General features: G+C 64.4%; 53 protein-coding genes (2 of these 53 running past the window's edge). 31 read left to right on the forward strand and 22 right to left on the reverse strand.

Translation table 11 applies throughout. The annotated features are described in order from the left end of the window. The 4 genes in view from FGU64_RS18915 to FGU64_RS18930 are tightly spaced (at most 34 nt apart) and all read right to left on the reverse strand, a layout consistent with a single transcriptional unit that may run on beyond the window. Positions 1-41 carry the 5' end (the start) of an amino acid ABC transporter ATP-binding protein gene (locus FGU64_RS18915; protein WP_139954563.1) on the reverse strand. 733 nt of this gene lie to the left of the window's left edge, so only the first 41 of its 774 coding nucleotides appear in the window; it begins with the start codon at positions 39-41; the stop codon falls past the left edge of the window. Beyond that, positions 41-958 (reverse strand): amino acid ABC transporter permease, encoded by a 918-nt coding sequence (locus FGU64_RS18920; RefSeq protein ID WP_139954564.1) that lies wholly within the window; start codon positions 956-958, stop codon positions 41-43. The genes FGU64_RS18915 and FGU64_RS18920 overlap by 1 nt, the downstream gene beginning before the upstream one ends. Positions 959-968: 10 nt before the next feature. Beyond that, the gene (locus FGU64_RS18925; protein WP_139954565.1) at positions 969-1838 is read right to left on the reverse strand and encodes an ABC transporter substrate-binding protein; all 870 of its coding nucleotides are present in this window, start codon (positions 1836-1838) and stop codon (positions 969-971) included. 34 nt (positions 1839-1872) lie between these two features. Further along, the gene (locus FGU64_RS18930) at positions 1873-2847 is read right to left on the reverse strand and encodes a nitrate ABC transporter substrate-binding protein (protein ID WP_139954566.1); all 975 of its coding nucleotides are present in this window, start codon (positions 2845-2847) and stop codon (positions 1873-1875) included. A 98-nt stretch (positions 2848-2945) separates the two neighbouring features. On the opposite strand from FGU64_RS18930, the gene FGU64_RS18935 reads away from it, so the two are divergent. From FGU64_RS18935 to FGU64_RS18985, 11 genes are all read left to right on the forward strand, one after another. Next, positions 2946-4289 (forward strand): aminotransferase class I/II-fold pyridoxal phosphate-dependent enzyme, encoded by a 1344-nt coding sequence (locus FGU64_RS18935; protein ID WP_139954567.1) that lies wholly within the window; start codon positions 2946-2948, stop codon positions 4287-4289. Between the two features lie 315 nt (positions 4290-4604). Continuing rightward, the gene (gene proV / locus FGU64_RS18940) at positions 4605-5819 is read left to right on the forward strand and encodes a glycine betaine/L-proline ABC transporter ATP-binding protein ProV (RefSeq protein WP_139955450.1); all 1215 of its coding nucleotides are present in this window, start codon (positions 4605-4607) and stop codon (positions 5817-5819) included. A 21-nt stretch (positions 5820-5840) separates the two neighbouring features. Next, on the forward strand, positions 5841-6770 hold the full coding sequence (locus FGU64_RS18945) for a proline/glycine betaine ABC transporter permease (protein WP_139954568.1): 930 nt from the start codon (positions 5841-5843) through the stop codon (positions 6768-6770). Positions 6771-6798: 28 nt separating this feature from the next. Beyond that, a complete protein-coding gene (locus FGU64_RS18950) occupies positions 6799-7662 on the forward strand; it encodes a glycine betaine ABC transporter substrate-binding protein (RefSeq protein ID WP_139954569.1) in 864 nt (287 codons plus the stop codon). Between the two features lie 98 nt (positions 7663-7760). Then, positions 7761-8216 (forward strand): helix-turn-helix transcriptional regulator, encoded by a 456-nt coding sequence (locus tag FGU64_RS18955; protein WP_139954570.1) that lies wholly within the window; start codon positions 7761-7763, stop codon positions 8214-8216. A gap of 191 nt (positions 8217-8407) precedes the next feature. Continuing rightward, the gene (locus FGU64_RS18960; RefSeq protein WP_139954571.1) at positions 8408-9520 is read left to right on the forward strand and encodes a LacI family DNA-binding transcriptional regulator; all 1113 of its coding nucleotides are present in this window, start codon (positions 8408-8410) and stop codon (positions 9518-9520) included. Next, entirely contained in the window at positions 9517-10512 is a 996-nt protein-coding gene (locus tag FGU64_RS18965; RefSeq protein WP_139954572.1) for an ABC transporter substrate-binding protein, read from the forward strand. Before FGU64_RS18960 ends, FGU64_RS18965 begins: the two co-directional genes overlap by 4 nt. A gap of 85 nt (positions 10513-10597) precedes the next feature. Next, on the forward strand, positions 10598-11401 hold the full coding sequence (locus tag FGU64_RS18970) for an ABC transporter permease (protein WP_139954573.1): 804 nt from the start codon (positions 10598-10600) through the stop codon (positions 11399-11401). A gap of 3 nt (positions 11402-11404) precedes the next feature. Beyond that, positions 11405-12196 carry an ABC transporter permease subunit gene (locus FGU64_RS18975; RefSeq protein ID WP_139954574.1) on the forward strand — a complete coding sequence of 264 codons (792 nt, stop codon included), beginning with the start codon at positions 11405-11407 and terminating at the stop codon, positions 12194-12196. Then, positions 12193-13227, forward strand: coding sequence for an ABC transporter ATP-binding protein (locus tag FGU64_RS18980; protein WP_139954575.1), 1035 nt, complete (start codon positions 12193-12195; stop codon positions 13225-13227). Before FGU64_RS18975 ends, FGU64_RS18980 begins: the two co-directional genes overlap by 4 nt. Next, complete coding sequence (locus FGU64_RS18985) at positions 13224-14042, forward strand: phosphodiesterase (RefSeq protein WP_139954576.1); 819 nt, start codon at positions 13224-13226, stop codon at positions 14040-14042. Before FGU64_RS18980 ends, FGU64_RS18985 begins: the two co-directional genes overlap by 4 nt. A gap of 227 nt (positions 14043-14269) precedes the next feature. Here the strand turns inward: FGU64_RS18985 and FGU64_RS18990 are convergent, their stop codons facing one another. From FGU64_RS18990 to FGU64_RS19000, 3 genes are all read right to left on the reverse strand, one after another. Continuing rightward, entirely contained in the window at positions 14270-14731 is a 462-nt protein-coding gene (locus FGU64_RS18990; protein ID WP_139955451.1) for a hypothetical protein, read from the reverse strand. A 129-nt stretch (positions 14732-14860) separates the two neighbouring features. Further along, positions 14861-16126: an FAD-binding oxidoreductase gene (locus tag FGU64_RS18995; protein WP_139954577.1), complete on the reverse strand. Its 1266-nt coding sequence runs from the start codon at positions 16124-16126 to the stop codon at positions 14861-14863. 4 nt (positions 16127-16130) lie between these two features. Beyond that, positions 16131-16865, reverse strand: coding sequence for a tripartite tricarboxylate transporter permease (locus tag FGU64_RS19000; RefSeq protein WP_246671149.1), 735 nt, complete (start codon positions 16863-16865; stop codon positions 16131-16133). Between FGU64_RS19000 and glpD the strand changes: the two genes are divergently transcribed. The 9 genes from glpD to FGU64_RS19045 all read left to right on the forward strand — a co-directional run bounded on the left by glpD (position 16798) and on the right by FGU64_RS19045 (position 29419). Further along, positions 16798-18357 carry a glycerol-3-phosphate dehydrogenase gene (gene glpD / locus FGU64_RS19005; RefSeq protein WP_180375570.1) on the forward strand — a complete coding sequence of 520 codons (1560 nt, stop codon included), beginning with the start codon at positions 16798-16800 and terminating at the stop codon, positions 18355-18357. The two genes, FGU64_RS19000 and glpD, sit on opposite strands and share 68 nt — an antisense overlap. 24 nt (positions 18358-18381) lie before the next feature. Beyond that, the gene (locus tag FGU64_RS19010; RefSeq protein WP_139954580.1) at positions 18382-19464 is read left to right on the forward strand and encodes an ABC transporter ATP-binding protein; all 1083 of its coding nucleotides are present in this window, start codon (positions 18382-18384) and stop codon (positions 19462-19464) included. Between the two features lie 10 nt (positions 19465-19474). Further along, positions 19475-20542: an ABC transporter ATP-binding protein gene (locus FGU64_RS19015; RefSeq protein WP_139954581.1), complete on the forward strand. Its 1068-nt coding sequence runs from the start codon at positions 19475-19477 to the stop codon at positions 20540-20542. A 3-nt stretch (positions 20543-20545) separates the two neighbouring features. After that, entirely contained in the window at positions 20546-21412 is an 867-nt protein-coding gene (locus FGU64_RS19020) for a sugar ABC transporter permease (protein WP_136359997.1), read from the forward strand. Between the two features lie 36 nt (positions 21413-21448). Further along, positions 21449-22324, forward strand: coding sequence for a carbohydrate ABC transporter permease (locus FGU64_RS19025; RefSeq protein ID WP_246671373.1), 876 nt, complete (start codon positions 21449-21451; stop codon positions 22322-22324). Next, positions 22324-22731: a DUF2160 domain-containing protein gene (locus FGU64_RS19030; protein WP_139954583.1), complete on the forward strand. Its 408-nt coding sequence runs from the start codon at positions 22324-22326 to the stop codon at positions 22729-22731. Before FGU64_RS19025 ends, FGU64_RS19030 begins: the two co-directional genes overlap by 1 nt. A gap of 80 nt (positions 22732-22811) precedes the next feature. Continuing rightward, positions 22812-24539, forward strand: coding sequence for an ABC transporter substrate-binding protein (locus tag FGU64_RS19035; protein WP_136359999.1), 1728 nt, complete (start codon positions 22812-22814; stop codon positions 24537-24539). 220 nt (positions 24540-24759) lie between these two features. After that, positions 24760-26253 carry a glycerol kinase GlpK gene (glpK, locus tag FGU64_RS19040; protein ID WP_139954584.1) on the forward strand — a complete coding sequence of 498 codons (1494 nt, stop codon included), beginning with the start codon at positions 24760-24762 and terminating at the stop codon, positions 26251-26253. 124 nt (positions 26254-26377) lie between these two features. Further along, on the forward strand, positions 26378-29419 hold the full coding sequence (locus FGU64_RS19045; RefSeq protein ID WP_139954585.1) for an AsmA family protein: 3042 nt from the start codon (positions 26378-26380) through the stop codon (positions 29417-29419). A gap of 88 nt (positions 29420-29507) precedes the next feature. Here FGU64_RS19045 and FGU64_RS19050 read toward each other — a convergent pair whose 3' ends face one another. Together FGU64_RS19050 and FGU64_RS19055 are read right to left on the reverse strand one after the other, a co-directional pair. Next, entirely contained in the window at positions 29508-30221 is a 714-nt protein-coding gene (locus FGU64_RS19050; RefSeq protein ID WP_139954586.1) for an aspartate/glutamate racemase family protein, read from the reverse strand. Beyond that, complete coding sequence (locus FGU64_RS19055) at positions 30212-30913, reverse strand: GntR family transcriptional regulator (RefSeq protein ID WP_210239042.1); 702 nt, start codon at positions 30911-30913, stop codon at positions 30212-30214. Before FGU64_RS19055 ends, FGU64_RS19050 begins: the two co-directional genes overlap by 10 nt. Positions 30914-31035: 122 nt before the next feature. On the opposite strand from FGU64_RS19055, the gene FGU64_RS19060 reads away from it, so the two are divergent. The 5 genes from FGU64_RS19060 to FGU64_RS19080 all read left to right on the forward strand — a co-directional run bounded on the left by FGU64_RS19060 (position 31036) and on the right by FGU64_RS19080 (position 36740). After that, positions 31036-32754: a thiamine pyrophosphate-binding protein gene (locus FGU64_RS19060; protein WP_246671150.1), complete on the forward strand. Its 1719-nt coding sequence runs from the start codon at positions 31036-31038 to the stop codon at positions 32752-32754. 142 nt (positions 32755-32896) lie between these two features. Next, positions 32897-33871 (forward strand): TRAP transporter substrate-binding protein, encoded by a 975-nt coding sequence (locus tag FGU64_RS19065; protein ID WP_139954587.1) that lies wholly within the window; start codon positions 32897-32899, stop codon positions 33869-33871. 69 nt (positions 33872-33940) lie between these two features. Continuing rightward, positions 33941-34465, forward strand: a complete 525-nt coding sequence (locus FGU64_RS19070; RefSeq protein WP_139954588.1) for a TRAP transporter small permease — start codon at positions 33941-33943, stop codon at positions 34463-34465. A 4-nt stretch (positions 34466-34469) separates the two neighbouring features. Then, positions 34470-35783, forward strand: a complete 1314-nt coding sequence (locus FGU64_RS19075; protein WP_139954589.1) for a TRAP transporter large permease subunit — start codon at positions 34470-34472, stop codon at positions 35781-35783. Positions 35784-35801: 18 nt separating this feature from the next. After that, entirely contained in the window at positions 35802-36740 is a 939-nt protein-coding gene (locus tag FGU64_RS19080; RefSeq protein WP_139954590.1) for a hypothetical protein, read from the forward strand. Positions 36741-36916: 176 nt separating this feature from the next. On the opposite strand, the gene FGU64_RS19085 is transcribed toward FGU64_RS19080, so the two are convergent. The 5 genes from FGU64_RS19085 to dctP form a co-directional block, all read right to left on the reverse strand. After that, on the reverse strand, positions 36917-38434 hold the full coding sequence (locus tag FGU64_RS19085; protein ID WP_139954591.1) for a malonyl-CoA synthase: 1518 nt from the start codon (positions 38432-38434) through the stop codon (positions 36917-36919). A gap of 13 nt (positions 38435-38447) precedes the next feature. Continuing rightward, on the reverse strand, positions 38448-39761 hold the full coding sequence (locus tag FGU64_RS19090; protein ID WP_139954592.1) for a malonyl-CoA decarboxylase: 1314 nt from the start codon (positions 39759-39761) through the stop codon (positions 38448-38450). Then, a complete protein-coding gene (locus tag FGU64_RS19095) occupies positions 39758-41074 on the reverse strand; it encodes a TRAP transporter large permease (RefSeq protein WP_139954593.1) in 1317 nt (438 codons plus the stop codon). Before FGU64_RS19095 ends, FGU64_RS19090 begins: the two co-directional genes overlap by 4 nt. Continuing rightward, the gene (locus tag FGU64_RS19100) at positions 41071-41616 is read right to left on the reverse strand and encodes a TRAP transporter small permease (protein ID WP_139954594.1); all 546 of its coding nucleotides are present in this window, start codon (positions 41614-41616) and stop codon (positions 41071-41073) included. Before FGU64_RS19100 ends, FGU64_RS19095 begins: the two co-directional genes overlap by 4 nt. A 199-nt stretch (positions 41617-41815) precedes the next feature. Beyond that, the gene (gene dctP, locus FGU64_RS19105; protein ID WP_139954595.1) at positions 41816-42811 is read right to left on the reverse strand and encodes a TRAP transporter substrate-binding protein DctP; all 996 of its coding nucleotides are present in this window, start codon (positions 42809-42811) and stop codon (positions 41816-41818) included. Positions 42812-42953: 142 nt separating this feature from the next. Here dctP and FGU64_RS19110 point away from each other — a divergent pair, with 142 nt between their 5' ends. After that, positions 42954-43706: a GntR family transcriptional regulator gene (locus FGU64_RS19110; RefSeq protein ID WP_139954596.1), complete on the forward strand. Its 753-nt coding sequence runs from the start codon at positions 42954-42956 to the stop codon at positions 43704-43706. Between the two features lie 123 nt (positions 43707-43829). Here FGU64_RS19110 and FGU64_RS19115 read toward each other — a convergent pair whose 3' ends face one another. The 5 genes from FGU64_RS19115 to FGU64_RS19135 form a co-directional block, all read right to left on the reverse strand. After that, a complete protein-coding gene (locus FGU64_RS19115; RefSeq protein ID WP_139954597.1) occupies positions 43830-44606 on the reverse strand; it encodes an inositol monophosphatase family protein in 777 nt (258 codons plus the stop codon). Between the two features lie 9 nt (positions 44607-44615). After that, positions 44616-45353 (reverse strand): amino acid ABC transporter ATP-binding protein, encoded by a 738-nt coding sequence (locus FGU64_RS19120; protein ID WP_139954598.1) that lies wholly within the window; start codon positions 45351-45353, stop codon positions 44616-44618. Between the two features lie 3 nt (positions 45354-45356). Further along, positions 45357-46049 carry an ABC transporter permease gene (locus FGU64_RS19125; RefSeq protein ID WP_139954599.1) on the reverse strand — a complete coding sequence of 231 codons (693 nt, stop codon included), beginning with the start codon at positions 46047-46049 and terminating at the stop codon, positions 45357-45359. Beyond that, positions 46046-46741, reverse strand: coding sequence for an ABC transporter permease subunit (locus FGU64_RS19130; RefSeq protein ID WP_139954600.1), 696 nt, complete (start codon positions 46739-46741; stop codon positions 46046-46048). Before FGU64_RS19130 ends, FGU64_RS19125 begins: the two co-directional genes overlap by 4 nt. A gap of 61 nt (positions 46742-46802) precedes the next feature. After that, positions 46803-47612 (reverse strand): transporter substrate-binding domain-containing protein, encoded by an 810-nt coding sequence (locus FGU64_RS19135; RefSeq protein ID WP_139954601.1) that lies wholly within the window; start codon positions 47610-47612, stop codon positions 46803-46805. A gap of 185 nt (positions 47613-47797) precedes the next feature. Here FGU64_RS19135 and FGU64_RS19140 point away from each other — a divergent pair, with 185 nt between their 5' ends. Beyond that, complete coding sequence (locus FGU64_RS19140) at positions 47798-48910, forward strand: aminotransferase class I/II-fold pyridoxal phosphate-dependent enzyme (RefSeq protein WP_139954602.1); 1113 nt, start codon at positions 47798-47800, stop codon at positions 48908-48910. Positions 48911-48938: 28 nt separating this feature from the next. Here FGU64_RS19140 and FGU64_RS19145 read toward each other — a convergent pair whose 3' ends face one another. Together FGU64_RS19145 and FGU64_RS19150 are read right to left on the reverse strand one after the other, a co-directional pair. Continuing rightward, positions 48939-49760, reverse strand: a complete 822-nt coding sequence (locus FGU64_RS19145) for a helix-turn-helix transcriptional regulator (protein ID WP_139954603.1) — start codon at positions 49758-49760, stop codon at positions 48939-48941. 48 nt (positions 49761-49808) lie between these two features. Continuing rightward, positions 49809-51059, reverse strand: a complete 1251-nt coding sequence (locus FGU64_RS19150; RefSeq protein WP_139954604.1) for a cysteine desulfurase-like protein — start codon at positions 51057-51059, stop codon at positions 49809-49811. A 155-nt stretch (positions 51060-51214) separates the two neighbouring features. Between FGU64_RS19150 and FGU64_RS19155 the strand changes: the two genes are divergently transcribed. From FGU64_RS19155 to FGU64_RS19165, 3 genes are all read left to right on the forward strand, one after another. Further along, the gene (locus FGU64_RS19155) at positions 51215-52357 is read left to right on the forward strand and encodes an aminotransferase (RefSeq protein ID WP_139954605.1); all 1143 of its coding nucleotides are present in this window, start codon (positions 51215-51217) and stop codon (positions 52355-52357) included. A 226-nt stretch (positions 52358-52583) separates the two neighbouring features. Continuing rightward, positions 52584-53600 (forward strand): TRAP transporter substrate-binding protein, encoded by a 1017-nt coding sequence (locus FGU64_RS19160; RefSeq protein ID WP_139954606.1) that lies wholly within the window; start codon positions 52584-52586, stop codon positions 53598-53600. A gap of 108 nt (positions 53601-53708) precedes the next feature. Beyond that, positions 53709-55571 carry a TRAP transporter large permease subunit gene (locus FGU64_RS19165; protein WP_246671374.1) on the forward strand — a complete coding sequence of 621 codons (1863 nt, stop codon included), beginning with the start codon at positions 53709-53711 and terminating at the stop codon, positions 55569-55571. 105 nt (positions 55572-55676) lie between these two features. On the opposite strand, the gene FGU64_RS19170 is transcribed toward FGU64_RS19165, so the two are convergent. After that, positions 55677-56474 carry an SDR family NAD(P)-dependent oxidoreductase gene (locus tag FGU64_RS19170; RefSeq protein WP_139954608.1) on the reverse strand — a complete coding sequence of 266 codons (798 nt, stop codon included), beginning with the start codon at positions 56472-56474 and terminating at the stop codon, positions 55677-55679. Positions 56475-56647: 173 nt separating this feature from the next. Here FGU64_RS19170 and FGU64_RS19175 point away from each other — a divergent pair, with 173 nt between their 5' ends. Next, positions 56648-56686: the 5' portion of an IclR family transcriptional regulator gene (locus tag FGU64_RS19175; protein ID WP_139954609.1), read on the forward strand. Its footprint extends 783 nt past the window's final position; only the first 39 of its 822 coding nucleotides appear in the window; the start codon lies at positions 56648-56650; its stop codon lies beyond the right edge, outside the window.

A 56686-nucleotide genomic window follows, 5' to 3' on the forward strand; every position in this document is an offset into this window, starting at 1 on the left:
ACGTTGCGCGCCCGCACCAACGGACGATCAGGCGCGCTCATCATGCTGGCTCCGGCTGGTTGCGGGGATCGGGTGCGGCCGGTGCATTTCCCGTGCCGCGGTCACCGCGGGCATAGTAGCGCTCGATCGCGCTCTGGCCGACATTCAGGATGGAAGTAATCAGAAGATACCACAGCACCGCGACCATCAGGAGCGGGATGATCTCGAAGGTTCGGTTGTAGATCGACTGCACCGAGTAGAGCAGGTCGGCCATGGCGATGACGCTGACCAGCGAGGTCGCCTTGATCATGCTGATGAGCTGGTTTCCGGTCGGCGGCACGATGGACTTCATCGCCTGCGGGATGATGACGCGGCGCAGTGCGCGGCCGCGCGTCATGCCGAAGGCTTCGGCCGTTTCGGCCTGGCCCTTGTCGACCGACAGCAGTCCGCCGCGTATGATTTCCGCCATGTAGGCCGCCTCGTTGAGCGCAAGGCCGAGCACCGCCGCCGTCAGCGGCGTGATCAGGTCGTTGGTGTCCCAGCTCGCTATGCCGATGGAGATGCGCGGGAACAGCGTCGACATGTTGTACCAGAAGATCAGCTGGACCAGCAGCGGCGTGCCGCGGAAGAACCAGATGAACAGCGCCGAGAGCGACCACGCCAAACGATCCTTCGACATGCGGGCGATCGCCAGCAGAAGGCCGAGCGCGATGCCGATCGCCATGCCGACGACGGTGAGGCCGAGCGTCACCGTCAGCCCCTGCATGACCGTCGGGTCGAAGAAATACTGCGCGACGACGGGCCATTCGAAATTGGGATTGATGGCGACGATGTAGGCGAAACCGCCCGCCAGGATAAGCGTCACGCCCCACAGGATGACCCGGTCGAGCGGGAAGGGCCGGTGGGCCCTGCGCACGTCGCGCAATTCATCCTCTTCGAGGCGCGGCAATCTTGCCGCGAGGCGGGCGGTGTCCGTCATGATCCGCTCCTTACTGACCCTGGTTGATGCCGGGCTTGTCGATCATGTTGTTCTCCAGGCCCCACTTCTTCATGATGGCGGCATAGGTGCCGTTGTCCATCAGGATCTTGAAGGAGTCGCGCAGCACCTCGCCGAGCGGCGAGCCCTTCGGCACGACCGCGCCCTGGTAGATGTCCTTAAAACCGTTCGGTTTGCCGACGGCGGCCAGTTCGAGCTGGCCGTTCGCCTGCTGGACAAAATAGGTCAGCGGCGCCTGCGACGAGAAGAAAGCGTCGGAACGCTTCGAGCGCACCGCGAGAATCGAGCTCGGCTGATCGGTGAAGGACTGAACCTCGACGGCCGTCTTGCCGTCGTCGGTGCACTTCTTCGACTGCTCCTTGATGACCTTCTCGGCCGAGCCGCCGGACATCACGGCTATGCGCTTGCCGCAGGCGGTATCGAGCGAGGTGATGCCGGCCGGATTGCCCTTCTGCACTGCGAAGACGACGTATTCGCGCACCCAGTCGACGAAGTCGTTCGACTTCTGCCGATCCGGATAGTCGCCGACCGGACCCATGGCGAACTGGTAGCGGCCCGAGTTGATGCCGCTGAGCAGGGCCGGAAGGCCGGCCACCGAAGCGTGGTCGATCTCGACACCGAGAAGCTGGCCGATGGCGTCCGAAAAGTCCTTGGTCGCGCCGGTCAGTTCTGTCCCGGTGACGATCTCGTAGGGCGGGAAGGAACCGTTGTTGACGGTTGTCATCTTGCCGGCGTCGACGATCTCCTTCGGCAGGCGGGCGCGCAATTCGTCGTTGACGCTCTGCTTCTGGATGTCCTGCGCCAGTGCGCCCTGCGCCATCATCACCGCGAACGACGCGATCAGAATGCCTTTCAGTTTCATTTTGTTCTCCTTCCCGATGTTGAAATGAACCCGATCATGCCGATGCCGCCCGCAAGCTCGCGGCAAAGGGAAACAACTCCTCGGCCGACACCCGACGGGACAGGATTTCCTGCACATGCAGTTCGCCGGCGAAATCCTCTATCATACGGCGGTTTACCTCCATGCCGCTATCGTTCCAGGCTGGCGGCAGAGCGTGTGCGGCTTCCAGCAGTTCCTCGATGATCCATGGCGAGGTCTCGGCATATTTGCGACGCTTGGCGGTCCACAGGCGTTGGCTTTCGTCGACAAGGCGCGACAGTTCCTCCGGCAACCATGGATGCCGGTCGGCGATCTCGCTCTTCACCGCCACCAGATGCATGCCGGGAACGTAGCCCACGTCATCGAAATAGCGCCGCTCGGCGGTTCGGAAATCCCTGACCAACTGGCGGAACCCGGATCCTGGCCGGAAAAAGTCGGCCGGCATGAACGGCGTGAATACCGCGTCGAGTTCGCCTTCCGCCAGAAGCTCCATCATCGGCCGCTCGCCCGGCGCCGCCTCGATGCGCCCGGGCCGGCCGAAGCCGTCGAGCCGATCGACGATCGGATGCTCCGCGGTCAGCCGGCCGGCGAACCAATAGGCATCCTCGACGCCGACACCCTCCCGGCGCAGCGCAGCGCGCGTCCAGGTGTTGCCGGAATCGCGCCAGCCGGTGACACCGATGCGCTTGCCGGCGAGCTGGTCGAGCCGTTCCAGCGGGCTGGCTTCGGTGGTGATGATGCAGCGGTGCCGAAACCCACGCATGATGAAGCACGGCATGCCGACGATGCCGTCGCCGCCTTCGGCCATCGCCGAGACATAGCGGCTGAAGGACACTTCGGCCGCGTCGTAGGCCGGATCGGTTGCCAGGTCCGGGATCAGCGTGCCCACCCGGTCTATGGACACGTCGAGCCTGTCGGACTTCACGTCGCCCAGGATCAGCGGGGTGAGGTAGTCCCAGTCGCGGGTGGCGAACCGAATGGAAACAGGCATGAGAAACTCGCAGGCACAATTGGACAAATCTGCCGTTAAATGTTTAGCATACTCCGATCAAACGTTATTACGTTATTGAACATTAATTCGGGGAACCAATGGGCGATTTCGACGCGGAATGGTTCGCGCAGCGGCTCGGCGACCGCACCGCCCGGGGGATCGCGCGTGAAACGGCGGCACTCATCCGCAACGGCGCGCTGCCGGTCGGCTCCCGGCTGCCGCCGGTGCGCGACATCGCCTACGCGCTGGGGGTCAGTCCGGCGACCGTCTCGATGGCCTGGAGCGATCTGAGGCGCCACAGGATCATCGACGGGCGAGGGCGTAACGGCGCCTGGATCAGGACCGACCGGTTCACCGCGAGGCCGGAACGGCTCATGAGCAGCGGGAACTACGGAGCGGGCGTCCTCAACCTGGCGATCGCCGAGCCCGACATATCGCTGCTGCCGCCGCTCGGTGCGGCCCTCGCGCACGGCGCTCAGGCCGGACGCCTCAACAGCTACGAGCGTGTGCGCATCCTGCCGGAGCTGGAGGCGGCCGTGCGGCCGGACTGGCCTTACGAGCCGGGTGCCTTTCTGGCCACCAATGGTGGCTACAACGCGATCTATACGCTTCTCCACGCCCTTGTCCGGCCCGGCGTTCCGGTGGCGATCGAAGACCCGACCGCGCTGCGCCTGCTGGACATCCTGGAAGACCTCAATGTGCCGATCCTGCCGGTCGAATGCGATGAGGCAGGGCCGTTGCCGCAATCGCTGGCAAGCGCGTTGGAGCAGCGCCCGGCCGCTTTCATCTTCCAGCCGCGCGTGCATTCCGTGACCGGGGCGCTGGTGTCGGCGCAACGGCTTGAGGCACTGGGGGACGTGCTCGCCGGAACCGACGCGTTGATCATCGAGGACGACGGCGTCGGTGGCGTCTGCGCGGCGCCGCGCATTTCGCTCGGCCGCCGCTTTCCCGGCCGCGTCATCCACGTCCTCTCCTTCTCCAAGACGCATGGTCCGGATCTGCGCCTCGCGGTTCTTTCCAGTTCGGCGACGCTCGTCGAGCAGATCCAGTCTTATCGCAGTTTCAGCTCGGGTTGGACGAGCCGCATCCTGCAGGCCGCGACCGCGTGGCTGCTCACCGATCCGGCGACGGCCGCGACGGTGGCGTGGGCACGCGATGTTTACAAACGCCGTCGGGAACTTCTCGCCGAGGAGCTTGGGCGGCGCGGCGTCACCGTCAGGGCGGGTCACGGCCTCAGTGTGCTGATCCCCGTCGCGCAGGAAAGCTACGCAATGGTCACGCTGGCCTCGCGCGGCATAGCCGTGAACGCCGGCGCCAAATTCTCGCCCGGCGCGACGAACGCCATCCGTCTCGCGACCAGCGTCCTGCCGGAAGAAAGGGCCGCGCAGGTCGCCGAGTCGATCGCGCTGGCCGCCAGCCCCGAGCGAACGGCCAGTTGGTGAAGACGCCGGCCACGGTGGCGATCCCGGCGCCCGGTAAGGACGACCGATCCTTAGCCGGCAAAACGCTTGCTTTCAATGATGCGGCGCGGGCGGCGGCATCGCCGATCCGCTTTGGAAGCGGTCGTTGGGTGGACAGGCCGTTTTGTAGGGCTTATATAAACGAACGTAACGGGCGAATCCTTCCGCTTTGGCGGTGAGAATTCACGTATCGCGAGCGCGGCAGGGTGGGGATGCCGTGTATTTATCCGAAACAAAGGAGAGATTATCCGCCGAGGCAAGCGGGTTTTAATCTTGAGAGTTGCATTGACTGTAGCATTGAATGAATACGATAGAGAGCCTGGTGTCAAAGTCGGGCTGAGAAATGTCTACAAGGTTTTCGGAGAAGGCTCCGCGCAAGCATTGGAGATGGCGCGAGCCGGCAAGAGCAAAGTCGAAATCCATGCCGCCACGGGCAGCGCGATCGGCGTCGACGACGCCAGCTTCGACATCATGGACGGCGAGATCTTCGTCATCATGGGCCTGTCGGGTTCCGGCAAATCGACCCTGCTTCGTCTCCTCAACCGCCTGATCGAGCCGACCGCCGGCGTGGTCGAGATCAACGGCCGGGACATCACCAAGATCTCGCAGCGCGATCTCATCCAGTTGCGCCGGCGCGACATGAGCATGGTGTTCCAGTCCTTCGCCCTGCTTCCCAACCGCAACGTACTCAACAACGCCGCCTTCGGCCTCGAAATCGCCGGCGTCGGCGAGGCCGAGCGGACCGAAAAGGCGCTCGCCGCGCTCGATTCGGTCGGTCTGAAGGATTATGCGCAAAGCAGGCCGGACGAATTGTCCGGCGGCATGAAGCAGCGCGTCGGTCTCGCCCGCGCGCTGGCCAGCGAGCCGACGATCCTGCTCATGGACGAGGCCTTTTCCGCGCTCGACCCGCTTATCCGCACCGAGATGCAGGACGAGTTGATGCGGCTTCAGGCTGAGCAGAGCCGCACCGTCGTCTTCGTCAGCCACGATCTCGACGAGGCCATGCGCATCGGCGACCGCATCTGCATCATGCAGCACGGCAAGGTGGTGCAGGTCGGCACGCCCGACGAGATCGTCTCGCGGCCCGCCAACGATTACGTCCGCTCCTTCTTCCGCAACGTCGACGTCTCGCAGGTTTTCAAGGCCGGCGACATCGCCCGCAAGACGCAGCTCACCCTCATCGACCGGCAGGGCGCCTCGGCGGCGGCCGCACTCGAGCGGATGGAGCAATCGGGCCGGGACGTCGCCATCGTCGTCGGCCGCGACAGGAAGTACCGCGGCATGGTCAGCCAGGACGCGTTGGTCGAGAACGTCAAGGCCAAGATCGCCTCGCCCTATCTCGACGCCTTCCTGCCGGACGTGAAGCCGATCGACGCCAGCGAATCCCTGTCGAACGTGCTCGGCCTGGTGGCGGCAAGCCGCTGGCCGGTGCCCGTCGTCGACGAAGAGGGCCGCTATGTCGGCTCGCTCAGCAAGTCGTCGCTTCTGGAAACGCTCGACCGCACAGGTTGAGCCGAACCGAAGGAAACATCCATGGACTTCGATTTCAGTGTCGGCCACGGCGCCGACGTCACGGTCAATTACATCCTCGACCATTTCACGCCGGCGCTGGATGCCATCGCCGCCGGCATCGGCTTCGTCACCAACGGTGTCGAGGGCGTGCTGACCGCCATTCCGCCCTTTGCCGGCATCGCCATCCTCGCGCTTCTGTCGCTGTGGCGGGTCGGCTGGAAATTCGCCGTCTTCACGGTCGTGGCGCTGGCGCTGGTCAACCACATGGCGCTGTGGGAAGGCACGATGGAGACGCTGTCGCTGGTGCTGTCGGCAACGGCGGTCGCCGTCGTCATCGGTATCCCTGCCGGCATCGCGATGGCGCGCTCGAACAGGGTGGCCGGTATCTTCAGGCCGGTGCTCGACCTCATGCAGACGATGCCGGCCTTCGTCTACCTGATCCCGGCCGCCATGTTCTTCGGCCTCGGCGCGGTGCCCGGCACCATCGCCACCGTCATCTTCGCCATGCCGCCGGTGGTGCGGCTGACCAATCTCGGCATTCGCCAGGTGCATTCCGAGTTTGTGGAGGCGGGGCTCGCTTTCGGCTGCACGCCGGCGCAGCTTCTGTTCAAGGTGCAATTGCCCAACGCGTTGCCCTCGATCATGGCCGGCGTCAACCAGACCATCATGCTGTCGCTCTCGATGGTCGTCATCGCCTCGATGATCGGGGCAGGCGGGCTCGGCAATTCCGTGCTCACCGGCATCCAGCGCCTCGATGTCGGCGGCGGTTTCGAGGGTGGCCTCGCCGTCGTCATCCTGGCCGTGGTCCTCGACCGGATCACCCAGAGTTTTGGCAGGGGCGGCTCGGGCTTCCTGAGCTTCCTTGCCTTCCGCAAAGCCGGAGGGCGCTTGCAAGCGACTCCGCCGAACAGCGTTCCGGCTGACGACGAGCGGCGCTCCGCCGCTGCTTGAAACTCCCGAAAACAAGAAGGAGCAGACTATGTTCAGAACACTGACACGCATCGGCCTTGCCGTGCTGATGGCCGGCAGCGTCGCCACGACGGCGTTCGCCGCGGACGGCAAGCCGGTCAGGCTCGGCTGGGCCGCGTGGTCCGACGCCGAATTCGTCACCAAGCTCGCCGCCAGGCTCATCCAGGACAATCTCGACACCAAGGTCGAGCTGGTGCAGACCGATGTCGCCCCGCTCTACCAGGGCGTCAGCCGCGGCGACATCGACGCCATGATGATGGCATGGCTGCCGGAAACCCACGCCGACTACTTCAAGCGCGTGGAAGCCAAGGTCGATACTCTGGGCACCATCTATGACGGCGCCAAGCTCGGCTGGGTGGTGCCGCAATACATCCCCGAAAGCGAGATCGCCTCCATCGAGGACCTGAAGAAGGACGAGGTGAAGGAGAAGCTCGGCGGCGAGGTGCAGGGCATCGATCCCGGCGCCGGCCTGACGCGCCTTTCCGAGAAGGCCATCAAGGATTACGGCCTCGATTACAAGCTCAAGATCTCCAGCGAGGCCGGCATGCTGACGACCGTCGACCGCGATATGCGCTCCGAAAAGTGGTTCGTCGCCACGGCCTGGAGCCCGCACTGGATGTTCGGCAAGTACAAGCTGCGCTACATCGAAGACCCCAAGGGTTCGCTCGGCAAGGCCGAGCACATCGACATCCTCGCCCGCAAGGGGTTCAAGGACGAGAACCCCAAGGTTGCCGAACTCCTGTCGCGCATGAAGCTGCCGATCCCGGAGCTTGAGGCGGCCATGTTCGACGCGCAGGAAACCTCCTACGAGAAGGCCGTCGACAAATACATCAAGGATCATCCCGACCGGGTGAAGGAATGGCTCGGCAAGTAACACGCCGGCCACGCACAGCGAGCGACGCCGGAAATGCGCGTCGTTCGCGTCCATCCCGATCCATCCGATCCGAATGACGACGAACTGGAGAACGAACGATGTTTGGCAACGACCATGCGGACCCCTGCGACGAAACGCTGGGCGGCCGGGTGTCCCTCGCCCGCGATGCAAAGGCTCTTTCCATGGAGGATGCGGCGCAGCGGCTCGGCGTCCTTGCGTCGAGCTGGCGCGCCTGGGAATGCGACCGTGACGTTCCGCGCGCGAACAGGTTGACGATGATGGCCGGCGTGCTGGGTGTCAGCCCGATCTGGCTACTGACCGGACTGGGCGAGGGGCCGGTGCGGCGAAGGCATGACGATCATCAGGAAAATCTATCGCGAGCGATCGATGGAATATCGAACGACATCGAAGCGCTGAACCAGCGCGTTCGCCGCATCGCCGAGTATCTGGCGCAGGAGCTTACCCCGGTGACTGCGGAACGACCGACCACCGGCGGATCGGGGCGGATCGCCGCGCACTCCGGCGGGCTACGGGCGTCTCACCAAAGGCTGTAAGCATAGGCCGGCCGACATGCCGCACCGCGGGCGGTAGCGGCCGGTCTCGGCGATCTCGTCTCCACGATTCGATAAGCACTCCGTTTCGATATCTCGGGCTCACCGGACAAGAAATCCGGCGAAGCACCCGACAACGTTACCCGTTGACAATAAAACGGAGATGTGGAAACGTTTCCATATCGGAGGAGAAGATGGTTGATCGTGCGAATAGGAATTCCACGATAAAGGACGTGGCCATGTTGGCCGGCTGCGGCATTGCCTCTGCCAGCCGCGTCCTGAACCGAAGTGGATATGTCAGTCCACAATTGCGCGAGAAGGTTCTTGCTGCAGCGCAGCAGCTCGGCTTCGACTTCAGCGATATCGGCCGGTCTTTTCGCAACCAGGCCACCAAAACGATCGGCTGCGTTGTGCCTTCGATTTCCAATCCGGTCTATTCAGTTGCCGTTCAGGGCATTCAGGATGTGGTGGTTGGCAAGGGGCGTCACCTTTTGCTCTCATGCAGCAACTACGATCCGGAGCGAGAGTTCTTGGCGGTCCGCAACCTGATCGCCAAACGGGTCGAGGCGCTGGTCCTGACCGTGAACGACCCGAAAGCGTCGGCGGCGCTGGATCTTGTCCGGTCCCGGCAGGTGCCCCATTGCCTGTTGTTCAATCACGATCCTGGCTCCCCAAACGCCTGTGGCGTCGACAACAGGGCCGCGGCCTACGAAGTCGTGCGTGCCTTTGCAAATGCCGGACACCGTCATTTTGTCTACGTCGCGTTGCGGTTAAGTAGTTCGGACCGCGCCTCACAGCGGCTAGAGGGGCTCGAGGCAGCCTGTAACGATTTGGGCCTCGATATGCCGGCGGTCCTCGAGATCGAGGACCGGCCGAACAGACTCAAAGAAGATCTGGAGACATTTCTGCGCGCAAACCCCGAGGCGACCGGCATATTTGCTTCGAACGACCAGTTGGCGATCGCCATTATCGCGGCCCTGCGCGAACTCGGTCTGAAGGTGCCTGCCGATCTGTCGATCGTGGGCTTCGACGGGATCGAATTCGGACAAATGCTCGAGCCAACCTTGGCCACCGTTGTGACGGATCCCTATGCGATGGGGCGTGCGGCCGCAGACATGGTCCTTTCGATGGGGCATCTCGCCGATGCACACCTCGATTCGAGGGTGGCAGGATTCTCTTTTCGATCCGGAGGCAGCCTTGGGCCGGCCGCAACCGGCAAGCCGCTGGTGGAGAAGTTGCCGCTTCCCCACCAGCATATCTCGCCCCGCAAGAACGTGAAATTGACCTCGGAGGAGAGACGGAAATGAAACATATAATGGCACTTTTTGTGCTGGCAAGCTTGCTCACCATCCCGGCTCATGCCGAAGACGCCGTGTGCTACAATTGCCCGCCGCAATGGGCCAACTGGTCTTCGATGTTGGAGGCGATCAAGGAACGCCTCGATATCCAGATGCCTCATGACAACAAGAACTCGGGACAGGCGTTGAGCCAGCTTCTGGCCGAGCGCGGCAGTCCGGTTGCCGATGTCGTCTATCTTGGCGTGACCGGCGGGATAACGGCGGCACGCGACGGCGTGGTCGAACCCTACAAGCCTGCTCTGTTCGATCAGATTCCGGAGGGCCTGAAGGATCCGGACGGCAATTGGTTTTCAGTCCACTACGGCACGATCGGCCTCTTCGTGAATGTCGACGCGCTGGGCGGTGCGGAAGTGCCCAAATGCTTCGCGGACCTGAAGAAGCCCGAATATCGCGGGATGGTCGGCTACCTCGATCCGTCCTCCGCCTTCGTCGGTTATGCCGGGGCGGTGGCCGTCAATCATGCCTTTGGCGGCGATCTGTCGAATTTCGATCCGGCCATCGAGTATTTCAAGGAACTCGCCGCCAACAACCCGATCGTGCCGAAGCAAACCGCATATGCTCGCGTCGTGTCGGGCGAAATTCCGATTTTGTTCGACTATGACTTCAACGCCTATCGGGCCAAGTATGAGGAAGGCGGGCACTTCGAATTCGTCCTGCCTTGCGAAGGTTCGGTTCGCGTTCCCTACGTCATGAGCCTCGTCAAGGGAGCTCCGCATCCGGAGGCGGCCAAGAAGGTTCTCGACTTCGTCCTTTCGGACGAAGGACAGGCAATCTGGGCCAAGGCTTATCTTCATCCGGCTCGGCCGATCAAACTCCCCGAAGACATGGCTGGCAAGCTCCTGCCCGACTCCGAATACGAGCGCGCAATTTCGGTCGACTACGCCGAATTGGAAAAGGCTCAGGCCGGGTTCGGCGAACGTTACCTCAACGAAGTCAAGTAGCGGCGATCGGGCCGTCCGCGCCGACGACAATCCTTACCGGGACCGCCTCATGGTCCCGGAACCTTCCTCCAATGGATAAGAGACCATGAGCTCCCGAGCTTTTGTGCCGCTTTGCTTCGCGCCATTGTTTGCCTTCACGCTCGCCTTTCTTGCCCTGCCGCTGGTGCGGTTGGTGTTGAGCTCGGGGGAGGGAGCCGCGGGGTGGACGATCTATTGGCAAATTCTTGCCACGCCTCGCTATCTCGATTCACTCCTGCAAACCGTTCTCGTTTCGCTGGCGGTCACGCTGGCGGCCCTGGCGGTCTCGACAACGGCGGGGCTGTTTCTCGCGCGCAACCGCTTTTTCGGGCGCGACCTTATTCTTTCGATCCTGACATTGCCGCTGGCTTTCCCAGGTGTGGTCATCGGCTTCCTCATCATCCTGCTGGGCGGACGGCAGGGACTGTTCAGCCAAATCACATCGGGGCACGTTGTCTTTGCCTATTCGATGCTCGGTCTGTTTCTCGGCTATCTTTATTTTTCGATCCCGCGGGTCCTGCTGACCGTGATGGCTGCGACGGAGAAGCTGGATCCTGCACTCGAAGAGGCGGCCAGATCGCTGGGCGCCGGTCCGGGACGGGTCGTCCTCGATGTCATTCTGCCAGGCCTGGCGCCGTCTCTGGTGGCTGCCGGTGCCATCGCCTTTGCCACCGCCATGGGGGCGTTCGGAACCGCGTTCACGCTGGCGACGGACATCAACGTGCTGCCGATGGTGATCTACACCGAGTTCACGCTGTCGGCCAACATAGCCATGGCTTCCGCTCTTTCGGTTGCCCTCGGCATCGTCACTTGGGCCCTTCTACTGATCGCGCGATCCTTCTCGGGCACGACCGCAGCGGCGGGAGGCTAGTCGATGAAAATCTCAATGGCCAAATCTATGCAGCTCACCGTCACGTTGGTGGCCTGCGCCTTCCTCCTGGTTCCTACCCTTCAATCCGTACTGGCCGGGGTGACGGTCAACTACCGCCTGGGCCTGTCTTCGGGGCTGACTCTGGAGTGGATAGGCAAAGTTTGGAACCTGTATCTCGACAGCATATTCCTGTCGATCGGGATTGCCGTTGCCTGTCTGGCCTGCACGCTGATTATCGGCGTGCCTGCCGCCTATGGTCTGGCACGCCGCCCCGGCTGGATCTCCCGCATACTTGAGGAATTCATTTCGCTGCCGCTGGCCGTACCGGGACTTGCCTTGGCGTTGGCCTTGCTGCAGCTCTACGGCTCGATGCGGGGGTTCCGCACTTCTTGGACTTTCATCCTCGTAGGGCACGTCCTCTATACGCTTCCCTTCATGGTCCGTTCGACGCTGGCCGTCCTCGCGGCCATGGACTTGAAAACGCTGGAGGAGGGAGCTGCTTCGCTCGGAGCATCGCCCTGGCAGCGTTTCCGCGATGTCGTCATCCCAAATGCTATGCCTGGCATCCTGGCCGGATCGTTGACGGTCGTCACCTTGTCGATCGGCGAATTCAACCTGACCTGGATGCTTCACACACCCTATCTGAAGACACTGCCCGTCGGCCTGGCCGACAGTTACGCGTCGATGCGGCTCGAAGTGGCGTCAGCCTACACGCTCGTATTCTTCATCATCATCGTTCCGCTGCTGATGGCCATGCAATGGGCCTCGCAGCGCGCGCAGAGGATTGGCAAATGACACTCACGCTCCGGTCCGGCTCCAAGACCTATCCCGATGGAACGGTGGCGCTGACGCCGACCGACCTGCATGTAGAACCGGGCGAGATCGTCTCGCTGCTCGGCCCGTCGGGATGCGGTAAGACGACGCTTCTGCGCCTGGTTGCCGGCCTTGAACGGCCCGACGCGGGCAGCGAGATCTGGTTCGGGGAGGACAACGTCACCGACCTGCCGGTAGAGAAACGCAAGATAGGAATGGTGTTCCAGTCCTATGCGCTGTTTCCCAACATGTCGGTGCGCAAGAATATCGCCTACGGGCTCAAGATGCAGAAGCTTCCGGCGGATGAAATCGACCGGCGCGTTGCGGAGGTGCTGAAGCTCTGTCAGCTGGAGCCTTATGCGGATCGCTCGATCGCCGCCCTGTCGGGCGGTCAGCGCCAGCGCGTCGCGCTGGCTCGCGCGTTCGCGCCGCGGCCAAGGATTCTATTGCTGGACGAACCGCTCTCCGCCCTGGACGCCGCGCTCCGCGACAAGCTCCGCGACGAGCTTGCCGGCCTTCTGCGTACCTTCGGCATCACCGCGATCTTCGTCACGCATGATCAGAACGAGGCGATGGCCATTGCCGATCGGGTCGTGGTCATGTCGCACGGCCGCATCATGCAGGCCGGCACCCCCGAAGAACTCTACCGCAATCCGAAATCGCGCTTCGTCGCTACATTCGTCGGGCACGCAATGCAAATAGACGGCGAGATCTCGGGCAGCCGCCTCGTCACCCAGGGCGGCTCGCTTCAATTACCAGATGATGCAGCCGGTTGCTCCGTTTTCGTCCGGGCCGAGGATGTACATATCGTGGGCGATGGGGCGCTGTCGGGCCGTGTGGAAAGCGTCACGTTCCTGGGCACCCACTATCGGGTTGGCATTGCCGGCATCGCCTCCGAAACCATCTTCGCGTTTCATGTCGGACAGCCGCCGCCTTCTGTCGGCGACAATGTCCGAATTTCAATCGAGACCAAGGCGTTGCTTCTTCTTCCTGAGCAGGCGGACGCGGCATGAGCAAAGTCATCCAGCTTTCTGATCCTCATATCGTACCGCGTGGACAACTCGCCTATGGCGTGGTGGATACGGGGGCAGCCCTCGCCACTGCGGTGGCAACGGTAAACCGCTGTCTCCCTGTCATCGGCCCTGTTGATCTGGCGATCGTCACCGGTGACCTGACCGATTTCGGCTCCTCCGCGGAATATGCGCGCTTCCGTGCAATCATGTCGGAACTGAAAATCCCCTACCGTGTCATTCCGGGCAACCACGATCTGCGCACCAACCTGCGGGCAAGTTTCGCTGATCAGGAGTGGATGCCACTCACCGGGGGAATAAGCTGGTCCGTCGAACTGCCGGATTTTGGTTTGGTCTGCCTCGACTCCCTGGTGGACGGACATCACCATGGCCACCTTGAAGCGGATGCGCTGGATCTCCTGAACGACGCCCTCAAGGGATTGGCGGGCAAGCCGGTGCTCGTAGGCGTACATCACCCGCCTTTCATGACAGGCATCCGGCCGATGGATGACAACAACCTGCGCAACGGTGCCGCCTTGCAGGTGATGCTCGACGCTTATCCAGGAGAGAGCCGCCTGGTTTGCGGGCACGTTCACCGCAGCGTCACTAGGGCGTTCGGTACTTCGATCGGCTTGATAGCGCCGGGGACCTCGCACGCCGTCACTTTGGATCAGCGGGAGGGAAACCCGCATACGTTAAGCCTCGAACCGGGCGGGTTCATGCTGCATGAGTGGCGCGACGGCTTCGTCTCGCACGTCGTTGCGGCGAATTTCTCTCCCAATCGCTTTCCGTTCACGACGCCGCAGGCGCCAAGCTAGCCAAGGCTGTCGGGTGCGCGACGTCGCGCGCTCATCGCACATCTATGGTAGATAACGAGGCTGCTGCCGGGCGCGAAAAGACGGCGGGCTGCCGGCCGCCTGCCTGATCCGACGCTTTGCCGACGGCATCGAGGAATGCCCGACTAGCCACCGCCCCGATCGCGAGCGGCGATCGATATCGACTGGTGCTGTCCAACGCACGATCCGGCAATAGGGTGACAGGCCGCCTAGTCCACCCGCTTCGGGCACAGCGCCTTAAATTGCTCCAGGGCAACCGGGTATCCGGACGCCATGCTGCCGTCCAACGGCTCCACCTCGCCGATCTGGAAGATCAGGTATTCGGTGCTGATCCCGGTCGGATCGTAATCCGGATTCGGGCCGCGAAACTGGTAGCCCTGCCCGTAGAGTGTGGTGAATTTCCCCGTTTTGCAGTTGGCCGAAATCTCGGTCTTCAGTTCCTTGCCCTCAGCCAGGTTGTCGGCAATGCACTTCTTCGTCACCTTCTGAATGTATTCGCGACAGAACTGGATCGCGTTCTCGCGCGTGTGTATCGTGGTGATCTTCGCGTGCGTCGAATTCAAATTCGACTTCTTGACGACGGTTACGACCATGCCCGCTCGCGAGCCGTAATAAATCGTCTCGGCTGCTGCCATGGTTGTCATTGCCAGCAGCGCTGCGATCAGGATCATGTTTCGCAAGATCGACCTCCGGTTCCTGTCTCGTCGAGACACTATCCCGGCTTCCGGGCTTCTTCCAACGGCGGCGCGGACTTGAGCCATGCCGCGATCTCTTCGGCGATTTGAGCGTCAGCGGCCGTTCTATCGGAAGCGGGCGGCGCGGTAGGGCTCGACCGGGATCGCAGGCGCGCGGCCGCAAATGATGTCGGCGACGATCCGGCCGGTCGCCGGCCCCGCAGCCAGGCCGACATGGCCGTGGCCGAAGGCATGGAAAATGTCGGCCGACGCAGTGGAGCGGCCGATGACGGGCAGGCCGTCGGGCGTCGACGGCCGATGCCCCATCCAGCGGGCGACGGAGTCGGGCCTGACCGTGCCGGCCAGCGGCGGAAAGGCGCGCTTGAGGTGGTCGAGCAGCACATCGGCCCGCCTCCAGTCGGGAGCAGCTTCGACCGCCGCGAGCTCGACCTGACCGGCGGCGCGCAGCCCGCCCTCCGTCATGGTGATGCCCATCTTGCCGTCGCTGGGCATCACCGGAACGGCAAGCGTCATCGCCGGATCGCGGATCTCGACATGATAGCCGCGCTCGCTGACGAGCGGCACGCTGTCGCCGGCCTGCCGGGCAAGGCTTCGCGAGCCGATGCCGGCTGAGAGGACCACCGTGTCGCAGGCGATGGTTTCCCGCCCGCCGACCTTGACCCCGCTCAGTCGGCCGGCGTCGAAGACGAAGCCGGTCGCCTGCGCCTTGACGAGCCGGGCACCGCGCGACACCGCATGCGCCACCAGGGCCGCAACGTAGGCGCCGGGGTCGAGGCAATGCGCGCCTTCGCCGACGAGGATGCCGAGCCTGTACTGCGGTCCGAGCGACGGTTCGAAGGCGCGCAGTTCAGTTTCCTCGAGTTCGCTCCAGGCGACGCCGTTGTCGCGCCGTAGCCGCCAGGCGAGGCTTTCGGCCTCGAAGGCGATGCGGTCGGGATAGGCGTAGAGCAGCCCCGACTGCCGGATCAGGTGCCCGGCGCCGGCTTCGTCGGCCAGATCCTTATGGCGCGCCGGTGCGTCCGCCAGCAGGGCCGAAAGCAGGCGCGCCGTTCTCTCTACCCGCGCCACGCTCGACCCGGCCTTGAGAAATCGCATCAGCCAGGAGGCGAGGCCGGGCAGCGCCGTCCAGCGTATGGTCAGCGGCCCGAGCGGGTCGAGGAGAAAGCCCGGCACCTTGCGCCAGAGGCCGGGCATGGACATCGGAACGATCGAGGCCGGACTGATCCATGCGCCGTTGCCGAAGCTCGCCGCCTGCCGCCCGCCTGCTTCGCCGGCTTCCAGGATGGTGACGCGGCAGCCGCCGCGCAAAAGCTCGACAGCGGTGCATGCGCCGACGATACCCGCACCGATGACGACGACGTGGTGGCTCATTCGATCACTCCTCGAACGCCTGTTCACGGACCTTGCCGATCGCCGGCATCGACACGGCGACGAGCGCGACAAGCGAAAGGACCAGCAATCCCAGCGAGACGGGCCGGGTGACGAAATTGGTGAAATCGCCGCGCGCAAGGAACATGGCGCAGCGAAAAATCTCCTCCATCATGGGGCCGAGGATGACGCTCATGATGAGCGACGCCGGCTCGCAGCCCAGCTTGAGGAAGATATAGCCGAGGGCCTCGAAGCCTATCAAGGGCCAGACGTCGAACAGCGTGGCTGACAACGTGCAGGTGCCAATGGCGCAGGGCACGAGGATCGCGGGATAGAGATACTCGAAGGGAACGCTCAGCAGCTTCACCCATATGCCGACCGGAGGCAGGTTGAGCACGACGAGCATCACGTTGCCGACCCACATCGATGCGATGACGCCCCGGAAGCTCTCCGGCTTCCCGGAGGCGGGCATCGGTCCGGGAGCGACGCCGTGGGCAATCAGCGCGCCGATCATCAGCGCCATCACGGTGACGAATGCCCCAGACCACGGCATGGAAAATATCGGCCTGCCCAAGCTCGGGACCTGGGAATCGAAGTTTGCGTCGATCCTCAGGATTTCGTTTGACATTCGTTCTCGCTTCGAAATAATCGCCACATGGTTTCGGAAATGTCGCATGACGTGCGATACGAAATCGCGGGAGGCAAAGGTGGGCGAGTCCCCGATCCACGACATCTTCGTCATCGGCGGCGGCATCAACGGCTGCGGCATCGCCCGCGACGCGGTCGGGCGGGGATTTTCGGTTTTCCTGGCGGAGATGGGCGATCTGGCGAGCGGCACGTCGTCCGGCTCCACCAAGCTCATCCACGGCGGCTTGCGCTATCTCGAATTCTACGAGTTCCGCCTGGTGCGCGAAGCCCTGATGGAGCGCGAGGTGCTGTGGAAAAACGCGCCGCACATCATCTGGCCGATGCGCTTCGTGCTGCCCTATTTCAGCGGCGGCCAGCGGCCGGCCTGGATGCTCAGGCTCGGCCTCTTCCTTTACGACCATATCGGCGGCCGCAAGCTGCTGCCGGCGACCCGCACGCTCGACATGCGCAGGGACCCTGCCGGCAAGCCGTTGAAGCCGATTTTTTCCAAGGCGTTCGAGTATTCCGACGGCTGGGTCAACGACGCCCGGCTGGTGGCGTTGAACGCCCGTGACGCGGCGGATCGCGGTGCGACCATCCGGACGCGTACCAGGGTGGTCGGGGCGCGCCGCGATGGCGACAACTGGGCGATTACCCTCGAGGACCTTCGCAACCGCCGGACCGAAGAGGTGAAGGCGCGGCTGCTGGTCAACGCCGCCGGCCCTTGGGTCGACCATGTGCTGGCCGAAGTAGTCGGCCAGAACGCGCACAATGTCCGCCTCGTGCAGGGCAGCCATATCGTCGTGCGCAAGAAATTCGACGATCCGCGCGCCTATTTCTTCCAGAACAAAGACGGGCGCATCATCTTCGCCATTCCCTATGAGGAAGACTTCACGCTGATCGGCACGACCGACCGCGACTACGATGCCGATCCGCATGATGTGAAGATTTCCGATGCGGAGATCGACTACCTGTGCGCGGCGGCGAGCGAATATTTCGCCGATCCCGTTCGCCGCGAGGATATCGTTTGGAGCTATTCGGCGGTGCGCCCGCTGTATGACGATGGAGCGTCGAAGGCGCAGGAGGCGACGCGCGACTACGTGCTCAAGGCTGACGGCGGCGGCGCCACCGCCCCGCTGGTCAGCGCCTTCGGCGGCAAGATCACCACCTATCGCCGGCTGTCGGAATCCATGCTGGAGAAGATCGAAGGCTTTCTCGGCAAGCGCGGCAGGCCGTGGACCGCGACGGCGCCGCTGCCGGGCGGCGATTTCCCGGCGACCGGCTTCAAGGCCGAGGTCGGCACGCTGCAGGCCGATTTTCCTTTCCTGGAGGCCCGCCTCGCGCATCGCCTTGTCAGGCTCTACGGCACCTGTGCCCGCACCTTGCTCGGAACCGCCAGGTCGACGGCCGATCTCGGGCGCGACTTCGGCGGTGACCTTTACGAGGCCGAGGTGCGCTATCTCGTCGAGCACGAGTGGGCGCAAACGGCCGAGGACGTGCTGTGGCGCCGCACCAAGCGCGGCCTGCATCTGAGCCGCGAGCAGGTGGCGGCGCTGGAGGATTTCATGCGGGAGCTGGACAAGGGACAGAGCGCGGCGGCGGAATAGACCGCAAAAAGGGGGAGAAGCCGAATGCTGGAACTGAAGAACGTCTCGAAGGTCGTGGGCGGTGCCACGCACATCGCCGATGTGTCGCTGACGCTCGCGCACGGCTCGCTGAACGTTCTGCTCGGCCCAACGCTTTCCGGCAAGACCAGCCTGATGCGGCTGATGGCGGGCCTGGACAAGCCGACCTCCGGCTCCGTCTGGTTCGACGGCAAGGATGTTACCGGCTTGGCCGTCCAGCAGCGCAACGTCGCCATGGTCTACCAGCAGTTCATCAACTACCCGGCGATGACGGTCTACGAGAACATCGCCTCGCCGCTACGCGTTGCAGGCGTCGAGAAGGGCAAGGTCGACAGCGAGGTTCGCAAGGCAGCGGAACTGCTGAAGCTGACACCCTATCTCGACCGCACGCCGCTCAACCTTTCCGGCGGCCAGCAGCAGCGCACCGCGCTCGCCCGAGCCATCGTCAAGAACGCCAGCTTGGTGCTGCTGGACGAGCCGCTGGCCAATCTCGACTACAAGCTGCGCGAGGAACTGCGCGAGGAACTGCCGAAGATATTCGCCGAGGCCGGCACCATCTTCGTCTATGCCACGACCGAGCCGCACGAGGCGTTGCTGCTTGGCGGCAACACCGCGACGCTGAGCGAAGGCCGCGTCACCCAGTTCGGGCCAACGGTCGAGGTGTTCCGCAAGCCGGTCGACCTGGTCACGGCGAGGACCTTCGCCGACCCGCCGCTGAACACCATTATGCTCGGCAAGCAGGGCAATCATTTTCTGCTCGACGGCGGGGTAAACCTGCCTGTGCCGGCGGCCCTCGCCGGCATTGCCGACGCCAGCTACACGATCGGCTTCCAGCCGCATCATCTTTCTCTCGAACGGCCGAACCCGGCCGCCGTGCCGGTGCGCGCCAAGGTGTCGATCACCGAGATCACCGGCTCGGAAAGCTTCGTGCATCTCGATTTTGCCGACGTGCGCTGGATCATGTTGGCGCATGGCATCCGCGAGTTCGAGCCGGACGAGCAGGTCGAGGTGTTCATCGACCCGCGCCACATCATGGTCTTCGACAAGCATGGCCGCGCCGTTTCGGTCGCGCCCCGGCTGGCGGCATAGGGAGGAGACGATGGCGCGCATCGACGTCGAGCATATCCGCCACTCCTACCTGCCGAATCCGTCGAAGGATTCCGACTTCGCGCTGAGGGAGGTCGATCACACCTTCGAGGACGGCGGCGCCTATGCGCTGCTCGGGCCCTCCGGCTGCGGCAAGACCACGCTGCTCAACATCATTTCCGGCCTGCTCAAACCCTCCCACGGGAAACTGCTGTTCGACGGCAAGGACGTGACCGGCCTGTCGACGCAGGAGCGCAACATCGCGCAGGTGTTCCAGTTCCCGGTCATCTACGACACCATGACCGTCTACGACAACCTGGCCTTCCCGTTGCGCAATCGCGGCGTGCCGGCGGACGTGGTCGAGCGCCGGGTGCGCGAGACGCTGGACATGATCGACCTTGCCGACTGGGCCAGGCGCAAGGCGAGGGGCCTGACCGCCGACCAGAAGCAGAAGATCTCGCTCGGCCGCGGCCTGGTGCGCTCCGACGTCAATGCCATCCTGTTCGACGAACCGCTGACGGTCATCGATCCGCACATGAAATGGGTGCTGCGCTCGCAGTTGAAGCAGCTTCACCGCCGCTTCGGCTACACCATGGTCTATGTCACCCACGATCAGACCGAAGCGTTGACCTTCGCCGATCAGGTCGTCGTCATGTTTGACGGCGGCATCGTCCAGATCGGCACGCCGGCGGAACTGTTCGAGCGGCCGAAGCACACCTTCGTCGGCTATTTCATCGGCTCGCCGGGCATGAATTTCATGCCGGTGGCGGTGGACGGACGCCGGGCGAGGCTGGGCGACCAGATCATCGAACTGCCCGGCACGCCGGCGAGTGGGGAAGGGACGATGGAACTCGGTATCCGGCCCGAATACGTCCGGATCGGCCGCGAGGGCATGCCCGTTTCGGTCTCCAAGGTCGAGGACGTCGGCCGCCACAAGGTCGTGCGCGCCAGGCTGGAAGGCCGCGATGTCGCTGCGATCGTCGGCGAGGACGAAGAGATTCCCGCCGAGCCGAAGCTCAGCTTCGACCCCGCGGGCATCAACATCTACGCCGGATCCTGGCGCGTCGAGATGGGAGCCTGAGCCATGGACAAGACATGGAACAACAGGGCCTGGTTCCTCGTACTGCCGGTGCTGGTGCTGGTCGCCTTCTCCGCCGTCATCCCGCTGATGACGGTCGTGAACTATTCGGTGCAGGACACGTTCGGCAACAACCAGTTCTTCTGGAACGGCGTGGACTGGTATCAGGAACTGCTGGCTTCGTCCCGGTTCTGGGAATCGATGTTCCGCAACCTGATCTTCTCCGCAATCATCCTCGCGATCGAAGTGCCGCTGGGCATCTTCATCGCCCTCAACATGCCGCGGCGCGGCTGGGGCGTGCCGACCTGCCTGGTGCTGATGGCGCTGCCGCTCCTGGTGCCGTGGAATGTCGTCGGCACCATCTGGCAGGTGTTCGGACGCGGCGACATCGGCCTGCTCGGTTACTATGTCAACGCGCTCGGCGTCGACTACAACTACGTGCAGGATCCGTTCGACGCCTGGGTGACGGTCATCGTCATGGACGTCTGGCACTGGACCAGCCTCGTCGTGCTGCTCTGCTATGCCGGCCTGGTGTCGATCCCCGACGCCTTCTACCAGGCGGCGAAGATCGACGGCGCCTCGCGCTGGGCGGTCTTCCGCTACATCCAATTGCCGAAGATGCAGCGGGTTTTGCTGATTGCGGTGCTGCTGCGCTTCATGGACAGTTTCATGATCTATACCGAACCCTTCGTCGTCACCGGCGGCGGCCCCGGCAACTCGACCACTTTCATGTCCATCGATCTCGTGAAGATGGCGCTCGGCGAGTTCAATCTCGGCCAGGCGGCGGCGATGTCGTTGGTCTACTTCCTCATCATCCTGCTTCTGTCATGGGCGTTTTACACCGTCATGACCAACTATGACGCGGAACGCTGAGCCATGGCCGGGGTGAACGAAAGGACAGGGCAGGCGATGGACGATGCGGGCGCCCCCGCGGCGAACGCCGCACAGGAACAGATCGCCCGCCGCATGCGTCGGCGCGGCGACGAGTCGCGCTGGTGGTGGCTGGTTCCGACGCTCTACATCGTGTTCCTGCTGGTGCCGATCTACTGGCTCGTCAACATGAGCTTCAAGACCAACCGCGAGATCGTCACCTCGCTGACGCTCTATCCGCACCAGCCGACGCTCCGCAACTACGCCATCATCTTCACCGATCCGTCGTGGTATTCCGGCTACATCAACTCGATCTCCTATGTGGTCATGAACATGGTGATCTCGGTCGCCGTGGCGCTGCCGGCGGCTTATGCCTTCTCGCGCTACCGCTTCCTCGGCGACAAGCACCTGTTCTTCTGGCTGCTGACCAACCGCATGGCGCCGCCGGCGGTGTTCGCCCTGCCGTTCTTCCAGCTTTATTCGGCCTTCGGCCTGATCGACACTTATTGGGCGGTGGCGCTGGCGCACTGCCTGTTCAACGTACCGCTGGCGGTGTGGATTCTCGAAGGCTTCATGTCGGGCGTACCGAAGGAGATCGACGAGACGGCCTATATCGACGGCTATTCCTTCCCGCGCTTCTTCGTGAAGATCTTCATGCCGCTGATCGCTAGCGGCATAGGCGTCGCCTGCTTCTTCTGCTTCATGTTTTCCTGGGTGGAGTTGCTGCTGGCGCGCACGCTCACCACCACCGACGCCAAGCCGATCGCCGCCGTCATGACCCGCACGGTTTCGGCGGCCGGCATGGACTGGGGCCTGCTCGCCGCCGCCGGCGTGCTCACCCTCATCCCCGGTGCGCTGGTGATCTGGTTCGTGCGCAACTACATCGCCAAGGGCTTCGCCCTGGGGAGGGTGTGATGGAAGTCAGGCGCAACTGGATCATTCCTCTGATCGTGGTTCTTGGGATCTACCTCGCAGCCACCGGCCTGCTGGCGGCCTTCGTTCCGACCGCGGATGGCGCGCGCGACTGGACCGCGCCGCTGGTTACCGGCGGCTGGATGGCATGGACGTTTCCGACGGCCCTGTTTTTCCTGACCATCGCCTTCATCCTGTCGCTGATGGCGGTGTGGGAATACGCCTCGCCGGGTGGCAATCCGCGTATCGGCCTGCTGCGCTTCGAGACGACGCGCGGCGATCGCCTGTTCATTTCGCTGCTTGGCAGCGCCTTCATCCATCTCGCTTGGTTGGGCCTTGTCGGACCCAACCTGTGGTGGGCTCTCGCTCTCTGCGTAGTCTACGCCATCGCGGTGTTTCGCTACGTTTAGGGGAGAAACAGTCGGGGCGGCGGCCTGCACGCCACCGCCCCGGATCGCACTTGAAACCTTTTTCAATCGGAGGAAACGCAATGCGACGGCAAATATTAGCATCGACGAGCGCGCTGGCACTTCTCTTCTGCGTGAACCAGGCTTTCGCCGGCATGGACGAGGCGAAAACCTTCCTGGACAAGGAAATCGGCGACCTGTCGACGCTTTCGCGCGCCGACCAGGAAAAGGAAATGCAGTGGTTCATCGACGCGGCCAAGCCCTTTGCCGGCATGGACATCAAGGTTGTGTCGGAAACACTGACGACTCACGAGTATGAATCGAAGGTGCTTGCGCCCGCCTTCACCGCCATCACCGGCATCAAGGTGACGCACGACCTTCTGCAGGAAGGCGACGTGGTCGAGAAGATCCAGACCCAGATGCAGACCGGCCAGAACCTCTACGACGGCTGGGTCAACGATTCCGACCTGATCGGCACGCACTGGCGTTACAAGCAGGTGCGCAACCTGACCGACTTCATGGCCAACGAAGGCAAGGACGTCACCAACCCGGGCCTTGACCTCAAGGACTTCATCGGCTCGTCCTTCACTACCGCGCCGGACAAGAAGCTCTACCAGCTTCCCGACCAGCAGTTCGCCAACCTCTATTGGTTCCGCTACGACTGGTTCAACGACGAGAAGAACAAGGCGGACTTCAAGGCCAAGTACGGCTATGACCTTGGCGTGCCGGTTAACTGGTCGGCTTATGAGGACATTGCCGAGTTCTTCACCGGTCGCGAGGTCGACGGCAAGAAGGTCTACGGCCACATGGACTACGGCAAGAAAGACCCGTCGCTGGGCTGGCGCTTCACCGATGCGTGGCTCTCCATGGCTGGCAACGGCGACAAGGGCATCCCGAACGGCCTGCCGGTCGACGAATGGGGCATCAAGGTCAATGAGAAATCGCAGCCGGTCGGCTCCTGCGTGGCACGCGGCGGCGATACCAATGGCCCGGCCTCGGTCTACGCCATCCAGAAATACCTTGACTGGATCAAGGCCTACGCACCGGCCGAAGCCCAGGGCATGACCTTCTCCGAGAGCGGGCCGGTTCCGGCGCAGGGCAACATCGCCCAGCAGATATTCTGGTACACCGCTTTCACGGCAGACATGGTCAAGCCCGGCCTGCCGGTGATGAACGAGGACGGCACGCCGAAGTGGCGCATGGCGCCGTCGCCGCACGGCGTCTACTGGAAGGACGGCATGAAGCTCGGCTATCAGGACGTCGGTTCGTGGACGCTGATGAAATCAACGCCCGACGACCGCGCCAAGGCCGCCTGGCTCTATGCGCAGTTCGTCACCTCCAAGACCGTGGACGTGAAGAAGAGCCATGTCGGCCTTACCTTCATCCGCGACTCCACCATCCACGACAAGAGCTTCACCGAACGCGCGCCGAAGCTCGGTGGCCTGATCGAGTTCTACCGCTCGCCGGCCCGCGTGCAGTGGTCCCCCACCGGAACGAATGTTCCGGATTACCCGAAGCTGGCGCAGCTCTGGTGGCAGGCGATCGGCGATGCGTCCTCCGGCGCCAAGACGGCGCAGGAAGCCATGGATTCGCTCTGCGCCGAGCAGGAGAAGGTCATGGCCCGCATCGAGAAGTCGGGCGTGCAGGGCGACATCGGCCCGAAGCTCGCCGAGGAGCACGATCTCGAATACTGGAACAAGGATGCCGTCTCGAAGGGCAACCTTGCGCCGCAGCTGAAGATCGAGAACGAGAAGGAAAAGCCGATCACGATCAACTACGACGAGTTGGTCAAGAGCTGGCAGAAACAGTAAGTTGACGCGGGCGTCCGCGCCCGTGCCGTGACAAGGGGGAGGCGGCATCGCGCCGCCTCCTTTTGGTGCGTCCTTCGAGGCTCGCTGCGCTCGCACCTCAGGATGAGGGAGGCCTGTGCAAACACCCATCATCGGGATTGGCACCATGCGGTCCTCATCCTGAGGTGCGAGCGCAGCGAGCCTCGAAGGACGCACCACACCAACCTATGGGAGGAACTGCGTGTCGGGAAATATCCTCGCCATCGACCAGGGCACTACGTCCAGCCGCGCCATCGTCTTCGATCGAAAAATGAAGATCGTCGGCGTCGGCCAGAAGGGATTCACGCAGCACTATCCTGCCTCCGGCTGGGTCGAGCACGACCCGGAGGAAATCTGGTCCAGCGTGCTGTGGGCGGTGAAGACGGCGCTGAAAAAGGCCAGGCTTGACGCTTCCGCCATCGCCGCCATCGGCATCACCAACCAGCGCGAGACGGTGGTCGTCTGGGACAGGGCGACCGGCGAACCGATTCACAACGCCATCGTCTGGCAAGATCGGCGCACCGCGCCGCTTTGCGCAAAATTCAAGAAGCAGGGGCTGGAACCGAAATTCACGAAAAAGACCGGCCTGCTGCTCGATCCCTATTTCTCCGGCACCAAGATCGCTTGGCTGCTGGACAAGGTGAAGGGCGCGCGCCGCCGCGCCGGGAAGGGCGAACTCATCGCCGGCACCATCGACAGTTTTCTCGTCTGGCGGCTGACCGGCGGCAAGGTCCATGCCACCGACGCCACCAACGCCTCGCGCACGCTCATCTACAACATTGCCAGAAACGAATGGGACGATGAGCTTCTGCGCATCCTGAATATCCCGGCAGGGATGATGCCGGAAGTGAGGGACTGCGCCGACGATTTCGGCGTCACCGAAAAAAAGCTGTTCGGCGCGCCGATCCCCATCCTCGGCGTCGCCGGCGACCAGCAGGCCGCCACCATCGGCCAGGCCTGTTTCCGGCCCGGCATGATGAAGTCGACCTACGGCACCGGCTGCTTTGCCTTGCTCAACACCGGCACCGACATGGTGCGCTCGAAGAACCGGCTTTTGACCACCATTGCCTACCGGTTGAACGGCAGGACCACCTATGCGCTGGAAGGCTCGATCTTCATCGCCGGCGCTGCCGTTCAGTGGCTGCGCGACGGCGCCAGGATGATCGACAAGGCCGCCCAGAGCGGCGAACTGGCGGCGAAAGCCGATCCGACGCAGAACGTCTATCTGGTGCCGGCTTTCGTCGGCCTCGGCGCGCCGCACTGGGACGCCGACGCACGCGGCGCGATCTTCGGCCTGACCCGCAATTCCGGCCCGGCCGAGTTCGCTCGGGCCGCCCTGGAGTCGGTGGCCTACCAGACTCTCGACCTGCTCGACGCCATGAAGAAGGACTGGAAGGGCGATTCGACACAAACCGTTCTGCGTGTCGACGGCGGCATGGTGGCGTCGGACTGGACCATGCAGTGCCTCGCCGACATCCTCAATGCGCCGGTGGACCGGCCGACCATCCTGGAAACGACGGCGCTGGGAGCGGCGTGGCTTGCCGGTTCGAAAGCCGGCGTGTGGCCGGATATGGCGGAGTTCGCCCGAAGCTGGGCGCTCGATCGCCGCTTCGAGCCGGCCATGGACGCCAGGACCCGGACGGCCAAGCTGAAGGGCTGGCACGACGCGGTGAGGCGAACCTTGTCGACCGGCTGAGCCTGCCGGCGACGTTGCCGGTCCACCGTGTCCACCGCTCTGCACGGCGAGGTTGTGAAATCCGGCAGGCGCTGATGTATGGTGTACCGGCACTGATTCGCTCCGATCATGCTGGCTGACCGATATGAGAAAAATCGCCGCCGCGCTGATTGTCGTCGCAACGCTCGTTGTCGCGCTGCTTTTCCTGCTGCCCCTGCTGGTTTCGACCGACTGGGCCCGATCCGAACTGGGGCGGCAACTGTCGTCCGCAAGCGGCATGGACATCCGGCTGGAAGGCCCGGTGCGGCTGTCGTTCCTGCCCGGCCTGGCGGTGGTTGCGAGGGACATCGGCATCTCGACCGAGGCGGGCGATCTTTCGGTCAAGGTTCCCGGATTCTCGACGGCGATCACGCTGTCGTCGCTGTGGTCGGACAGGCTCGAGATCCGGTCGCTCGCGCTGATCGAACCGGTCATCACCGTCAAGCCGCCGGCTGTGGCGAAGACTGCGGAACCGGCATCGGCCGGCCAGTCGAAAGGCGATCCCTTTGCCGCGCTCGTGACGACGCTGGAGCGGCTGGCCGTCAACCGCATCACCATCGAGAACGGCAGTCTCACCATCGTCGACGAAGCCGGGGCTGCAAGCACTGTCGGCGCCATCGACGCGGATTTGAAGGCGCCGGACCTCGACGGCGAGGTCGCCTTCTCGCTTTCGGCCACGCGGGACGACCGCCGCGTGCAACTGAACGGAAGGCTTTCCGCGCTCAGGCCGATCCTCCAGCACCAGCCGGCCCAAATCGCCCTCGATGCGGAAATCAAGCCGGCGCCCTCGCCGTTGCTTGCCTCGTTGAAAGCGAGCGGCGAGATCAGGCTGAACGAGAACGGCAGCTATCAGATCAGGGGCGGCCAGTTCGATCTCAGTGGCCAGGCTTTGCGGATGGACGCGCTTTTCCTGCCCGGGCAGCGGCCTCGGTTCCTTGCCGACCTGTCGGCGAAGCGCGTCGACATCGGCACCCTGATGGCAGCCGGGGACGGAGGCGCAAGCGGAGAGGGGGCGTCCGCCGGCGCCGGTGAACCCAGTCTCGCCATGCTGGCGGCCTTCGATGCCGACGTCAGCGTCACGGTCGATCAACTGGTCAGCGGCGCGCTCGCCGCATCCGACGTGCAAGTCGCCGCGACGCTGCGCAACGGGCGGCTCGAAGCGAAACTGGAACATCTCGGCCTCGATGCGGGGACCGTCGCCGCCTCGGTTTCGACCGATGTAACGGAGGCGTCTCCCGCCTTCCAGGGCAAGGTCGCCAGTTCCGGCCTGGACATCGGCGCGCTGGCGAAGCTTGTCGGCCAGGCCGTCCCGCTGGCGGGGAAAGTCACGGTGGATACGGCCTTCGCCTTTCGCGGGATGGCGCCGGCCAGGATGCGCGAAAGCCTCAACCTGCGCGGAACGGTCGGCATCCGCCAGGGCAAGGTTCCGCTTGCGGCACTCGCCGACGCAAAGGGCGGCCCCCTCGGCGACATCACCGGCTTGACCCTCGATGCGAAGATTCAAGACATCGCCAAGCCGGTCGACGTGGCGGGTAAACTGACCTGGCAGGGGCAGGAGGTCGCTTTCAAGTCACAGCTCGCGCCCGCCGATTTCCTGGCCGGCCCTTCCGCAGCCCAGGCCTCGGGACCGGTCAGCCTTTCCGTCGCCTCGAAATATCTCGGCGCCAGCGCGACCGGCAGGGTCGGCGCAGGCGGCACGTTCAAGGGCCAGGTTTCCGCCACCTCGCCGTCACTCGACAAGCTCCTGCGCTGGCTGGGGCAGGGCGGTTCCCCCGGCCTGCGGGATTTCGCCTTCGACGGCGCCGTAGATGCCGGCCCGCAAGGGGTTTCCTTCACCAAGGCGAAGGTCGGCCTGAATGGCGTCAAGGCATCTGGCGAAGGCGCCGTCAAACTCGGAACGCCGCTTGACATCCGCACGTCGCTCAGCTTTGCGAAGCTCGATTTCGCAGCGCTCACGGGCGGGACAAACGGCACGGCCACGGGCAGCAAAGGCCCGGCCGGGTCCGGCGACGCTCCAATCGATCTTTCGTTCCTGAAAGGACTGGATGCGAAGATCGACGTGGAGGCGGACAAGATCGGCTATGGCAAGGTTTTTGCCGGCCCGGTGAAAACCACGCTTGTCGTGGCCGGCGGAACCGCCGCCCTGACCGTCCCGCAAAGTCCTTTCTACGGTGGCACCGTGGCCGCTACAATGTCCGCCGACGGCTCCGGCGATGTGCCGGCCATAAAGCTGGACATGGCGATTGCCGGCGCCGCGGCAGCGCCGCTGCTTCGCGACGCGGCGGAGTTCGACCGTCTGGAAGGCAGGCTCGACACGAATGTCGCCGTTTCGGGAGCCGGGAAAACCAGCAAGGCGCTGAGGCGCTCGCTTGGCGGCAAGGCCTCGGTGAAGTTCAGCGACGGTGCGCTGCGCGGCATCGACATCGCCGAGGTCTATAACAACCTGGTCGGATTGCTCGCCAGCGGCTTCAAACCGGACGAAGGCAAGAAGACGACATTCACCGAGCTCGGCGCTTCCTTTTCCATCGGCAACGGCATCGCGCAGACCAACGACATCAGCCTGCTGGGCCCGCTGGTCAGGATGGATGGCGCCGGCAGGATCGACCTCGCCGAGCAGACGCTTGAAATCAAGCTCAACCCGCGCATCGTCGCCTCGCTTTCCGGACAGGGTGGCGACATCGCGACGAAGGGGATCGGCGTGCCCGTCATCGTCGACGGTTCGCTTTCGGCGCCGCGCATCTATCCGGACCTGAGCAAATTGCTGCAGGATCCGAAAGGTGCGCTGGAAATGCTGAACCGCTTCGGGTTGCCGACCGAAAAGCTAGGCCTCGACAAGCTGCTGCCCGGCCAGGCTGGATCGGGCGAAGCGGGAAAGGGAGCGGCCGACCTGATCGGCGATCTCATCAGGGGCGACGGCTCTGAAACCGGCAGGCAGGACCCCGCAAAGCCCTCCTCGGCGGAAGACGCCGCCAAGGCGATCATCGGCGATCTTCTCAAGAGCAAGGCCGCGAAACAGGTTCCTTCGACCGGCGGCGTGGCCACGGACGCCGAGAATACGGCGGAAACGCCGCCGGACCCGACCGCGCCGCAGCCCGAAACGTCGAAAGAAGACGGGATCGGCTCGCTTCTCGATCAGTTTCTGCGTTAGGCCTTGGAACGGACAGCGGGCCGCGCCGGCAGTTCTTGTCTGGCCCTGTCGCCACCGCATCCGACGGAGCGGACTGTCAAGCCGGGAGTCAGCCGTAGGTTCGCGGCGCCAGCGCCCCCTGGAACCAGCGGACGAATGTCTCGATGGAGAAGACAGGCAGTCTCGTCTTCGCGTGGATGTCGGCTGCGTATGGCACCATGTTGGTGCATTCGAGCACGATCGCGCCGAGATCCGGATTGGCGGCGACCAACGCGGCAGCGGCGTCGATATTGTCCTGCCGCGCCGCCTCTACGTCGAGCTCCAGCTCGTTTCCGAGAATGGCGCGGGTGAATTCGCGGCCGCCTTCGGTGGTGCCGACCGGCGTTCCCGCCGGCACGCCGGCCTTGTCCAGATGCAGCGACGTCAACGTTGAGGCCGAGATGGTGAGGATGCCGGCGCGCCTGCCTCTCGGCAGGAGGCGGTTGACCATGGCGACCTGCATCAGCGACGAGGTTGCCACCGGTACGCCGACGGCATCGGCAAGCTCCTCCTGGAAAAGCGACAGGAAGCCGCAATTGGTCGTAATCCCGTCGACGCCGTCGGCCACCAGTTCCCGTGCAGCCGCGATGAAATCGCCGAGCAGGCCCTCGGCGCCCTTGCGCACGACGCGGTCGGGCGTGGCGCTGCGCACGATCCTGTAGTGGACCGGGAACGGCCAGGTGGTGGCGTTGCCCATGTCGCCGGGAATGCGGGGAAAGCGCGCATCGAGCATGAGAATGCCTACCGAAGCGCCGTAGATCGATTTTCCGCCGGTTACGCGCATGCCTGATCCATCGTCTTGAAAGCGGGATGAACGAAGTCGTCTTCGACGAAGAGCCGGGCGTGGCACTCCTTGACCGCCTCGGCGATCTCGTCGCGCCGCCTGGCGATATGGCCGTCGACCAGCGCGACGGCCTTGCCCTTATCGCGCGCCCGGATGGCGTCGAGAATGGCGCGGTGCTCGCCCTGCGTGCGCTGCCGCCGGCTGCCCAGGTCTACCCAGCGAAAGAAGCGGATGCGCGCATTGACGTTGGCGAGCGTGCGGCCGATCTCGGCGTTTTGCGAGAACGATGCGATCGTCTCATGGAAATGCTCGTCGAAAGCGAGCAGATCTTCCAGGGATCGGCCGGTCGGGTCGCCGGTACGGTCGAGGAAAGCCGCGAGTTCGGCCAGCTCGGCGTCGGCTGCCAGTTCGACGGCGCGCTCGGCCGCGAAACGCTCGATCGCCTGCCGCAACTGATAAAGGTCCTGCACCTCCGTGACCGAATACTTGCGGCAGAAGAAGCCCTTGCCGCTCTCGAAGGTGAGGAAGCCTTCGGCGACCAGCCGGTTCAGCGCCTCGCGCAGCGGCGTCCGGCTCGCCTCGAGGCGCTTCGACAGCGCGACCTCGTTGATGCGCTCGCCGGGCTTGAGGCGAAAGTCGATCGCCATGGCCCGGATGTCGGCATGCAGTGCCTCGACCAGCCCGTCGCTCACGATCCGCCCTCGTTCCCCCGGCCTCTTGACTCAATCATGGTCTGCCACCAGTATTCAGACCTGTATACAGAATAAGCCGTGATTTTGAAAGGCCTTATCCAAGACAATCGGGAGAGACAGACTTGGCGGCGCCATCCGTGACCGTGCATGACAGGACCAACGCGATGACCGGCGCCGAAGCCATGGTCCGCATGCTTCAGGCCTATGGGGTCAGGCATATCTTCGGCCTTTGCGGCGACACGACGCTGCCGCTCTACGACGCGCTTCACAGGCTGGACCACGGCATTGCCCACCTGCTGACGCGCGACGAGCGCCACGCCGGCTACATGGCCGACGCCTATGCGCGCGTCATCGGGCGCCCCGGCGTCTGCGAGGGCCCGTCGGGCGGTGGCGCGACCTACATCCTGCCCGGCGTCGTCGAGGCCAACGAGAGCTCGATTCCGATCCTTGCCATCAACAGCGATGTCTCGACCGGTTCGCGCGGCCGCTATCCGCTGACCGAACTCGACCAGGTCGGGCTGTTTCGGCCGGCGACGAAATGGAACGCTTCGCTCGACGATGCGCAGCGCCTGCCGTCGATGGTGCGCCGCGCTTTTCGCGAGATGACGACGGGGCGGCCGGGCGCGGTTCATCTGGCGCTGCCTTTCGACACCCAGAAGGCCAGCGTCGCGCCCGACGAGATCTGGGCCGACACGCGCCACCAGACGTTCCCGGCGCTTCCCGCTGGCCCCGACGCCGCGTCGGTCGAGGCGGCGGCCGAGGCGCTGCTGTCGGCAAAAAGGGCGGTCGCTATCTGCGGCGGCGGCGTCGTCATCGCCGGGGCGATGGAGGCGCTGCGACAGTTGTCAACGATGCTCGACATGCCGGTTGCGACGACCGTTTCGGGGCAGGGGGCCATCGCCGAGACGGACCCGCGCGCCGTCGGCGTGGTCGGCTCCAACGGTGGCGTCGACTCGACCCGCGCCGTGGTCGAGGAGGCCGATCTGGTCCTGTTCGTGGCCTGCCGCGCCGGCTCCGTCACCACCGAGCGCTGGCGTCATCCGAAGACCGGCATACGCGTCATCCATATCGATTCCGATCCGGCCGTCATCGGCGCCAACTACAAGACGGAGGTGGCCATCGCCGCGGATGCGCGGCTGGCGCTGGAGGCGATTGCGGCTGACATCGCGCGACGCGGTACAGGCGGTTCCAACGGAGGCGCGGCGCGCGCCAAGGCCGCCTGGGACGCCAAGCTGGCCGCTTTTGCGCCGCTCGCCGCATCCGGCGAGGCGCCGATCCGGCCTGAACGGGTGATCGCGACACTGCAGGCGCTGCTTGGCGACGACGCCATCGTCTGCGCCGATCCCGGAACGCCGTGCCCCTATTTCTCGGCCCACTACCGCTGGCCGAGCGTGGGCCGCCATTTCATCACCAACCGCGCCCACGGTGCCCTCGGTTTCGCCATGGGCGCGGCGATGGGGGCGCATATCGGCCGGCCCGGCGTCAAGACGGTCGCCGTCATGGGCGACGGCTCCTTCGGCATGAGCGTCGGCGAACTGGAAACGGCGATCCGCTACCGCATGCCGATCACCTTCATCACGCTCTCCAACAGCGTCTACGGATGGATCAAGGCCGGCCAGCGTTCGGGCTTCGGCGCGCGCTTCCACAATGTCGATTTCACCCGCACCGACCATGCCGCGGTCGCCGCCGCCTTCGGCCTGAAGAGCTGGCGCGTCGAAGACCCTGACGATCTGGAAACGGTATTGAGGAAGGCGCTCGAGGCCGACGGGCCGACGCTTGTCGACGTCATCTCTCAGCCGCTGGACGAGGCCGCCGCGCCGGTTTCCGAATGGGTTGCCTAGAGCCGCGGCCGGGCGGAATGATGGCGCAACCGGTTTCTGCAAGGACGACGAACTTAAATCTTGCGTCGCGAGCGCCTCGCGGTTCCAATAAGGGCATGAGAACAGGGAACGCCATACCAATCAACAATGGGAGCATGAGGATATGAAGCGACTGACCACACTCCTGGCGACGACCGCCATGGCGTGCTTCGCCGCGAGCGCCGCACTTGCCGAAAAGTGGGATATGCCGATGGCCTATCCGGCGACGAACCTGCACTCCGAAAACGGTGCGGCCTTCGCCAAATGCGTCGGCGACGGCAGCGGCGGCAAGCTTCAGATCGTGACCCATCCGGGTGGGTCGCTGTTCGCGGGCAACGACATCAAGCGCGCGGTACAGACCGGCCAGGCGCCGATCGGCGAGCGGTTGATCTCGGCGCACGCCAACGAGAACCCGCTGTTCGGCATCGATTCGATCCCCTTCCTCGCAACCTCCTTCGAGCAGTCGGACAAGCTGTGGAACGCTGCGCGGCCGAAGATGGAAGAACTCCTGGCCAGCCAGAACCTCGTCTACGTCTACGCCGTGCCGTGGCCGCCGCAGGGCCTCTACGTCAAGAAGGAGGTCAATTCGGTCGCCGACCTGAAGGGTGTCAAGTTCCGCGCCTATAACGCCGCGACCGCCCGCATCGCCGAGCTGGCCGGCATGGCGCCGGTGCAGATCGAGGCCGCGGACCTGAGCCAGGCGCTCGCCACCGGGGTCGCCGAGAGCTTCATCTCATCGGGTTCGACAGGCGTCGACTCCAAGGTGTGGGAAAGCCTGACGCATTTCTACGACGTCCAGGCCTGGCTGCCGCGCAACGTCGTCTTTGCCAACAAGGACGCCTTCGACGCGCTCGACGAAGCGACCAGGAAAGTCGTCATGGACTGCGGCGACAAGACCGCCAAGGAAGGCACCGCCAAGTCGCAGGAGCAGTCGGCCGGCTACCTGAAGACGCTCGCAGACAACGGCATGAAAGTGTCGGCTCCGGGCGACCAGCTCAAGAAGGAACTGGCCGGCTTCGGCGAAACCATGACGGAGGAATGGATCAAGGCGGCCGGGCCTGACGGCAAGGCGATCATCGACGCCTACAAGGGTAACTGATCCCCAAAAGCGCGAGAGGGTCCGGCATTGCGCCGGACCCGTCCATGACAGCCGTCAAGGGGGAACGCCATGAAAACGACAAGACGCGCGCTCAACGCGTTGTATGACGGCGCGGCGGTGCTCGCCGCCATCTGCCTGGTGCTGCTGCTCGTCGTCATCGTCCTGCAGATGGCGGCACGCTGGAGCGGAATTCCGTTTCCCGGATCGTCGGACTATGCCGGCTACCTGATGGCGGCGGCGTCCTTCCTGGCGTTCGCGCAGGCGCTGAACCGCGGCGCGCACATCCGGGTTTCGCTGCTGTTCAACGCGCTCGACGCCCGCAAGCGCTACTGGGCCGAATTGTGGAGCCTGACCATCGCCACGGCGGCATCCGTCTATCTCGCCTGGTATGCGGTGAAGATGGTCTACTGGTCGCGCAAGCTGCACGATCTGAGCCAGGGACAGGATGCGACGCCGTTGTGGATCGCGCAGCTGCCGATGGCGATCGGCGCGGTGATCCTCGCCATCTGCTTCGTCGACAACCTGGTGACGTTGCTGGTCAGCGGGCGCGACAACATACGCACCGAAAACCTCGAACAGTCGCACGCGGAGTAGGACGATGCAGGAGGTCTATTTCATCGGCATCTTCCTCTTCATCCTGTTCCTGCTTCTGGGGACCGGCGTGTGGATCGGCCTGGCGCTGCTCGGCGTCGCCTATGTCGGCATGGAGCTTTTCACGCTGCGTCCCGTCGGCGACGCCATGATGACCGTCATCTGGCGGTCCTCCTCCTCTTGGTCGCTGACGGCGCTGCCGATGTTCATCTGGATGGGCGAGATCCTTTTCCGGACGCGCCTGTCGGAGGACATGTTCAAGGGCCTCGCACCATGGATGGCCAGGCTGCCGGGCGGCCTGCTGCACACCAACGTCGTGGGCTGCACGGTCTTCGCCGCCGTTTCCGGTTCGTCCGCCGCGACGCTGCTGACGGTCGGCAAGATGTCGGTCCCGGAACTCAGGAAACGCAAGTATCCCGAGCATCTGGTGATCGGCACGCTCGCCGGTGCGGCGACGCTCGGCCTGATGATCCCGCCGTCGCTGACGCTCATCGTCTACGGCGTGACGATCAACGAATCCATCACCAAGCTGTTCATCGCCGGCATTCTGCCGGGTCTGGTGCTGGCGGCGATGTTCATGGTCTATGTCGTTGTCGTTTCGCAGATCTCGAAGAAGTACCATCCCGATCCCGAACCCCCCATGACCTTCCTCCAGAAGGTCAGCAATTCGCGCTTCCTGATTCCCGTCATTCTGCTCATCCTCGTCGTCATCGGCTCGATGTATCTCGGTTTCGCTACAGCTACCGAGGCAGCGGTGTTCGGCGTCATCGGCTCGCTCATCCTCGCCGCCGCGCAGGGTTCGCTGACCTGGGCAAGCTTCGTCGAGAGCCTGATGGGCGCGACGCGCACCTCGGCGATGATCGCGCTGATCCTGTCGGGAGCGTCCTTCCTGTCGCTGTCGATGGGCTTCACCGGCCTGCCGCAGAACCTCGCCGAATGGATCAACTCGCTGCAACTGACACGGTTCGAGCTTTTGATGGCGTTGTTGGTCTTCTACATCATCCTCGGCTGCTTCCTCGACGGCATTTCCGCCGTGGTACTGACCATCGCGGTGGTCGAACCCATGATCCGCCAGGTCGGCATCGACATCATCTGGTTCGGTATCTTCATCGTCGTCGTGGTCGAGATGGCGCAGATCACTCCGCCGGTCGGCTTCAACCTCTTCGTCATGCAGGGCATGACCGGGCACGAGATGAACTACATCGCCAGAGCCGCCTTCCCGATGTTCCTCATCATGGTGCTGATGGTGTTTATCCTGATCGCCTTTCCGGACCTCGCGACTTGGCTGCCGGAGAATATGCGCCTTGGCCCCGGCGGCTGACCTGGACTGCGCGCCGGCATGATCGTGGTTCGGCTGCTTGCGGGTGCTGCGCGTCACGGCCGCCTGATCCTGGTGATCGGTCTTGTCGTCGGCATCCTTTTGCCGGGCCTCGCGCTTGCGATGAAGGACTGGATCGCCGAGCTGATCGCCGGCCTGCTGTTCATCGCTGCGCTGCGCGTCGGGCCGCGCCAGGCGGTGGGCGCGCTCGCCGAGGCGCGTGCCTCGCTCGGTCTCGCGCTGGTCTATCAGATCGCTGTCCCCGCAGCGGCCTTGTCCGCCTTCGCGCTTTGCGGCTGGAAAGGCGCGCTGGCGACAGGGCTTGTCCTGATGATGGCTGCCTCGCCGATCTCCGGCGCGCCGAACCTGGCCATCCTGACCGGCAACGACCCCGCGCCGGCGCTGCGTCAGCTCGTCATCGGCACGGCGCTGCTGCCGCTCACCGTGCTGCCTGTCTTCTGGCTGGCGCCGGCGCTCGGCGAGACGGCCGAGGTGTTGAGGGCGGCCGGCAGGCTGCTGGTCATCATCGGCGCGGCCGCCGGGGCGGCATTCCTCGTCCGCGCCTTTCTCCTCAAGGCGCCGTCCCGGACCGCGCTCGATGTCATCGACGGCCTCTCGGCGATCGCCATGGCGATCGTCGTCGTCGGGCTGATGTCGGCGGTGGGGCCGGCGCTGCGTGGCGACCCGGCCCTGCTCGCGGCCGCGCTGGCTGCCGCCTTTATCGGCAATTTCGGATTGCAGATGGCCGCCGCAGTCCTGCTGCGCCGTCTTGCGCCGGATCGTGCCGTGGCGCCGCTTGCGATCACAGCCGGCAACCGCAACGTCGCGCTGTTCCTGACAGCGCTGCCGGCGTCCGTTACCGATCCGCTGCTTCTGTTCATCGGCTGCTATCAGATACCGATGTACCTGACGCCGCTGCTGCTCGGACGGTTCTACCGGAGTCGCGACCCCGAGCGGTGAAGGAAGAGCCGAGGTCTATGACGCGGGCTTTTACCCTTGCGCCAGTAGGCGATGGCCAACCGGCTCTATTCGTCGCTGCTCGGCGTGGTGTCGGTCATTTCCGTCCTGTTGCGGCAATGGAGCGCGCGTCACACCGACGAAGCGCAACCCGCCTGACCGCGGTGAGAGCGGGCGGCTCAGCGCCGTTGAAAGGTATCGCCGAAGCGGTCGCGCAGGACGTTCTTCTGCACCTTGCCCATCGTGTTGCGCGGCAGCTCGTCCACCGAGAAGATGCGCTTCGGCTGCTTGAAGCGGGCGATCTGGTCGTGAATGGCCGCAAGCAGCTTTTCTTCGTCGATGACGCTGCCCTTCTTCGGCACGACGACGCCGACGACGCCCTCGCCGAAGTCGGGATGCGGCACGCCGATCACCGCCGATTCCAGCACGCCTTCCTGCTCGTCGAGCAGAAGTTCCACTTCCTTCGGATAGATGTTGAAGCCGCCGGAAATGATGAGGTCCTTGGCGCGGCCGACGATCTGGACATAGCCGTCTCGGTCGACGGTGACGACGTCGCCGGTGATGAAGAAGCCGTCGTCGCGGAATTCCTCCTTCGTCTTTTCCGGCATGCGCCAGTAGCCCTTGAAGACGTTCGGGCCGCGGACTTCGAGCACGCCGGTCTCACCGTTCGGCAGCACCTTCCTCGTCTCCGGATCGACGACGCGGATCTCGACGGCGGGTAGCGGGAAGCCGACCGTGCCGGCCCGCCGCTCGCCGTCATAGGGATTGGACGTGGTCATGTTGGTTTCGGTCATGCCGTAGCGTTCGAGGATGCGGTGGCCGGTGCGCGTCTCGAAGGCGTTGTGCGTCTCGGCCAGAAGCGGCGCGCTGCCGGAGGTGAACAGGCGCATATGCGCGGCCAGTTCCCTGGTGAAGCGCGGATCGTCCAGCAGGCGGGTGTAGAAGGTCGGCACGCCCATCATCGAGGTCGCCTTCGGCAGCCAGCCGATCACCTCGTCGGTCTTGAAGGAGGGCAGGAAGATCATCGAGCCGCCGGCCAGAAGAATGACGTTGCAGGCGACGAACAGGCCGTGCGTGTGGAAGATCGGCAGCGCGTGCAGCAGCACGTCGTCGGCGGTGAAGCGCCATGCCTCGACCAGCGACTGCGCGTTGGAAAGCAGGTTGTCGTGCGTCAGCATCGCGCCCTTGGAGCGGCCGGTGGTGCCGGAAGTGTAGAGGAAGGCGGCGAGGTCGTCGCCCTTGCGCACAGCCGTTTCGAAGCGGTCCGCCTTGCCGGCCGCTTCCGCCGTCAGCGTGCCCGTGCCGTCGCCGTTCAGCGTCATCAGGCGCGCGCCGGCCTTTTCGGCGATGGGGAGAAGGGCTGCGCTGGAAGCGTCGTCGCAGACGACGAGGCCCGGTTCGGCGTTGCCGACGAAGTACTCGACCTCGCTCGGCGTGTAGGCGGTGTTGAGCGGCAGGAAGATGGCGCCGGCCTGGATGCAGGCGGCGTAGAGCGCCAGCGCCTCGGCGCTCTTCTTCACCTGGACCGCGACGCGGTCGCCCGGCTTGACGCCCTGGTCCCGCAGGACATGGGCGATCCGCGCCGCAAGCCGGATGAAGGCATCGTACGACAGCGTCGAGCCGTCCTCCAGGAAGAGGAAAGGCCCGGTCTTGCGCTGATGGGGCGCGAACAGCGCATCATAGAGCACGTTTGCCATCGTCGCTTCTCCGTCAGCTCCGCTCGGGGCCGCTCCGGCCCAGCATGGATTTTATCGCGCGCGTCGTGACCACCTCTGCGCGATGCGCGAATAGTTCATGGTTCGTCTCTACCGTGTCGAGGTCGTAGCGGTAATTGACCATGACGCCGCAGGATTGGGCGATGCCTTTTTCCGAAAGGTCCGCGGCGGGATGGATCTTCTCAAGGCTCGCGCCGTTGCCGAAATGGAAGCGCGCCACCGGATCGAGCGGCAGGCCGTCGGGCCGCTTCGCCCGCACCAGATATTCGGCGGCGAGCGCGGCCAGCGCCTTGCCGTGGGGCTTGAGGTCGTCGGCGGATTTCGCTTCGAGGAGCTGTGTGAGCAACACCCGGCGCTGCTCGTCGCCGTCATTCGCTTGTGCTTGGCCGCGCATCCAGCGCGTCAGGCCGGGAACCGGCGAAAGCGTGACGAAGGTCTTGAGGTTCGGCAGCGACTGCATCAGGTCGGTCGCGACCTGCTTGATGAGGAAATTGCCGAAGGAGATGCCGGCCAGGCCCTTCTGGCAATTCGAGATCGAATAGAAGACGGCGGTCGTCGCCTCGTCCGCCGCGATCGGCCGCCGGTCCTCCGACAAGAGCGCGTCGATCGAGCCGGGAATGCCGGCCGTCAGCGCCACCTCGACGAAGATCAGCGGCTCGTCCGGCATTGCCGGATGGAAGAAGGCGTAGCATTGCCGATCCGCCGGCTGCAGGCGGCGGCGCAGTTCCTCCCAGCTGTTGATCGTATGGACGGCTTCGTAGGCGATGATCTTTTCCAGGATGTTGGCCGGCGTCGCCCAGTCGATCGGCCGCAGCACCAGGAAGCCGCGATTGAACCACGACATGAAAAGATGCTGGAAGTCGAGATCGGCGCGGCGGAAGGAAGGCGTTTCGTTGACCAGTGAAAGCAGGTCGCCGCGCATCGCGACCAGCCGTCCGGTCGCGCCGGGAAGCCGGTTCAGCCGCCTGAGCAGTTCCTGGCGCGGCGGCTCCGCCTCCTCGATAAGCCGGGCGAGTGTCGAAGCGTCGGGAGACGCCTTGTAGGCTTGCGCCGCCGTCGCAACCGCGCCGGCGTCGAGGTCGTGCGCGTCGGTGAGCAGGCGGAAGAAGTCCGCCTTGTCCTCCCGCGTGCCGTTCTCGTAGCGGTCGAGGATAGCGGTGGCGATGGAGAAGCCTGAAGCCTCGCCGCGCTCCGAAATGAGGGCGGCGCACAGGTCCTCCATCGAGCGCAGGTCGTCGCTTATCGAGCGCGGCGTGCTGCGTTCGAAGATCGTCGCGAGAAGGTCCTGCAGGAAGCTCGTTCTACTCATGTGCCGGGGCCCATCAGGTAGGTCGGCAACCACGTCGCGATCTCGGGAAAGATGCACAGGATGACGATCTCCAGCATCATGCACAGCACGAAGGGGATCGTGCCCCAGATGATGCGGGTCAGCGGTACGTCCGGCGCGATGGAGTTGACGATGTAGATGTTGAGGCCCACCGGCGGATGGATCAGGCCGATCTCCATGTTGATGGTGATGATGACGCCGAACCAGATCGGATCGAACCCTGCCGCGGTGATGATCGGCAGCAGGATCGGCGCCGTCATCAGGATCACCGCCGCCGGCGGAATGAAGAAGCCGCAGACGAGCAGGAAGATGTTGATCATGAACATCAGCACCCAGCGGTTGACTTCCATCTCGGCGATGGCCTGCGCCAGCGTCTGGGTGAGGTAGAGCGAGGTCAGCATGTAGCCGAACAGCACGGCGGCCGCGATGATCATCAGGATCATGACGCTTTCACGGGTGGTGTCGCGCAGGATCTGCCACCAGTCTGTCGGCCGCCACATCCTGTAGATCATGATGGCGAGAAGCACGCAAAGCGCGGCGCCCACGCCGGCCGCCTCCGACGGTGTGGCGACGCCGCCGTAGAGCACGTACATGACGCCGACGACGATCGCCAGGAAGGGCGCGATTTTCGGGATCGACTCGAATTTCTGCTTCCAGGTGTAGCGGAAGTCCGCGGCATAGGCGCGGAAGCCGCGCTTCCACAGCAGGAAGATGGTCCACAGCATGAACAGGCCGGTCAGCATCAGGCCGGGAAAGACGCCGGCCAGGAACAGCCGCCCGATCGAAGTTTCGGTGGCGATGCCGTAGAGGATGAAGGTGATCGACGGCGGGATCAGGATGCCGAGCGTGCCGCCGGCGCAGATCGAGCCGGTCGCGACGTCGTCCGGATAGCCGCGGCGGCGCATTTCGGGGATGCCCATGCGGCCGATGGCGGCACAGGTCGCCGGCGAGGAGCCGGTGAGTGCGGCGAACAGCGCGCAGGCCCCGAGATTGGAGATGACCAGCCCGCCCGGCAGCCGGTAGAGCCATCGGTCGAGCGCCTCGTAGAGGTCTCGGCCGGCGGGCGAGGAGCCGATGGCGGCGCCCATCATGACGAACATCGGGATCGAGACGAGGGTGAAGTCGTTGAGGCCGCCGTAAAAGGTCTCGGCGGCGACGTTGAGCGCGCCGAAGCCTTCGAAGACGGCGATGAAGACGAGCGCGATGGCGCCCAGCCCGAACGCCACCGGCGCACCGGAGAGCAGCACGAGGAGTGTGACGACAAGAACGATGCCGCCTTCGATTGCCGGGTTCATGCGGGCACTCCCCCTTGGCTGGCACCGGCGTCATGGCTGCCGCCGGACGGGAAGGGCGGTTCTCGCCCGGTGGCGAGGTTATAGAGGTCGACGACATATTGCAGCGTCAGGATGGCGAAGCCGACCGGCATGGAAGCGAAGGGAATCCACAGCCGCGCCCGCCACATCGTGTCGGAAACCCAGTTGCCGTCCCAGGCCTCCCACCAGTAGAGGCAGGCGAACACGGTCATCGCGGCGGAAAAGGCGAGCGACAGGATGGCCGAGAACAGCGCCAGCCGGAATTTCCCGACCGGCCCCATGTAGTGCGGCAGGATGTCGACGTTGACGTGACCGCGCGTCAAAAGCACGTAGGGGCTGCCGAGGAAGGTCGCGGCAACGATCGAATAGGTGGTGAAATCGGTCTGCCAGATCGTGTTGGAGCCGAGCACGAAGCGCACGAAGACCATCTGGCACACGACGATGACGCCGGCGGAGATGAGCGCCGCCGCCGCAAGGCCGCAAAGCGTCGAGATCAGCCTGACCGTTCGGATGAATCTGTCCATGGATTCCAGCCTGGGTTGTGGGAGTTGGCGTTTATGACCCCCACCCCTAACCCCTCCCCTCAAGGGGAGGGGGACTTGGGCGCGGCAGCTTCCCCTCCCCCTTGAGGGGAGGGTTTAGGGGTGGGGGTACGGCAGGTGTTCGCAACGCGAGCACCTGCCTGCTAACGGAAAGAGCGACCGAATAGGACTTGCTCCCACCTCACTTCACGGCGAGCGCCTCGTCGATCAGCTTCTGGCCGTCCGGCACTTCCTTGGCGAAGTCCTTGTAGGAGCTCTCCTTGGCGACCGCGATCCAGGCGTCGTATTCCTCCGGAGTCATGGTGACGACCTCGACGCCGTGGTCCTTGAAGGCCTTGACCATCTTGTCGTCGAGCTTGAGAGCCTCGGCGGCGAAATATTCCTGCGCCTTCTTCGAAGCCTTCATCAGCACGTCCTGCTGCTCCTTCGACAGGTTGTCGAAGCTCTTCTTGGACATCAGCACCGGCTCGTACATGAACCACAGCGCATTGTCGCCGGGCGCGGTGATGCACTTGACCTGCTCGTAGAGGCGATACGACACGAAGCTCGCCGAGCTCGTGTCCGTCGCGTCGGCGACGCCGGTCTGCAAGGCGTTGTAGACCTCGTTCGAGGCGATGGAGACGATCGAGCCGCCGGCAGCTTGCCACATGGCGGCGAACGTCGGGCCGGCGGAGCGGATCTTCAACCCCTTCATGTCCTCCGGCTTGTGGATGCAGCCTTGCTTCGACGCGACCGCACCGGCGAGCCAGGCATCGGCGAGCACGATGGCGCCGGCGTCCTCGATCTTGGCCTTGATCGCCTTCATGAACGGGGACTCGTTGAGACGCTGCGCCCGCTCGTGGTTCCTGACCAGACCCGGCATCAGCGTTGCACCGAATTCGCGCACGCGACCGCTGGCGTAGTCGAGCGGGAAGGACGTGATGTCGAGCTGGCCCTTGATGAGAGCGTTCCACTGGTCCTTCGCCTTGAACAGCGAGGCGCCCGGATAGACCTGGATGTCGAGGTCGACGTTGGCGGCCTTGGCTTCCTTGGCGATGATCTGCACCATCTCGTCGCGCGGGTCGCCCTTGCCGCCGGGGAACTGGTGCGAGGCCTTCAGCGTGACGGCACCGGCGCCGCCGGCCAAAGCGAGTGAGAGGCCGGCGGCGGTCGCCAACTTTGCGATACTGGATTTCATTGTTTCCTCCCTGCGGACTGTCGCCGCATGTCGTTTGTACTCCTCCGTACGCCTGTCACTCTAACCGACATGCACTCTAAGTCAACTTTCTTGTATACAAGATCGATATTGATGAATGCAGCGGGTTGATCTACGATCGGGCATGGTTTTGAGAAGCGCGGACAGGGTCAGGGAAGAGCTGGAGCAGGCGATCATGGCCGCCGAGTTCGCCGAGGGCGAGCGCCTCGACGAGGTGACGCTGTCGGCCCGCTTCGCGGTTTCGCGCACGCCGGTTCGCGAGGCCCTGCACGGGCTCGCCGCTTCCGGCCTCGTCGAGACGATCCCGCGCCGGGGCGCCTTCGTGCGCTATCCGAGCTTCATCAAGCTGGTCGAGATGTTCGACGTTATGGCCGAACTGGAGGCCATGTGCGGACGGTTGGCCGCGCGCCGCATTACGTCTGAAGAGCTGGAGCGCCTGGAGGAGGCGGCGGTCGCTTGCGAAAGGGCGATGGAGAAGGGCGACGCCGACGACTACTATCGTGAGAACGAACGGTTTCACCACGTTCTCTACCAGGCAAGCGGCAACTCGTACCTCGCCGGGGAAGCGTCGAAGCTGCACAAGCGGCTGCAGCCGTTCCGGCGGCTCCAACTCCGTGTGCGCGGGCGGCTTCAGCAGTCGATGCGGGAGCATCGCCAGGTTCAGAACGCCATAGTGAAGGGCGACGCCGAGCGCGCCGCCGATGTGCTGCGTGGGCATATCGCCATTCAAGGCGAAAACCTCAGGGACCTGATGGCGAATTTCGCCAAGCAGCAGGCCGGGACGGCGGCGCGGAGCCAGAGCGCGTCTCCCGAAAGTGGGACCGGGTTCCGGGACAAAGACATGCGTAAGATCAGGAACCCGGAGCGTGCCGAGTGAATCTGAAAGATCGCGACGCGCCTTAGAGCATTTTGCATGCCGGGCGGAATCGTCTGGCGGCGCATGAATGCGGCAAAACAAGGAGATAGATCGTTTCACCGTTTCCGTGAAGCGATCCAGAACCTATCGACCCAGCCGCTTCAACGCCTGCTCGTGCAGCGGACGGTCGCCGGCGGCGACGACGCAACCTCGCCAGTGGATGTCGAGCGGATCGCCCTGCCAGTCGGTGACGATGCCGCCCGCGCCTTCGATGATCGCCGTCGGGGCGAACAGATCGTAGGCGTCGAAGCCGGCGTCGACGGCTAGATCGGTGCGGCCGCGGGCAAGGCAGGCATAGCCGTAGCAACTGCCGCCATACTGGGTGAAGCGCACGGACTCGTCCAGCCGCGCGAACGGCGCGCGATCCGCCTCGGGAATGAAGCGGGGGTTCGATGAGGTCATATAGGCGTCGGCGAGCGTGGTGCCCGCGCGGCAGCGGATCGGCTTCCCGTCATGCCAGGCGCCGCGCCCGGAAATGCCGGTCAGGCGCTCTGCGGTGGCCGGCAGGTCGATGACGCCGGTCAGCGGCCGTCCCGCGCGGGCGACGGCGATCAGCGTGCCGTAGACCGGGATGCCGGCGATCCAGGCCGCCGTCCCGTCGATCGGGTCCAGCACCCAGACAAACTCGGCGTCGAGCCTTTCGGAGCCGTGTTCCTCGCCGAGGATGCCGTGGTCAGGGAAGGCGGCGCCGATCTCCTCGCGCAGCCTCGCCTCGACCGCGCGGTCGGTGGCGGTGACGAAACTGTCGTCCTGTTTCAGGTCGATGCGCATCGCTTCGCGCGCGGCCTGAAGGATCATGGCGCGCGAGGCGTCGGCCAGTTTTTCGGAGAAGGCCAGGAGTGTATCGGCGATGTCGGTCATTTTCGGTACTCAGTGAGCCAGGATTTGGCCGAGGAAGGTGCGGGCCCGCTCGGTCTTTGGGGCGGCGAAGAAATCCGCGGGCGTGGATGTCTCGATGATCTCGCCGTTGTCCATGAAGACGATGCGGTCGGCGACCGAGCGGGCGAAGCCCATCTCGTGCGTGACGCAGATCATCGTCATGCCCTCGCGGGCGAGGTCGGTCATGACGTCCAGCACCTCGGAGATCATCTCCGGGTCGAGGGCGGAAGTCGGTTCGTCGAACAGCATGACCTCGGGATTCATGCAAAGCGCGCGCGCAATCGCCACACGCTGCTGCTGGCCGCCGGACAGTTGCGAGGGATATTTGTTGGCCTGGTCGTGGATGCGCACGCGCGTCAGGTATTTCATGGCGGCTTCTTCCGCCTCGCCCCGTGGCTTCTTGTGCACGAGGCGCGGCGCCAGCGTCAGGTTCTGCAGCACGGTCATGTGCGGAAACAGGTTGAAGGCCTGGAACACCATTCCGACTTCGCGTCGCACGCTCTCGATCTTGCTTTCGTCGTCGGTCAGCTCCTTGCCGTCGACGACGATGCGGCCGCTGTCGTGCTCCTCCAGCCGGTTGATGCAGCGGATCATCGTCGATTTACCCGAACCCGAAGGGCCGCAGACAACGACTTTCTCGCCCTTGGCGACGGAAAGGTCGATGTTCCGCAGCGCGTGGTAGTCGCCGTAGAACTTGTTCACCTGTTCCAGGTCGACGATGCCGGTCATGGCTCAGCCCTTTCTGACATGGCGGTTGGCGTAGCCTTCGAGCAGGCTGAAGGCGGTCTGTATGAACCAGACCAGAACCAGGTAGATGATCGTGGCGGCGATGAAGATCTCGTAGGGGGCGAAGGTGTCGGCCACGATGGTGCGGGCGACGCCGGTCATCTCCATCAGCGTGACGGTCGAGGCGAGCGCGGTCGATTTCAGCATCGACACGATCTCGTTGCTGTAGGCCGGCAGCGCCAGCCGCACCGCCAGCGGCGCGGTGATGCGGCTGGCGCGCTGGAACTTCGTCAGGCCGAGAGCCTTGCCGGCTTCGATCAATCCCTTGTCGACGCCGAGCACGCCGCCGCGCAGGATTTCCGAGACATAGGCCGCCGTATTGAGCACCAGGGCGATGACCGAGCACCAATAGGGCTCCCGCAGAAGCGGCCACAGGAAGCTGTGCCGCAACAAGCCGAATTGCGGCAGGCCGTAATAGATGATGAACAACTGCACCAACAGCGGCGTGCCGCGGAAGAAGTAGATGTAGGCCTTGGCTGGCCACACCAGCCAGGCGTGTTGGGACAGCCGCATCAACAGGATGCCGACGGCCAGCAGCAGCCCGAGAAGGGTCGAAACCACCAGCAGATTGAGCGTCAGGCCTAGTCCCTGTAGGATCTTCGGCAGGCTGGTGGCGATCAGCGCGAAATCGAAGCTCATCGCGTCCCCCGCAGGTGGCGGTTGGCGCGCACTTCCAGTTGCCCGACGACAAGCGTGATGACCGTCGTCATCGCCAGGTAGATCATGGCGACGGTGACGTAGAGCAGGAACGGCCGATGCACGACGGAATTGGCCATCTTGGCGACGAAGAGGATCTCCTCCAGCCCGATGATGGAGATCAGCGCCGTATCCTTCATGATCGAAAGCATGTGGTTGCCGAAGTTGGGCAGGGCCAGTCGCCACATCTGCGGAACGCGCACGTACCAGAACACCTGGTAGGGGTTGAGGCTGAGCGCGCGGGCGGCTTCGATGTGGCCGCGGTCGACGCCGAGGAAGGCGCCGCGGAACGTCTCCGTCATATAGGCGCCGACGATGAGGCCGATGGCGATCGAGCCAGCCCAGAAGGGAGGCAGGTCTATGAACTTCACCGACGGGTCGAACAGGCGCACGAACCAGGTCAGCGTCAGCGCCATGCCGAAATAGAACAGCAGCAGCACCAGCAGTTCCGGGGCGCCGCGGAAGACCACCGTATAGACCTGCGCCAGTGCGCGCAGCAGGCGGCTGTTCGAAAGCTTCGCCGAGGCGCCGAGGAGCCCGAGCGCGACCGCCATGGCGAGCGCGACAGCGAAGACCTGCAGGACGGTCAAAAGACCGAAGAAGAAGTCATCCCACCAGCCGTCCAGCAGCGACATGGCAAACCCTCGCGAGCCAGGCGGGCGCCGCGGTCAAGCGGCGCCCGGAGGTTTTCGTTCGTCAGTCGACGCCCTTCCAGTTTTCCGGCTGGATGGAGAAGGGGAAGTATTTGTGGCTGTACTTCTCGAGCGAGCCGTCCTTGATCATCTCGGCCAGCGCCTTGTCGATGCGCTTCAGAAGCTCGTCGTTGCCCTTGCGCAGGCCGACGCCGACGCCTGGGCCGAAATACTTGACCTCGTCGATCGCCGGCGAGACGAATTCGAAGCCGGCGCCGTCATCCTTGCTGAGGAAGTCGAGATAGGCCTTCATCGGATTGGTGATGGCGATGTCGATACGGCCGTTCTGCAGGTCGAGCAGCATCGACTGGTTGCTGTCGTAGTAGACGACCTCGGCTTCGGGCAGCTTGGCTTCCAGCCATTTCGAATAGGTGGAGGCACGCTCCACGCCGAAGCGCAATCCCTTGAATGCTTCCGGGATCGGCTGGCCGGCGTCGTCGAACAGCTTCAGCTTGGCGTCTTTCGCACCGAGGATGCGGCCGATCGAGACGCGATAGGGAATGGAGAAATCGATCTTCTGCTTGCGCTCCTCGGTGATCGACAGGGAGGCGACGATCAGGTCGAACTTGGAGGCCAGCAGGGCCGGGATCATGCCGTCCCATTCCTGGCAGACATATTCGAGGTCTACGCCGATGCGCTCGGCGATGCCCTTGGCGACGTCGACGTCGTAGCCGGCCATCTGGCCGTCGGGCGTGCGGTAGTTGAAGGGCGCATAGGTGCATTCCATGCCGACCCGAAGGGTTTCGGCTTGGGCCGGCAGCGCCGCCGTCAGGCCCAGAAGCGCGGCGGCCAAAAGACCAGTCCTGAATTTCATGATGTCCTCCCGGTTCTTGGAACTCGTTGCGGCGATCCTCCCGCCGATTCCGGAACGATGCGCTGGTCGTCGGGCGAAGAATATCCTCCCAAGGGATGATGGTCGCCATCGGCCTCGGGGTGGATGGAAAGTGCCGACGGCTTGGCTTAGCCATCTGCCGAGCGTCGAGCGGAGGGAACGGTCCGATGAATTATTCGCGCATGCCTATCGAGCTGGAATCGCCGGAGCAGCTCGGCTACGACACCATCCGCTACAACCTGTCGGAAAGCTCGGTCGCCGATAGGCGGCTGGGCGAGCTCAATCTGAAGCTCGACGACATCCTGTTGTGCTACGGCGATCATCGCGGCGCACCTGACCTGCGCGCGCTGGTCGCGAAGACGGGCGAGGGGCTGGCGGCAGACGACGTGCTGATCACCGCCGGTGCCGCCGGCGCGCTGTTCATCATCTCGACCTCTATGCTGAAGGCCGGAGACCACATCGTCGTGGTACGGCCGAACTACGCCACCAACATCGAGACGCCGCGCGCCATCGGCTGCGACCTGAGCTTCATCGATCTCAAGTTCGAGGACGGTTTCAGGCTGGATCTCGGCAAGATCGAGGAGGCGATCAGGCCCGGTACGAAATACGTCTCGGTGACCTATCCGCACAACCCGACCGGCGTGATGATCTCGCCGGACGAGCTGCGCGCCCTGATCGATCTGGTCGAGCGCAAGGGCATTCGCCTGCTCTTCGACGAGACCTATCGCGAGATGACGTCCGGCCCGATGCTGCCCCTCGCCGCCGGCCTGTCGGACCGCGTCATCAGCGTCTCGTCGCTGTCGAAGACCTACGGCATTCCCGGCATCCGCATCGGCTGGCTCGTCACCCGCGACAGCGCGCTGATGGAAACCTTCCTGGCGGCGCGCGAGCAGATCGGCATTTCGGGCAGCATGGTCGACGAGTACATCGCCTATGTCGCGCTCAGCCGGCGCGAGGATTGGCTCGCCTTCAACAACGCCCGCATCGCCAGCGCCTTCGCCATCGTCAAGGACTGGATCGCTTCCGAGCCCCTGGTTGAATGGGTCGAGCCGTCGGGCGGCTGCGTCTGCTTTCCCCGCATCGTGCCTTCGGCCAAGGTGGACGTGGCCGGTTTCCACGAACGGCTCTACCGCAAGCACGACACCTATGTCGGCCGTGGCCGCTGGTTCGAGCAGGACGATCGCCATTTCCGCATCGGCTATGCCTGGCCGAACGAGGACGAACTGCGCAAGGGGCTGGCCGCGATATCGGCGGCGATCCGCGAAAGCCTCGTTGGTTGAGCGGATGAACCCGCGCGTGCGGCCGAGCCTAGAGATTGAGGCTTTTCAGGAAGGTCGAGAAAAGCTCCTGCTGGGTGGAAAGGTTGAGCTTGGTGTAGAGCTTCTGCCGATGGGTCTTCACCGTCGCCGTCGAGATGCCGAGGTGATAGCCGATCGATTCGCTGGAATGGCCTTTCAGGATGAGAAGCGCCACTTCGCGTTCGCGCGGACTGAGCAGGCCGCGGCCGAAGTCGGTGAACAGATGGTCGATGGGTCGCCCTTGGGATCGCGCCTCGCCGCGTGACAGATGCGCCCACAGGCGGCGGAAGATGGCCGCGATCAGCGGCTGCACCTGCTGAAGGCTGGCGATCGAGGCTTCGTCGAAGCCGCCTTCGCTGCGGATGCGCGACAGGCTGATCTCAGCCAGTTCGTCGCCCGGCAGGTCGATCGCGATGATCAGTTCTTCCATGCCCTCGGGCCAGCCGTGCGTGCGATAGCCCAGTTCCTCGTCCTCGTGACGGCGGATGTCGAGGTTCCGATAGAGATCGGAATCGAAATAGTTGTCGGGCGCCAGATCCCGCATCAGGTAGATGCCGGGCTTCAGTCCACCGAGATAGGCATTGTAGACCGGGTTGAGCAGATAGGTGCCTGCCGTGAAAAGCTCGATGGCCCGCTTGGCGCGCGGGCCGGAAAAGGTATCGAACACATAGGCCGGCCTGCTGGTGCGCCGGTGAATCACCGACAGCGCGAGATGAAAATGCACGACAGAGCCGATGGCGGCCAGCAGCGCCGCCACGCCGTCCGGCTGGTCATGACGGTCGAGCGCGTGGGCAAAAGGAGCGATCCAGCTGGCGGGAGAAGGTTCGGACATGGACCTTTCGGTGCGGTGCCCGCAAGGGGCTGATATCTCAACCGAAAGTTATGACATGGCGGCTTTCGGCACAAGCTTGGCGATCGCCGCAAGCGTCCGGTCGATCTCTTCGGCGGTGTTGTAGTGGGCGATGCCGATGCGCACCACGCCCTCGTCCTCCGAGAGGCCGAGATGGCGCGCCGGCTCCAGTGCGTAATTATGGCCTGACCACACGTTGATGTCCTCGGCCGCCAGCGCCTCGGCAAAGCGATGGGTGGATATCCGGTCGTGGACGAACGAGACCGTCGGCACCCGGCGGGAAAAAAGGTTCGGATTGGCGATGCCCATCAGCCTGACGCCGGGCAGCGCCGTCAGGCCGCCGACGAGCTGCCGCGTCAGGCCGGCTTCGTAGGCGTCGAAAGCCTGGTAGGCGCCGGCCATCTTCTCGCGTCGCGTTCCACTGTGGCCGGTGTGTTCGCCCGCCCATGCCAGATAGTCGATCGTCGCCGTCAGCCCGGCCAGCAGCTCGGTCTGCGGCGTGCCGGTCGAGAAGCGGTCCGGCAGGTCGTCGCTCTGGCAGCGCACCCGGTGCGGCGGCAGCGCGCGCAGCAGCGCCTCGCGCCCCCACAGGACACCGAGATGCGGGCCGAAGAACTTGTAGGACGAGCAGACGAGGAAATCGCAGCCGATGGCCTGCACGTCCGGCAGGTGATGCGGCGCCAGCTGCACGGCATCGATCCAGACCAGTGCGCCGGCCGCCTTCGCCATGGCGGTCAGGGCGGCGACTTCGTTGATGCTGCCGGTCATGTTGGAGGCGTAGTTGAGTGCCAGGAATTTCGTCCGCGAGGACAGAAGCGGCGCGAGGTTGTCCGGCTCGATGCGCCAGGTCTCCTTGTCGAAGGGGAGCCATTTCACGACAAGGCCATGCCGTTCGGCCATGTCGAGCCAGGGCGAGATGTCGCCCTCATGGTCCATGCGCGTGACGATGATCTCGTCGCCGGGCTTGAGCGTTTTGCCGATGACGCGCGCCATCTGGTAGGCGAGCGTCGTCATGTTCGGCCCGATCACGATTTCCTGCCAGGACGCCGCGTTGACGAAATCCGCCGCCGCCTCGTGGGCGGCGCGCCAGATCGCGTCGGCGCGTTGCGAGGCGGCGAAGTGTCCGCCCAGATTGGCCGATGCCGTCGCCATCGTCTCGGCCACCGCGGCGATGACCGGTTCGGGAACCAGCGTTCCCGCCGGATTGTCGAGATGGGCGGTGCGGGAGTTCCTGAGGGCCGGGAAACGGCTGCGAATGAGGTCCAGGGGATAAAGCGTCATGCGTCGAACTCCTTCGCGGCGATTTTGTCCGCCTTTGTCACGCCTTCTCGTATCGCTGGCCATCCACCCCGAAGGGGATGGGCAGTCAGCCTCGGGGAGGATGGCGTACCGACGCCGGCCGTGCAGGATTGTCGGAGCGAACAGGGAGGAACGGCATGAAGATCCGCGAATTCGGCGTCGAGATCTGGATGAACGCCTATGAGAATGACGCGAAATTCAATCTCGCCGAAACCTGCGTGGATTCGATCACCGTTGCCGAATTGCTGTCGATGGCCGGCCGCAACGACACGGCGCTGGCCGAACTGTTGCCGATGCGCCTGGGATACGGCGCCATCGAGGGCTCCGACAGGCTGAAGGACGCGATCTGCCGCCTCTACGAGTGGCAGAAACGGGAGAACGTGATCGTCACGCACGGGACGATCGGCGCCAACCACCTCGTTCACGCCGCTCTGGTCGAACCCGGCGATACGGTGGTTTCGATCGTGCCGACCTACCAGCAGCACACGTCCATACCCGAAAGCTGCGGCGCAAAGGTGCGGCCGCTCTGGCTGAAACCCGAGAACGGTTTCCTGCCGGATCTCGCCGAACTGGCCGAACTCGCCAGGGGTGCGAAGCTGATCGCCCTGACCAACCCAAACAACCCGACGGGTTCGCTGATCGACAGGGCCGGGCTGGAGGCGATCGCCGCCATTGCCCGCGCCGAGGGGGCATGGGTTCTGTGCGACGAGGTCTATCGCGGCATCGACCAGGAGGGGGACGGCTTCACCCCGGCCATGTGCGATCTCTATGAGAAGGGCATTTCCACCTGCGGCATGTCGAAGGCGTTCTCGCTCGCCGGCCTGCGGCTCGGCTGGATCGCCGCGCCTGAGGAGGTCATCCGTGCGGTCTTCATCCATCGCGACTATACGACGATCAGCGTCGGCCGCCTGGACGACCATTTCTCCGCGCTGGCGCTGGAAAACAGCGAGCGCGTGCTGGAACGCAGCCGCAGGATAACCCGAACCAATCTGAAGATACTCGACGACTGGATCGCAGCCGAGCCGAGGATCAGCTATGTGAAGCCGAGATCGGGGACGACGGCGCTCCTGCGCTACGACCTCGACATGCCCTCGGCTGACCTGTGCCGCACCCTGCAAGCCGAGACGGGCGTGATGCTGCTGCCGGGTTCGGTGCTGGACATGGAAGGCTGGCTGCGCATCGGCTATGCCTGCGACACCGAAGTGCTGCGGCAGGGTCTGGCGCTGTTTTCGCGGTTCCTGGCGCGGCAGGCTGGCGCGGGTCGCTCGCCGGTTCCCTGAGACAGGGCGGCGCGCATGCGCTCGTAATGCGCTAGGTCCACAATGTGGAATGATCTGGCCGTGTTTCCTGGTCCATTCACGCCGACATGCCGTTTTGGCTTGCCGCTCGGCTGGTTTGTGTGAAATAAAAACAGTCTTCGGGAGAGGTGAGGTCCATTATGTGGACCTTTGGAGAATGTTTGAAATGGCGCTGCCGCGGAGCCAGGCGCCGAACTGGGAGGAAACGATGGCTGGACTGACGCGCAGAGATTTTCTTGGAACCACGGCGGTCACCGCGGCGGCGCTGACCATGCCGGCAATCCGATCCGCGCGGGCTGCCGATTTCCGCTACAAATACGCCAACAACCTGCCGGTCGCGCATCCGCTCAACGTGCGCGCCAAGGAGGCGGCCGATGCCATCGCCAAGGACACGGACGGCCGCTTCGAACTGCAGATATTCCCCAACAACCAGCTTGGCTCCGACACGGACGTGCTCAGCCAGCTTCGGTCGGGCGCGGTCGAGTTCTTCACTCTGTCGGGCCTGATCCTGTCGACGCTGGTGCCGGTCGCCTCGATCAACGGCATCGGCTTCGCCTTCCCGGACTACGATACGGTCTGGAAGGCGATGGACGGCGAGCTCGGTGCCTTCGTGCGTGGCGAGATCGCCAAGTCCGGCCTCGTCGCCATGGAAAAGATCTGGGACAACGGCTTCCGCCAGACGACGTCGAGCAGCAAGCCCATCGCCACGCCCGAAGATCTCGCCGGCTTCAAGATCCGCGTCCCGGTGAGCCCGTTGTGGACCTCGATGTTCGAGGCTTTCGGCGCGGCCCCCACCAGCATCAATTTCGCCGAGGTCTACACCTCGTTGCAGACCAAGGTCGTCGAAGGCCAGGAAAACCCGCTCGCTATCATCCAGACGGCGAAGCTCTACGAGGTGCAGAAATACTGCTCCATGACCAACCATATGTGGGACGGTTTCTGGTTCCTCGCCAACAAGGAGATGTGGGAGGCGCTGCCGGAGGACATCCGCGCCGTCGTCACCAAGCACATCAACGCCGCGGCGGTAGCCGAACGGGCGGACACCGCCGCGCTCAACGCTTCGCTGGCCGACAAGCTGAAATCCGAAGGCATGGAACTCAACACGCCCGATCCGGCACCGTTCCGCGACAAGCTGCGTTCGGCCGGCTTCTATGCCTCCTGGCGCGACAAATACGGCCAGGAGCCGTGGGATCTTCTGGAAAAGGCCGTCGGCAAGCTGGTGTAGGGCTTCGGGCCGAACGGTGGAAAATGGCTCTCGGATGATCCGGCGCGACATCGAGCGGAAAGGGTTGGGCAAGCGGCCTCGGCAGCCTGCCCGGCTGTCTGGCCGATGATGGAGCCGGCAACCGAGGCGGAAGCGGGCGTTTCGCTGCGGCCGTGGGCGGCGAAGGCCGACGCCTTCCTCGGCCATCTGGTGGAGATCCCGGCGGCGGTCCTCGTCATCGCCGAGGTGGTGGTGCTGTTCGCCGGCGTGGTGTCGCGCTACGTCTTCGACCGGCCGCTGGTCTGGTCCGACGAACTCGCCTCTCTATGCTTCCTGTGGCTCGGACTGCTCGGCGCCTGCGTTGCGCTGCGCCGCGGCGAGCATATGCGCATGACCGCCATGGTCACCGCACTGCCGCCGCGCGGGCGCGCCTTCATCGAGGTGCTGGCGATCGCTGCCTCGGCGGCCTTCCTGTTGCTGATCGTCATGCCCGCCTACAGGTTCGCGCTCAACGAAACCTTCATCACCACGCCGGCGCTCGGCATTTCGGCCGCATGGCGCGCCTCGGCGCTTCCGGTATGTGCTGCGCTGATGATCCTGATCGCGCTGGTGCGGCTGGCTTGCGTCGCTTCCACGCGGCAGGTCGTCGAGGCGGTGGCGCTGACGCTGGCCATCGGCGCCGTGCTCTACCTGATGAAGTCGGTCTTCGCCGACCTCGGCAACATCAATCTCGTCATCTTCTTCGTTGTGCTGCTCGCCGCCGCCATCTTCGCCGGCGTGCCCATCGCCTTCGCCTTCGGCCTCGGCACTTTCGCCTATCTGGCGCTGACGACGCGCGTGCCGATGAGCATCGTGGTCAGCCGCATGGACGAGGGCATGTCACACCTGATCCTGCTCGCCGTGCCGCTATTCGTGCTGCTCGGCTATCTGATCGAGACGACCGGCATGGCGCGGGCCATGGTGGCGTTTCTGGCCGCCCTCGTCGGCCATGTACGCGGCGGGCTCTCCTATGTGCTGCTCGGCGCGATCTTTCTGGTGTCCGGCATTTCCGGCGCCAAGGCCGCCGACATGGCCGCCGTCGCCCCGGTGCTGTTTCCCGAGATGAAGGCGCGCGGCGCCAAGCCCGGCGAACTGATCGCGCTTCTGTCGTCGTCGGGCGCCATGTCGGAGACGATCCCGCCGAGCCTCGTTCTCATCACCATCGGTTCGGTCACCGGCGTCTCTATCGCCGCCCTTTTCACCGGTGGCCTTTTGCCGGCGCTGGTGCTGGCATTGGCGCTGGCGGGCGTCGCCTGGTGGCGCTCGCGCGGCGAGGACCTTTCAGCCGTGCGCCGCGCCGGCCTCGGCGAGATCGGCCGCACCTTCGCCATCGCGCTGCCGGCGCTGATCCTGCCGTTCGTCATCCGCTTCGCGGTCGTGGAGGGCATCGCCACGGCAACCGAGGTTTCCACCATCGGCATCGTCTATTCGGTGCTGGCCGGCCTGCTGATCTACCGCCGCTTCGAATGGCACAGGCTGCGCGCCATGCTGGTTGGCACGGCCTCGCTGTCGGGTGCCATCCTGTTCATCATCGGCGCGGCGACGGCGATGGCCTGGGCGCTCACCCAGTCCGGCTTTTCCGGCCAGCTCGCCTCCTTCATGTCGACGCTGCCGGGCGGGGCGGCGAGCTTCATGGCGATGTCGATCGTCGTCTTCGTCATCCTCGGCTCGGTGCTCGAAGGGATTCCGGCCATCGTGCTGTTCGGGCCGCTCCTGTTCCCCATCGCCGAGGCCGTCGGCATCAATGACGTGCACTATGCCATCGTCGTCATCCTGGCGATGGGCATCGGCCTGTTCGCACCGCCCTTCGGCGTCGGCTACTACACCGCCTGCGCCATCGGCCGGGTCAATCCCGACGAGGGCATGCGGCCGATCATGGGTTATCTGCTGGCGCTGCTCATCGGCGTCATCGTGATCGCGGCGGTGCCGTGGTTCTCCATCGGCTTTCTTTAAAGCATGATGCCGAAAAGTTGCAGACTTTTCGGAAAACATCATACTTCAAAAACAAAGGGTTAGAGTGAAATACCGATTCAGCGAAACGGCATTTCGCTCTAAGCGTCAGGCGCAGCGTGCGGTGAGTCCTCCGTCGACGATGATATGCGTGCCGTTGACATAACGCGCCTCGTCGGAAGCCAGGAACAGCGCGGCATAGGCGGTATCCCAGGCATCGCCCATGCTTCCCGTCGGGCTCTGGGCATTGCGCTTGGCGAGCATCGTCTCGACATCCGCGCCGTAACTCGCCGCCAGCGGCTCGCGAATCATCGGCGTGTCCATCAGGCCGGGCAGCACGCAGTTGGCGCGGATGCCTTTGCCGGCATATTGCAGGGCGATGTTCTGCGTCAGCGCCAGCACGGCAGCCTTCGACGCCGTATAGGCGGCGTAGGGGAAGCCGATCCAGCGCAACGCCGCCGCCGAGGAAATGTTGACGATGGCGCCTGCTCCCTGCTCGACCATCGCTGGCAGCACATGCTTGCAGGCGAGGAACACGCCGGTCTGGTTGACCGCGACGATGCGGTTCCATTCCTCCTCGCTTGTCTCGACCGGTCCTCCGGTGGCGGCGATGCCGACATTGTTGTGCAGCACGTCGATGCGGCCATGGGCGCCGAGGGCGGCGGCCACGGCGCGCTCCAGGCTGGCGCTGTCGGTCACGTCGGCCGTGAGCGCCAGGCAATCGCCGCCCTGCGCCGTGATCTCGCCGCGGGTTCGTTGCGCCGCCGCAAGGTCGCGGTCTGCGACGACGACGGCGCCGCCCTCGCGCGCATAGAGCAGCGCGGCCGCCTTGCCGTTGTTCAGCCCTTCAGGCGGCGCGCCGCCGCCGACGACGAGCACGACCTTGTTTTGCATGCGTCCGGGCATAAACGTGTTCCTCTGCCGGTTGTTCACAGTATGGACCGTTTGGCCCGGCTCAGAAGGCGACAATAGCGCAAGACGCGCGCTTGCGCAGCCTTAGGTGCAATGCAAATATGAATCAGGATAAGGATCGCGTGCCTACATGGTCCATATTATGACCAAACGGAAGTTGCCATAACATGAGCGCTATGCGGGAGGTCACCGGCGCGCAGAGCGTC

The sequence above is a fragment of the Mesorhizobium sp. 8 genome (genome assembly GCF_006351905.1).
GTDB classification, from domain to species: Bacteria; Pseudomonadota; Alphaproteobacteria; order Rhizobiales; family Rhizobiaceae; genus Mesorhizobium; species Mesorhizobium composti.

Coding starts and splice junctions, on each gene's coding strand:
- FGU64_RS18920 (WP_139954564.1), bottom strand. CDS start 958: ATGACGGACACCGCCCGCCTCGCGGCAAGATTGCCGCGCCTCGAAGAG.
- FGU64_RS18925 (WP_139954565.1), bottom strand. CDS start 1,838: ATGAAACTGAAAGGCATTCTGATCGCGTCGTTCGCGGTGATGATGGCG.
- FGU64_RS18930 (WP_139954566.1), bottom strand. CDS start 2,847: ATGCCTGTTTCCATTCGGTTCGCCACCCGCGACTGGGACTACCTCACC.
- FGU64_RS18935 (WP_139954567.1), top strand. CDS start 2,946: ATGGGCGATTTCGACGCGGAATGGTTCGCGCAGCGGCTCGGCGACCGC.
- FGU64_RS18945 (WP_139954568.1), top strand. CDS start 5,841: ATGGACTTCGATTTCAGTGTCGGCCACGGCGCCGACGTCACGGTCAAT.
- FGU64_RS18950 (WP_139954569.1), top strand. CDS start 6,799: ATGTTCAGAACACTGACACGCATCGGCCTTGCCGTGCTGATGGCCGGC.
- FGU64_RS18955 (WP_139954570.1), top strand. CDS start 7,761: ATGTTTGGCAACGACCATGCGGACCCCTGCGACGAAACGCTGGGCGGC.
- FGU64_RS18960 (WP_139954571.1), top strand. CDS start 8,408: ATGGTTGATCGTGCGAATAGGAATTCCACGATAAAGGACGTGGCCATG.
- FGU64_RS18965 (WP_139954572.1), top strand. CDS start 9,517: ATGAAACATATAATGGCACTTTTTGTGCTGGCAAGCTTGCTCACCATC.
- FGU64_RS18970 (WP_139954573.1), top strand. CDS start 10,598: ATGAGCTCCCGAGCTTTTGTGCCGCTTTGCTTCGCGCCATTGTTTGCC.
- FGU64_RS18975 (WP_139954574.1), top strand. CDS start 11,405: ATGAAAATCTCAATGGCCAAATCTATGCAGCTCACCGTCACGTTGGTG.
- FGU64_RS18980 (WP_139954575.1), top strand. CDS start 12,193: ATGACACTCACGCTCCGGTCCGGCTCCAAGACCTATCCCGATGGAACG.
- FGU64_RS18985 (WP_139954576.1), top strand. CDS start 13,224: ATGAGCAAAGTCATCCAGCTTTCTGATCCTCATATCGTACCGCGTGGA.
- FGU64_RS18990 (WP_139955451.1), bottom strand. CDS start 14,731: ATGATCCTGATCGCAGCGCTGCTGGCAATGACAACCATGGCAGCAGCC.
- FGU64_RS18995 (WP_139954577.1), bottom strand. CDS start 16,126: ATGAGCCACCACGTCGTCGTCATCGGTGCGGGTATCGTCGGCGCATGC.
- glpD (WP_180375570.1), top strand. CDS start 16,798: ATGACGTGCGATACGAAATCGCGGGAGGCAAAGGTGGGCGAGTCCCCG.
- FGU64_RS19000 (WP_246671149.1), bottom strand. CDS start 16,865: ATGACGAAGATGTCGTGGATCGGGGACTCGCCCACCTTTGCCTCCCGC.
- FGU64_RS19010 (WP_139954580.1), top strand. CDS start 18,382: ATGCTGGAACTGAAGAACGTCTCGAAGGTCGTGGGCGGTGCCACGCAC.
- FGU64_RS19015 (WP_139954581.1), top strand. CDS start 19,475: ATGGCGCGCATCGACGTCGAGCATATCCGCCACTCCTACCTGCCGAAT.
- FGU64_RS19020 (WP_136359997.1), top strand. CDS start 20,546: ATGGACAAGACATGGAACAACAGGGCCTGGTTCCTCGTACTGCCGGTG.
- FGU64_RS19025 (WP_246671373.1), top strand. CDS start 21,449: ATGGACGATGCGGGCGCCCCCGCGGCGAACGCCGCACAGGAACAGATC.
- FGU64_RS19030 (WP_139954583.1), top strand. CDS start 22,324: ATGGAAGTCAGGCGCAACTGGATCATTCCTCTGATCGTGGTTCTTGGG.
- FGU64_RS19035 (WP_136359999.1), top strand. CDS start 22,812: ATGCGACGGCAAATATTAGCATCGACGAGCGCGCTGGCACTTCTCTTC.
- FGU64_RS19045 (WP_139954585.1), top strand. CDS start 26,378: ATGAGAAAAATCGCCGCCGCGCTGATTGTCGTCGCAACGCTCGTTGTC.
- FGU64_RS19050 (WP_139954586.1), bottom strand. CDS start 30,221: ATGCGCGTAACCGGCGGAAAATCGATCTACGGCGCTTCGGTAGGCATT.
- FGU64_RS19065 (WP_139954587.1), top strand. CDS start 32,897: ATGAAGCGACTGACCACACTCCTGGCGACGACCGCCATGGCGTGCTTC.
- FGU64_RS19070 (WP_139954588.1), top strand. CDS start 33,941: ATGAAAACGACAAGACGCGCGCTCAACGCGTTGTATGACGGCGCGGCG.
- FGU64_RS19075 (WP_139954589.1), top strand. CDS start 34,470: ATGCAGGAGGTCTATTTCATCGGCATCTTCCTCTTCATCCTGTTCCTG.
- FGU64_RS19080 (WP_139954590.1), top strand. CDS start 35,802: ATGATCGTGGTTCGGCTGCTTGCGGGTGCTGCGCGTCACGGCCGCCTG.
- FGU64_RS19085 (WP_139954591.1), bottom strand. CDS start 38,434: ATGGCAAACGTGCTCTATGATGCGCTGTTCGCGCCCCATCAGCGCAAG.
- FGU64_RS19090 (WP_139954592.1), bottom strand. CDS start 39,761: ATGAGTAGAACGAGCTTCCTGCAGGACCTTCTCGCGACGATCTTCGAA.
- FGU64_RS19095 (WP_139954593.1), bottom strand. CDS start 41,074: ATGAACCCGGCAATCGAAGGCGGCATCGTTCTTGTCGTCACACTCCTC.
- FGU64_RS19100 (WP_139954594.1), bottom strand. CDS start 41,616: ATGGACAGATTCATCCGAACGGTCAGGCTGATCTCGACGCTTTGCGGC.
- dctP (WP_139954595.1), bottom strand. CDS start 42,811: ATGAAATCCAGTATCGCAAAGTTGGCGACCGCCGCCGGCCTCTCACTC.
- FGU64_RS19110 (WP_139954596.1), top strand. CDS start 42,954: ATGGTTTTGAGAAGCGCGGACAGGGTCAGGGAAGAGCTGGAGCAGGCG.
- FGU64_RS19115 (WP_139954597.1), bottom strand. CDS start 44,606: ATGACCGACATCGCCGATACACTCCTGGCCTTCTCCGAAAAACTGGCC.
- FGU64_RS19120 (WP_139954598.1), bottom strand. CDS start 45,353: ATGACCGGCATCGTCGACCTGGAACAGGTGAACAAGTTCTACGGCGAC.
- FGU64_RS19125 (WP_139954599.1), bottom strand. CDS start 46,049: ATGAGCTTCGATTTCGCGCTGATCGCCACCAGCCTGCCGAAGATCCTA.
- FGU64_RS19130 (WP_139954600.1), bottom strand. CDS start 46,741: ATGTCGCTGCTGGACGGCTGGTGGGATGACTTCTTCTTCGGTCTTTTG.
- FGU64_RS19135 (WP_139954601.1), bottom strand. CDS start 47,612: ATGAAATTCAGGACTGGTCTTTTGGCCGCCGCGCTTCTGGGCCTGACG.
- FGU64_RS19140 (WP_139954602.1), top strand. CDS start 47,798: ATGAATTATTCGCGCATGCCTATCGAGCTGGAATCGCCGGAGCAGCTC.
- FGU64_RS19145 (WP_139954603.1), bottom strand. CDS start 49,760: ATGTCCGAACCTTCTCCCGCCAGCTGGATCGCTCCTTTTGCCCACGCG.
- FGU64_RS19150 (WP_139954604.1), bottom strand. CDS start 51,059: ATGACGCTTTATCCCCTGGACCTCATTCGCAGCCGTTTCCCGGCCCTC.
- FGU64_RS19155 (WP_139954605.1), top strand. CDS start 51,215: ATGAAGATCCGCGAATTCGGCGTCGAGATCTGGATGAACGCCTATGAG.
- FGU64_RS19160 (WP_139954606.1), top strand. CDS start 52,584: ATGGCTGGACTGACGCGCAGAGATTTTCTTGGAACCACGGCGGTCACC.
- FGU64_RS19165 (WP_246671374.1), top strand. CDS start 53,709: ATGGAGCCGGCAACCGAGGCGGAAGCGGGCGTTTCGCTGCGGCCGTGG.
- FGU64_RS19170 (WP_139954608.1), bottom strand. CDS start 56,474: ATGCCCGGACGCATGCAAAACAAGGTCGTGCTCGTCGTCGGCGGCGGC.